Raw genomic sequence first — 57,671 nt, 5'->3', positions numbered from 1 at the left:
GGCTGTGGCGATTGACACCGACACCAAGGTGCTGGATGCGCTGGACATGGAAAATACGATTCATGTGGGTGCTACCATCACACGCGGACTCAGCTCTGGCGGCGATGTGGAACTGGGCCGTCAGTCGATTGAAAAGGATTCTTCAAATATCCGGAAACAGTTGAGAAAAATCGATCTGCTCGTAATGGTGGCAGGGTTGGGCGGCGGTACGGGTTCGGGCGCAGTACCGGTGATTACCCGTATCGCACGTGAGGCCGGTGCGCTGGTGCTGACCATGGTTTCCATGCCGTTTAAATTTGAGGGGACGAAAATACGTCGTACTGCAGAGGATACCCTTGCGCGTATCCGTACCCATTCAGATGCTATTATTCAGATTCAGAATGAACGGCTGGTCGACCGTTCCGATGCGGAACTGCCGGTGGAACAGGCCTATGCCCGGAGCCACCAGGTAATGATGGATGGTATATTTTCGATCAGCCGTCTGTTGAGTCGACACGGAGTGGTCGGGCTTGATTTTGCGTGTATTCACACGATGCTGCGCAACTGTGACGGATTTTGTCATTTCGCGAGTGCCGATGGAGCGGGAGAAGGCCGGGCTGCTGCGGTCGTGGACGCTCTGACGACGCACCGACTGCTGAATAAAGGACGCATGCTGGAGTCGGCAGTAGGCATTGTGATTGGGCTGACCGGTGGCATAGACCTGAAGCTGGCTGAGGTGGATGAGGTGCTTTCCAGACTGCAGGAAAAACTGCCGGAGGACGTATGGATCAATTTCGGTGTAGCCACGGATCGATCTTTTGAAGGACGTCTTTCTGCGATCGTACTCGTTGCTGAAGCATGGAAAGAACCGCTGGTAGACAGCCAGCGTCAGCGGGATCTGTTCAATAAAAACAGTCACCCCGCGCAGGGAGAACTGTTGCTGGAAACGACCGGCAAAGGGGAGTTTATTCATACAGATCCGACGATTCATAACAACGAGGATCTTGATGTGCCGACCTATATTCGCCGTGATATCAAACTTCCCAGATAGGCTGGATAAAGTTATCTGAGGGGTCAGCTCAATATACACAGCTTCGAAGGTGTGGTTATTAATATCCAAATATATTGAGTATATAAGAGAATAATTTCACACCTTCGAAGGTGTGGGAGATATTTTCTACTGCATAAAAAAGTTGGTGGCTTTTTCGTGCCCGATGGTGCTGTTCTCCCCGTGACCTGGAAAAATCTGAATTTCATCGGGAAGCTGTTGAAGTTTTTTCAGTGAATTTTTCATCTCCCGCGGGTTGCCGCCAGGGAGGTCGGTGCGACCGCACGACCCTTTGAACAGGGTGTCGCCTGTGAGTATAAATCGACCCTCTGGAAACAGGAGGCAACAGCCGCCGGGGGTATGGCCGGGCGTTTCCAGACATTGGAAATTCAGGTCGGCAATCGTCCGGTTCTTGGAGGTTTCCAGCCAGTGGATGTTATCTGTTTCGGGGCTGCGCGGGCGTGGATAATAGGGGGGGCTCTGGTTTCGGTCATCAAAGGCCCATTCCCAGTCTTTCGAATGGACATAAATTGGGGCGGGCCGGAGATCGTACAGATCGGCGAGTGCGTTGATGTGATCGTAGTGTGTATGGGTCAGTACATAGGCGGCGACTTCGAGATCGTGCTGTTCCAGGCATTGGGAAATGTGATCTGCGTCGTCGCCGGGATCGAAAACAAGGGTTTTTCTATCGGTTCCCCAGACGAGGTAGCACATTTCCTGATATGCCCCGGTAGGAATGGGCTGAATATTCATATCATTTTTCAGGGGGATTTTTCAGTGCACCGCCGGGTTTACGGGTGTAGACGCAGTGAATGACGATGTTTCCTTTAAGCTTTCCGCTGTTTTTTCCGGCAGGCTGAGCAGTCAGCGAGCGGACATCGTAACGGACGCCCTGTTGCTGAAGTTCGGTAAGGAAGTCAACGAGCGCCTCGAGTTCACCGTCCCAGACACAGTTGATGGGAAGTTCAAAAAGGTCGCCGGTCGGTTTTTCCGTGCGCGGCTGGCTGCGGGTGATATGCAGGCCGTGTTTTCCGGCAATGGTGTTGACGGTTTTCATCAGCTCGGGCGATACCGATTTCTGTTCGGTATTGAAAACGCGGAGATCCTTCTGAAGTTCGTTGAGTTCCTCGATCCAGTTTTGCTGCATGCGAATTCGTGCTTCATCGAGTAGGATCTGCTGCCGCAGATTTTCAATTTTTGTTTTATTGGTTCGGTGCACCGCCATTTTTTTGTGGATGACGACATAGGTTAAACCGCCCATGATCAGGGCGAGGGTGGCGACGCCGAGAACCATTTCCCGTTGAGAGATTTTCATGAACTCTCCTCCTTCCTTGATAGAGGAAGGGTGACTGAAAATACCGCGCGTCGGACGCCTTTTGTGGTTTTTTCGGTAACGGATTCATTACGAACGCCGTCGAACAGATCAGATTTGTTCAGAGTGGTGTAGAAATCGGTAATGATACTTTTATCGCGTCCGGTTCCGCGAAGGGTTACGCCTTTATCTTTGGAATAGTTATAAGAGACAAATTCAATATCACCGGCGGGCAACAGGCGGGTGGCTTCGCGCAGGCATTCGAGCGAGGAGTAGGTGCGGTCTGAGGCGGCTTTTAGTTTTTCGAGCTTATTTTTATTCTGTGCTGCCTGCGCCGCAAGCGGTGCAATGGCCGCAGCCTCTTTTTGGACAGATGCCAGCTTCATATCGCGAATTTTAAAGACGCTCAGGAATATGAGCAGTATGCTGAGCCAGACCGCGGCAATACTGCCGGTCAGAATAGCAAACTGTTTGCGCATTTTACGGTTTTTTTCCTGCTCAAGCCATTCTGCGGGAATCAATTCAATGTGCGGTTCTGCGCTGAGTGTGCGCCGCAGGATTCCTTCCGAGAGAGGCGGCAGCTCCGCGAGTGTGCTGTTTTCAATTGTTACACCGGTTTTTTCTGAGAGTTCGGATACGAAGACCGGCGGAAGATGTTCGAGCGTCCAGAAATGGATATTTTCCGGTGCGGGCAGGTCGTATTCCGCATCAAGTGTGGTCAGGGTGTAGCTGAATTCGTATGCCAGTTCAGCCGGTATTTCGGGGTCATTCAGGCTTCCGGCCAGCGGACGGAAGGTCAGCGGCTGCCCGTTGTGCAGTACGGCAAGGACGAGATCGATTCCATCGTCGATCACAATGATCTCGCACTCGTTTCCGGTGAGCCGTTTTTCGTGTTGCAACAGATTCAGCCAGCCGAGCACCCGTGCATCAATACTGTGAATACGGATTCCATGTTTTTCAAACACTTCGCCGATATGGTTGATCTGTTCTCGCCGTACGGCGCTCATCAGTACCCGGGAGGTGTCGGCGCCGACACTGAGCATTTCGTGGGATACCGCCAGCAGATCTATCGGAAAAGGTGAGATTTTATCAATCTGAAAGCCGACCATATCGGCCACTTCTTGCGGGTCGGTCGAAGGAAAATCCATTGTGCGCATCAGGAGAGCTGAGGCTTGTACAGCCACTGTTACTTCGCCTTTGAAGTTGTCCGCAAAATTCGGGAAATCGTTCGTTTCCAGGTCTTCCGAAGCCAGCGAATCCGGCAGGTCGATATCGAGCCGGTTTTGACTGACCGGTTCGGTACCTTCCTGTGAAATCTTCACAGAGGTCCATTCAATTCCATCGGGTGTCCGGCATACCGCCGTCACCGTTTTCTCGCGGAACTTATTTATTTTGCTTAACAGGTCCTTCATTCCAGTAAACTACCACGGAGTCCTTGCTTTTCATGAGGAAGATTGCCTCGATCTGATATTGCTGACCGTAAATATCTCCCACAGACGTTACCTTCACAAAACTACTTTGCAATTTAAATTTTCCGGCATCGGCACCGACCTGCTCGAGCGAGCGGATCCCGTCATCGAGCGTGCCCGCTTCCATGTCCTCGCCCATGCGTGCTTCAAACACACTTTCGAGCTCCCAGTCTTCGTATTCCGAGTAACTGAGCAGCAGGTCTTCCGAGGCGGTGTTCAGGTTGACTTTGCCGTCACCCCAGACGGTGAGAATGTCATAAATGCCGAAAATTTCGTCGCTTTCCTCATCGGCTGGTTTGCCGTACAGGATTTCGGGCCCCCAGTTTTTGATGAGCAGCAGTTCTTCAACGCTGTCAAGCGGGCCGTTTTTTACGGGATAACCGGCATCCTGATAGAACGGATCGTCTGATTCGGCCCCGTTGAGCTGATGTTCGTCGCTTTCATCGGTCCAGTCGATCAGGCAGTCGATCATGGCGTCCCAGTCGGTGTTGGGAACGTTGGCCATTTCGAAAATATCCAGCCATTGGTCGCGGGTCAGCAGGTTGATGTTGCGGCCGGCTTCAGCGGATTCAATGGCAATGGTAAATTCACTGCCGTCGTCGAACGAAAAGGTACGGTTTACCGCGAGGCCCCGCTGGACAAAAAGAGCATCTTGCATGAAGCCATCTTTATCTTCGTCCAGATCTTCAATTTCCAGCTGTTTTGCCTTCGCCTGTTCGTCGAGAATGGCGCGGGCATATTCCAGCCCGGAGTGGGCCATCATTTCCGCCCGCCATTTTTTACGTTTGTACGAAACCAGCATGGCCTCCAGATTCACTTCAAAGGCAAATGAGCCGATGATCAGCCCGAGAATCAGCAACACCATAATGGCCACCAGCAGGGCGGCCCCTTCTTTATTTTTTTTCAGTTGGTTGATTCGCTTCTGCATGAGTTTATTTCAGGGAAGGGCCTGTCAGTTTATCCTGCACCGATTCCGCTACGGGAATCTCAAGCACGCGCATGAATGGAATAGGATCTTCGTCCTCATCGTCGGACGCGACATAGATGGTGATCTGAATCCGCTCCGGTACAGCATTTTCCTTTTCCCATTCTTCGGTCCACTCCTCGTTTTCAAAATCCCAGACCAGGATTTCCAATCCCTGGACGGCCGTGGAAACCAGAATGGGTTCGGCCTCAAATTCACTTTCTTCATCTTCAACATCGGGTACCGCCGGGAGCGCTGTTGCAAACAGAGCTGGGGCCCCGAATTCTTCATCAATAAAAAGGCGGAGTCGGTGCGGGCCGCGGGCAAAGGGCGAATCGTAGGGCATCATTGCACCGCTGGAGGTGACAAAGCTGATGGAATCCGCCGGAAGTCCGCCCGAAGAATCTTTTTCAAAGGTAAAGGCGTAGGTTTTTCGCGGATTGAAAAAATAGATGGTCGAGTTAAGTGCTGATTTAATCTGCTGCATGGCGAAATCGCCGTGTTTGATGCCGTCGATGACCTCAATGCCGCGCTTCCACCCGCGCACGGTGCCGCTGAATGCTTGAAAAGCAATCGACATCGCAATCACCAGTAAGGTAAGTGCCACCAGCAGTTCCAGCAGGGTGAAGCCTTTGCGGTATTTATTCAGATGGATCGTGGCAGCATTCACTATCAGAAATTCCGGGTTAATTGGTCTGGCTGGTGACGACTTCAGCATTCGGGGCATAGCGGAACATTGTAATTTCCTCAAAGGCATCGCGGCCTTTTTCCGACCACGTCACCCGCAGCGTTACCAAAAAAAGACCCGGGCGCTCCTCTTCATCAAAAAAACGGATTTCACGGAACCAGGTATAACCCTCCATCTCTTCAAAATCACCTTCTTCGATTGTTTCCGCCACATCGACTTCTTCAATCGGGTAGAGCATGTCAATTTGTTGAATCAGGCCACGGGCCACATCACGGTTACGCGCTGTGCGGACCACCGACAGGCACTGCGACATTGCCGTCATCAGTGCCGAAACGCCGACGCTGAGGATCACCAAGGCCAGCAGGACTTCCACCAATGTGAGTCCTAATTTGGATTCGTGAGCATGCTTCATAAAAACCGAAAAGAATCATCCCAATTTGGCGGCCGTATATAAAGATAAACATGGCTCACTTTTTATGAGCCGTTTTTTACGGTTTGGCAGAAAGTGTGGCAATCTGCAGCAGTACATCGCAGGAAAAGAGGTATTCATTGATCTCCACATATTCCTCCACCTGATGGAATTTATGCGCGCCGGTTCCCAGCGTGACGGTCGGCAGGCCTTTTTCATTGAAATTGTTGGCATCCAGTCCGGCATCCATCACGAGCGGGCGGGGTTCTTTTCCTGTAAGTTTCACAGCCTTGCTGGCAATCTGTACACAGGGTTCGGATTTTTTAAGTTTGAATGCATTGTAATCGGAAATGACCGACCACTTTATCTTGCCGCATTTTCCCTGTTCGTTAGTGACCCTGCTGGCGGCCTGCTCAAAACTGTCTTTATACACCTGGATAATCTGTTCCAGAAAATCCGGGCTGTGGCTGCGGCACTCGCCGGTCAGGATGCAGCGGTCCATCACCTGATTGTTCGCTTCGCCGCCATGGATTGTGCCCAGGTTTGCTGTGCCGGAGCCGTTGTCTTTTTCAATACGTCCGAAACAGCCTTGTTCGGCAATATGGGTCATTGCTTTAGAAGCAATCAGTCCAGCCGAAATGCCGTTTTCGGGTTCCAGTCCGGCGTGGGTGGAAATACCGGTAATTTCCGCCGTCCAGCGCACTGCGCTCATGGCACCAATGACGATTTCATTTGGAAACTGCCCGTCCAGATTAAAGCCCATCGCCGGATTTCCAAGGTCTGAAAACCGCACCATGCGCGAACCATGCAGTCCGTTTTCTTCGGCAATCGGAAACAGAAAGGTGATGGGGGGATGAGGCAGGTCGTTCTTCAGCAGCGTTTCGCACAGGGTTACGATCGCTGCGCAACCGGAGCGATCATCTCCGCCCAGGCCGGTATTCCCTTTGGCCACCACCCGGTTTCCTTGAATAACCGGCTCGGCGCCGCGGCAAAGCGGAACGGTATCCATATGCGCTGAAAACATAATGCGCGGTGCGTTTACCGTACCTGGCAGTTTGGCGATGAGATTACCGATTTTAAACCCTTCACCCAAACGTTCATGGGCATCATCGGTTTTAATCCATTCTTTTTTGCAACCGGCCGTCAGCAGTTTCTGAGTAATCGCTTCAACCACTGCGGTTTCCTGTCCCGTGGGCCCCTCAATCGCCAGCAGGTCCAGCAGGTGTTCCATGGCCCGTTCTTTATCAATCATGTGTCACACTCCGTATTTTACAAGGGCGGTATTTTAGCCGAAGGCCGTCTAGCCGTGAAAGAAGACTTCGCGGTGGATCTGCGAAAGAGGCAGGCCGTTTTTCTGCAGCCAGGCCGCGGTATCGTTGACCATGCTCTCAAGTCCGCAGCAATAGTAATGCATGTTTTCAGTTCTTGGCAGATCCGGCAACAGATCCGTCAGCCGCCCATGGTGGTGTTCGGACGCTTCGCGCGAAACGGCAAGCTGTGTGGCCGTGCAGAAGTTCTGAAGGGCGGAAAATCCAAATGCATCCGCTGCACGCCGCACGCCATAGAGCACTGCTTCCGGCGGCCGGTTGAAGGTTTCCATATAGGCAATGAACGGGGCGATGCCGGTTCCCGTGGCCAGAAAGACGAACGGGTGTTCTCCGATATCCTGTCCCGGCCGGAACCAGCCGAACGGCGGGGTAATCCGGACTGCCTCACCGGGATTTCGATTTCGAAGCCAGGGTGATACCTCTCCGCCATCCATCTCACGGATTAGAAAACGCAGGAGGTCCTTACCGGGGCCAGAGGCGATCGAGTAGGGGCGCGACTGATCGTGTTCCGTATAAACCGCCACGCAGTCACCGGGTGTGAATTCCATGCCGTTGCGTTCCACCAGCAGTTCAAACAGATCGTCGTTGATGGTATTAACCGCTGCCACGCGGTGCTCGGAATACTCCAGATTAATCATAAAAAGAAACCTCATGCAAATGAGCGCGAGGTTATCCGATATTCGGCGATTAATTGCAACTCCGTCTAAACAGCAGGATTGAGTTTCTTCAGTTTTTCATAGAGTTTTTTGGTTTCGGGCATATTCACGCCCGCAGCTTCAGCGGCCCGGATTGGATGGCCGTAGATGGCCTCGATTTCCATCGGATTTCCGCGGTCGAAATCCAGTTTCATGCTAGGAGCATAGGGCTTCATTTTTTCTGTATTCCGTATCATTTTTGCGAGAAAATCCGGTTCGATGGGACGGCATACGGCGTTGGATGCAGCTGCGGTTTCGTGCATCAGTTTTTCACAGATCAGGCGTTTTTCCGGATTGCGAACAAGTTCATCGGTCAGACAATCACAGGCCACTGACATGCCATTGAACGGAATATTCCAGACCAGTTTTTTCCAGCGGGCGAGGGCCAGATCTTCAACCAGCTGGGTGGGAATATTGGCGGCTTGAAGGTCTTTGTTGAGCTGGTTCAGCCTGGAGGAAATTCCACCCGGTTCACCGTCGGCCCGATATTCACCGAGCGTAATCATGCCGTAGTCAAGGTGGCTGATGTGTCCGGGGCCGATTTTGTTTGAGCAGAGAAAGCAAAGTCCGGCAAGAATACGGTCAGCACCGACGATATCCGCAATTTCCGCTTCGCCGCCGAGTCCATTCTGCAAGGTCAGAACCAGTGAATGTTCTCCAACCACGCGGGGAAGGATTTTTTTCAGTGCTGCATTGGCTGTGGTTTTCAGTGCAACAATCACGACATTGCAGGTCGGCATTTCGGATGGATCGTTATAGGCCTGCACGTCGGGAAGCGTAAAATTTCCGTTGACGGAATCAACCCGGAGCCCATCTGTTTTGATTTGTTTATAATCAGAACGAACAAGGAAATGGACGTCGAATCCGGCACGTTGAAGCAGGCCGCCGTAGTAGCCGCCAACCGCGCCGGTTCCAATGATTGAAAACTGATTTTTCTTCTGCATTCGGGCAGGGTGCAAAACTTTGAGCACAGAAAAAAGAAAAACCGACATCAGATGCGATGCCGGCTTTTCCTGCTGTTCGATGATCCAGATGTATCAGTTTTCCTGAAGTTTAAGCTTCTTTCCGGAACGAATCCATTCCCCGAGGATGATTTTGCAGTATGCACCCGTTGAGAGCTGCATGGACGCCGCGCGCCGTTCCAGCTCCTGTGCCATCTCCATTTTCATGTTGATGCCGATTGTTTTTGTCCCTTTACCTGCTGGATTAGTAGCCATTGTACTATCTCCTTTCGTAATGTCCCTGTATCGTAATTTTGTTCTATTATTTTGCAACGAAATTTCTTAAAAATAAATTCTTATATTCTCGTGTATGTATAAATAATACTTTTCTATATATATGACACGGAAAGCAGGGAAGCGTTGAATTATCCCTGAATTAATTTTTAAATATGCGAAAAACGCCCGTTTATAAGTGTTTCCGGCGTTGGCGAACCGCTTCATAAAGCAGAATTGCAGCTGCCGTGGAGACGTTTAGGGAATCATTTTTTCCAAGCATTGGAATTGATACCGCGTGGTCGGCCCCCTTGATCCACTGATCGGTCAGCCCTTCGTCCTCGGCTCCGACCACCACTGCTGTACCGCCGTTCATGTCGATTCCGGTATATTCCGTTTCGGCATCCGGCACCGCTGCCAGCGACTGGATACCGTTTTTCTTCAGCCATTCGAATACTTCATCCGAGGTGGCTTCAGCCACGGGCATAAAAAATAAGGTTCCGATACTGGCGCGGATTACATTGGGATTGTTCAGGTCGGTTTTATGATCGCATGCAATCACCGCATCGACGCCGGTGGCATCGGCCGTGCGGAGAATAGTGCCGAGATTTCCCGGCTTTTCGAGATCTTCGGCAATCAGAATCAACGGATTTTCGGGCAGTTTCAGTTCGGCAAGTGATTTGCCCACCAGCGGGGAAAGCGCCATCAGCCCATCCGGGGTATCGCGATAAGACATTTTGCGGAAAGCGGCTTCCGAACATTGGAAAACCGGAACTCCGGAATGTTGGATTTTTTCGACCAGGAGATCTTCGTCGACGGCCAGGTAGAGTTCGGGGCAGATGTAGAGCTCCAGAAAGGGCCAGCCGCTTTCAAAGGCGCGCTGGATTTCGCGGCATCCTTCGACGACGGTCTGTTTCAGCTCGGTGCGGTGCTTCGATTTGCGAAGCCGGTTCACCGTTTTCACGCGCGGGTTTTTTGTGCTTTCGATTTTCAGGTTGTGGTCCATTCCTTCACCAGATGCCGGGCAAAGAGCGGAAGCTGCGGATCGCGCGCGCCCATGCCGAGTATGGCATCGCCGGGCCGTGCGGCAGTTTCAAGCTCAGATTTCAAAGCCGGATAATCTGCCACAGCCACCGCCGGAACGCCAGCTGAATTGAGCCGGTCCACCAGATCTGCGGATTCAACCGAGCGGGTGACGGTTCCGCCGGCATAATAGACCGGGAGAATAAAGATTGATCCGCCGGATTTTTTCCAATGGTTGGAAAAAACTTCTGTAAAATCAGCAAGGCTCTGGGCAAGCGGGCCGAACCCGTGGGGGCGCCAGAAAGCATGCACTGTACCGAACCGGTCAGCAATCGATGACAGTGCGGAGGCCATTTTTGCCGGGTTATGTGCATAATCGTCGATGACGGTTATTTCATTGGTTTTTCCTGCAATTTCGAGTCGTCGCTCAATGCCTTTGAAAGCTGAAAGAGCTTTGCGAACGTCGGTTTCGTTCAGGCCCAGTTTCACGCATAGCTCCAGCGCAGTGGCCGCATTTTCCTCATCATGTTTTCCAAGGGTCGGAACCGGAATGCGCTTTCCGCTGCCGCGAAGGGTGGTGCCTGCTGTTTGAGCCTCGAACTGGTTGAACATGGCATTGAGTTCGTCGAGTTCGTAATGATCACGCGAAATATTCGTGATGATCGAGTGGGCGGGGTGAAAATTGAGGAAAGATTTATCTGATTCATCAGCTTCAATGATCCAGAGGTCGGAATTTCCTTTCCGTATATTGCCCGGAACCGGAAATTTTTTCCAGTTGAGTATGGCCGCCCCGCTGTAGACGGAAGGGTCGAAGCCCAGAGACTCAAAAATCCAGCCGAGCATCCCGGTTGTGGTCGTTTTTCCGGCGGTACCGGCGACGGCAATAAGTTCGCGGTCACCCACAAGCTCTTTAAGAAATTCCGAGCGGTGGAGCCGGGGAAGGTTCCGTGCGGCAGCTTGCTGCAGGTCCGGATTGTCGGACTCGATTGCGGTGCTGTAAACCACGGCATCGGTTTCGCTGGTTATGCCGGATCCATCCTGCGCAAAGAGCTCGATACCCGCTTTTTTCAGGCATTGAAAAATCCAAGCATCGGAGCTGTAGGCGCGGTCAGATCCGCTAACGCGGTATCCGGATTGTGCGGCAAGTTGGGCCAGGCCGTTCATGCCGACTCCGCCGATGCCTATGAAATGCACGTGCCGCATGGATGCTATTGCTGTGCACCCTGCTGACTCATTTCATCCATCAGAGCCTGAATATCTGCCGATGTTGCTGTTGGCGCCATCTGCTGCTGAGTTGCCGGGGCCTGATCATCTTCCTCCACGGGATCGGGAATAAAACGAAGTTCACTTTCAGACCATGAGCCGTTCCAATCTTTCTGGCGGAGATTTGTACCCTTATAGAGGCGTTCGGTCTGCTTGGTCATGGCGCTGATATCGTCAATTACATAGGGCGTCATCAGCACCACAAGTTCTCGCTGGGTCTCCGATTTGGTGACTGAACTGAAGAGATAACGGCCGATAAACGGAATATCGCCCAGCAACGGAATTTTGGTGACATCGTCAGAGACCTCGGTCTGAATCAGACCGCCGAGGGCCACTGTTCCGCCATCGGGGACAGCAATGGATGCTCCGAATTCCCGGTTGAGAATGACGGGTACATCGTTACCGTCGATTGTGACACTGCCGCCGATCTGGTCGGCCTGCTGCGTGAGCTCCATTACGACAAAGCGCTGCGGATTAATGCGCGGGGTGACGGTGAGCTGAATGCCGATATCTTTATATTCATAGTTCGAACTGGTGGTTCCGGCACTGTTGTTATAGGTGGATGTAGAGGTAACGACCGGACGCTGTTCGCCGATACTCAGGGAGGCTTCGGTATTGTCGGTTGTCATGATGACCGGAGTGGCCAGCAGACGGGCATTGTTGTCGGTTGCAGCCAGATTAATGGCCACTTCTGTGTCGATTCCGGCTATGTTCTGGTAGTAGGTCAGTGCGCCGGATGCAACGGTGCCAAGGCCGTTGGTAGAGCCGACCAGGGAGCTGCCGTCCCAGCCACCCACTTTAGTGCTGTCCGAGGCTTGATAAAGCCAGTCAATGCCGTGGCGGAGTGTGTCGGTCAGGCCAATCTCAAAAATGGCGGCTTCAATGATCACCTGTTCCAGCATGATATCGAGTTCACGGATCAACTGCTTGATGACCGCAATGTCTCCTTTGCTGCCCATCAGCAGAATGGCGTTGGAGCGTTCATCGGCCAGCACTTTGGTATCCTCGGACAGTCGGTTGAGGTTTTCAATAGAAGGAGCTCCGGCAGGTGCGGCATTCGGCGTAACACTTGTGCCTGAAGTGCTGCGCGAAGATCCTGTATTTCTGGTGTTCGAGCTGCGTGAAGAATTTGAAGAACTGCTGCGAGAGCTCGATGACGAGGAGCTGCGGGAGCTGCCGCCGGCAGTGCCGATCAAATCGTTGATGGTACCGGAGAGGTCCGAAGCGTCTGCATATTCAAGATGAATGACCTCGAAGGTTGTGGCCGGTTCGACTTCGATGTCGAGCACTTTGATGATTTCGTCGAAAAACTGAAAGTTCAACGGCTGTGAAAAGATGATGATGATGTTAGTGCGTTCGTCAGCGAGTACTTTGACCGTGCCCTGAATCATTGTGGCTGATGCCCCTTCAGTCTGTCCGATGGATGCCTGCGTGGGGGTTGCGGCGTTCCGGCTGTTCGGGTTGTTGGCTGCTCCGGCCCGGATGACTCCCGGCGGGGTTCGCGCATAACGGTTGCCCGTGGTTACGGCAGGGGACGGTTCATCGCCTTGCGCCGCGTCAATGATTTCAGTCAGTTTACTGGCAATTTCCTGCGCTTCGGCATGCTGAATCTGATAAATACGTGATTCCACTTTGGCCGTGGCCTGGTCGATAAAATCAATAATTTCCAAGGCGCGTTTTACATTGGCTTCCGTGTCGGTGATCATGAGGCTGTTGCTGCGCTGCAGTGCCATGATTTTTCCGTAGGCATGCATCACGTGCTGCACAGCGGCCTGCACTTCGGGGATTTCCACATTCTGCAGCGTGACGATACGGGTGACAAAACGGTTTCCGGAACCCAGTGGAAGTTCAGGATCGAGCTGGATATCCAGCCCCTGTCCGGTGAAATCGCCAGCGGTGGCCTGAACCACTTTGACATATTTATCGCCCATAGGAACCAGCGCGATATTATTCATGGCCAGTATGGCTTCAACCACTTTGATGGCTTCGGTTACAGGGATCTTCTTCTCGGAACGCAGCGTGATATTGGCTTTTACGGCATCGGTTTTCAGGTAGATTCTATCGGTCCAGCGGCAATATTCCTCCATCACCACTTCAAGCGGAGCACCCTCAAACGCAAAATTGTACAGATCATTTTCGAGGCCCGGTGCGACTTTTGTAACCGTCTGAACCGGTTGAGATCGTTGTTCAACCACTTCTTCCGGAACGTTGGCCTGTACGGCGGGCGCCGCCGGTGCGGCCTGCACAGGCCGCCCGGTGGGAAAGGCCGGCGGAAGTCCCTGACCATAAAGAGGAAGGACCGTGATTGTTGATGCTGCAATAGCCGATAAAAAAAGAGTTCTGTAATTCATAGGTAAAATTAAACCCGCATGTATTCGATTTATTGCAGTCTAGTTGCCTCTTTGAAGAAAGCAAGGCGCAGGCACAAAAAAACCGCCCCCCGAAAGGGACGGTTTTCAGCTGTTGGCAGACGGCTTATTTCTTGTAGGCTGCCCGCTCGATGTAATCGGTGTGGAGCAGTTCGTGTGCTTTGTGACTGCAGGGTTCGCCCAGGAAATCTTCGTAGATACGGGTGATTTCCGGATTGTGGTGAGAGCAGCGCTGCACCGATTTTTCGTCGTCAGCATAGATGCCCTGTGTACGTTTCAGACGGACTTCGTCGGTTGCGCCGTGGGGCTGACCGCCGCCGCCGATGCAACCGCCGCGACAGGCCATGACTTCGATAAAGTGCCATGGAGTCTCTTCGTTGTTGGCTTTGGCTTCGCGGACGCGGTTGAGCACGGCTTCGATGTTGCCCATCTGATGGGCAATGGCAATGCGGACTTTGGTGCCTTTGATATCGATCTCGGCTTCTTTCACTCCTTCGAGGCCGCGGCATTCCATGAAGTTCACGTCGGCCAGATCTTCTTTGGTGATCAGGTAGTAGGCGGAGCGCAGCGCGGCTTCCATCACGCCGCCGGTCACACCGAAGAGGGTTCCGGCACCGGTATAAGTGCCGAGCAGGCTGTCCGCTTCTTCGTCCGGAAGGGATTTGAAGTCGATGCCGGCCTGCTTGATCATGCGGGCCAGTTCGCGGGTGGTCAGGGCCACATCCACATCCTGGAAACCGGTGGAGTTCATGTTATCGTCGCGGCCGACTTCAAATTTCTTGGCGGTACAGGGCATGATGGAAACCACAAACATGTCCCGGGCTTCAATATCGGCCTTTTCGGCATAATAGGTTTTCGCCATGGCGCCGAGCATCTGCTGCGGCGATTTTGCCGAAGAGAAATTCGGGATAAAGTCGGTGGCGAATTTTTCCATATAGTCGGTCCACGCCGGACAGCAGGAGGTGAGCTGAGGAAGTTCGCCGCCTTCGGTGAAGCGCTTCACAAATTCGGTGCCTTCTTCCAGAATGGTGAGGTCGGCCGAGAAGTTGGTGTCGAACACCGCATCAAAACCGAGGCGGCGCAGGGCGGCATAGAGCTGCCCGGTAGCCAGCTCGCCGGGCTCCATATCGAATGCTTCGCCAATGGCGACACGTACGGCCGGGGCCACCTGAACCACGCAGTGTTTTTCGTGTTTCTTGATTTCGTCCCAGACGATTTTCGTTTCGTCTTTTTCGTAGATTGCGCCGACCGGGCAGTGGGCCGAGCATTGACCGCATTTGATGCAGGGAGACTCCTCCAGATTTACATCGGCGGCCGGAGCCAGGCGGGTACCGTCGCCGCGGCCGATAAACTCGAGGGCATAGACCCCCTGCATTTCCTGGCAGACCAGTACGCAGCGACCGCATTTGATGCATTTTTCCGGATTCAGCACAATCGAGGTTGTGGAAGTGTCCGGCTCGATATGTTCAACCCGTTTTTCAAACGGGATTTCACGGATACCGAAATCGGCGGCAAGGGTCTGCAGTTCGCAGTTTCCGGAGCGGCCGCATTGCAGACAATCGTTCGGGTGGGTGGAAAGAATCAGTTCCAGGACCGTGCGGCGGACTTCCACCACTTCCGGGTCGTGGGTCAGCACCTTCATGCCCGGCGCAATAGCCGTGGCGCAGGCGCGGAGCATTTTCGGGGAACCTTCCACCTTGACCACGCAGATGCCGCAGGCGGCCCAGGCGTCGAGGTCGGAATGGTAGCAGAGTTTCGGAATCTGTACGCCCACTTCTTTGGCGGCATTGAGGATGGTGGTGCCTTCAGGGACGCTTACGGGAATTCCGTTGATTTCAGCTTCAATCATAGACATTTTTTATCTCCTTATCCCTTCAGGATGGCGTCAAATTTACATTTGTCATAACACTGGCCGCACTTGATGCACTGGTCCTGGTCAATGACATGCGGGGTTTTCACTTCACCGCTGATACAGCCGACCGGACAGACGCGGGCGCAGGCGGTGCAACCGATGCATTTGTCTGAGATAATGGTGTAGGACAGCAGATCTTTACACTTGCCGGCGCGGCATTTTTTGTCGTTGATGTGTTCGAGATATTCCTCTTCGAAATAGTTCAGGGTCGACATGATTGGATTAGGCGCCGTCTGCCCAAGACCGCAGAGCGACGCCTTGCGCATGGCCTGGGCCAGTTCTTTGAGTTTGTCGAGGTCTTCCATTTCGCCCTGACCTTTGGAAATTTTATCGAGAATGTTGTAGTTGGTGCGTCCGCCGATTCGGCAGGGGGCGCATTTGCCACAGGATTCATCGACGGTGAACTCGAGGTAAAACTTGGTGACGTCGATCATGCAGTCGTCTTCATCCATCACGATCATGCCGCCGGAGCCCATCATGGAACCGATGTTCATGAGGCTTTCGTAGTCGATCGGCGTGTCGAGATAATCTGCGGTGATTACCCCGCCGGAGGGGCCGCCGGTCTGAGCGGCTTTGAATTTTTTGCCGCCGCGGATACCGCCGCCGATATCGTAGATGATTTCGCGCAGTGTGGTCCCCATCGGCACTTCAATCAGTCCGGAATTATTAATTTTTCCGGTGAGGGCAAACACTTTGGTTCCTTTGGAGGTTTCGGTTCCGATGCTGCTGAACCATTCGGACCCCTTGAGGATGATCATCGGAATATTGGCCCAGGTTTCGACATTATTGATGACGGTGGGTTTGCCCCAGAGGCCTTTAACCGCCGGGAAGGGCGGGCGGGGAATCGGCATGCCGCGCTTGCCTTCGATGGAGGCGAGCAGGGCGGTTTCTTCGCCGCAGACAAAAGCGCCTGCTCCGAGGCGCAGTTCGATGTCGAAGCTGAAGTCGGAACCGAGAATGTTTTCGCCGAGCAGTCCGTATTCGCGGGCCTGAGCAATAGCGTTTTCGAGGCGTTCAATGGCCAGCGGATATTCCGCACGGATGTAAATGAACCCCTGATTGGCACCGACGGTGTGGCCGGCAATGGTCATGGCTTCGAGCACGGAGTGGGGGTCGCCTTCGCAGGTGGAGCGGTCCATGTAGGCCCCCGGGTCGCCTTCGTCGGCGTTACAGACGATATATTTCTGGTCGCCGGGAGCCTCTTTGGTGAAGCCCCATTTCATGCCGGTCGGGAAACCGGCGCCGCCGCGGCCGCGCAGCCCGGCGTCCTTCAGTTCCTGGATCACCTGATCCGGGGTCATATCGAAGATGACTTTTTCCAGCGCGGCATAGCCGTCGCGGGCGATATATTCATCGATATATTCCGGGTTGATGACGCCGCAGTTGCGCAGCACGATGCGTTGCTGTTTCTGGTAAAAATCGATGTTGTCGGCGCCGGTTCCGGCGGCCTGGTCTTTATCGTAGAGCAGTTCTTTGACCTGACGCCCTTTAATGATGTGTTCGGCCACGATTTTCTGGGCGTGTTCCGGGCCGACTTTGACGTAGAAAGATTCGTCGGGGAGAATTTTGACGATCGGGCCCTGCTCGCAGAACCCGAAACAGCCGGTTTTCACGAGCTGTGCATCGGCTTCAGCGCCCTGAGCTTTAAGTTCGGTTTCAAGCGCTTCGTACAGAGCAACACCCTTGCTGGATTCACAGGCCGTTCCGGCACAGACTAAAATATAGTTTTTAAAAGCCATGGTTATTTCGTCTCCCCGTCAATGATGTCCTTCGCCGGTTTGTCGAAGATATGATCGGAAACCAGCGCTTTTCCGATGATGTGTTCTTTAACAATACGGCGGGCCACATCGGCATCAACGTTGCCATAGATCACGCGCGGCATGTCCGGAACCGCAACCTCCACGGTCGGCTCGGAAAAGCAGAGGCCCATGCAGCCGGTCTGTGTGATACGGGTGTTTTTCACATCATGGTTATCGAGTTCATCGAGAAAGGCATCGAAGGCTTCTTTTGCTCCGGCCGCAATCCCGCAGGTCCCCATGCCGACCACAATCTGTGCCGTTTTATCCCCATCGCGCTGCGTCATCTCTTTTTTCTTTGAATCCCGCAGGCTGCGCAATTCATCCAGTGTCATTTTAGCCATTGTTCCCACCTTTCGTTGAAAAGTCCTATCGGAGTTCCTCTTCGTTGCTTTGTATAAACTGTTTGAGAAGGACCATGTTTTCCAGGTTGTTCAGGTTGCCCAGAGCATCGGTCAGATCGTTTTTACTGACCGAATAACTCCTGCTGTTTCTGCTGTGCTGCACGGTCAGGTTTCCATCAAATTCGTAAGTCATCAGCGAGACGGCGGTGGATACAAAATTTCCAAACATTGGAAGGTCCACATGTTGAGGATCAAGATTGAAGGTCACTGTGGTTCCGACTCCTTCTTCTGATTGGATCTCCGCCGATCCGTCCGTCATATCCACCGTTTGGAAAAGAAAGGGGAGGCCGAGGCCCACTTTGCGGTGCCGGTGTTTCCCGTCCGACCAGAACGGGTTTTTGGCTTTTTCCAGTGTTTCCGCACTCATACCTTTTCCGTTGTCCTGAATGACGACTTTAATATTTTTTTCCGTCTCTTCGACGTTCAGCATGATCTCTTCCGCATGCGCCTCGATCGCGTTCTGGACCAAATCGGTAATCAGATCACAGACGCTGGCGTGCACGGTCTATTTCCCTTCGAACTGTTCGATGATTTTCTTCATGCCTTTGGTGTCGACATTGCCGAAAACTTCGCCGTTCACCGTGAGTACCGGGGCGAGACCGCAGCAACCGATGCAGCGGACCGCTTCCACCGAGAACTCACCGTCTTCGGTCACGGTGTTGAGGCCGACGCCGAGGATGCGCTCGCATTCTTCAATCAAATCCTGTCCGCCTTTAAGGTAGCAGGCCGTGCCCATGCAGACCGCAATCCGGTTTCGACCGGGTTTGGTGAGTTTGAAAAAGTGATAGAAGGTGATGACGCCGTAGATTTTCGCCACCGGAATGTCCAGGGCTTCGGCCACTTCAAAGGCGGCCTGTCGCGGAATGTAGCCGAACTCCTCTTGAACGCGGTGCAGGACCATAATCAGGTTGCCCGGCTTTTCCTTCCATTTCGCAATAAATGCGTCGATGGCCGGTGTAAGCATTTTTTCTTCAGCAGTAACAGTCATCGTCTCCACCCTCCAGTAGCGTCTGTTCGTACGTTAAAAAGATCTTCCCCTGGCTAGTCCCGTATTCAGCGTTCTGCTGATTCCCTGGTTGTCAGCCCCGGCTTGAACCCCCCGGTTCATGGTGCTTCCTGAGACCCCATCTCAAGAGCACTGCCGCATTCTTGTTCTAAGGTCTGAGCAATAAAGACTGGTGGGTAGTAGGTAAATAAAAAAAATGCCTTTGACGTTGTTTATACAATATTCCGGTAATATTAATTACAAAAACAAGTCATCTAATTGGCAGTTTAAGTTATACAAATAACAATAAATGGAGTTTCCAATGGTTGGAAATCAGGAAGTCATCCGGCGTCTGGCGAAATACCGTAATGTGATGCGCAAAATGAAGGCTTTGGGGTTGGTGAAGGTGTTTTCCGATAATCTGGCCGATGCCTGCGGGGTGTCAGCGTCGTTGGTGCGGAAAGATTTTTCGATGTTCAATATCACGGGGAATAAGCGCGGAGGGTATCGGATTGACGATGTCGTTGCCCGGCTCAATGTGCTGCTCGGAAAAGATAAAAAACAGAAGATCGTGATTATCGGCTGCGGGAAACTGGGTCAGGCCCTGATGAATCATAACGGATTTCCAAGGGTTGGAATTCGTGTTGTGGCTGCGTTTGATTCCGATCCCCGGGTACTCGATGCCGAAGCACCCATTCCGATTTTCCATATTAAACGGATTCGCGAATTCATTGATGCCAACAAAATTAAGGTCGCCGCCTTGACTGTGCCCGAACCCTCTGCCCAGAGTATGGTGGAAACCCTGAAAAAAACCTGTTGCAGCGGTGTCATTAATTTTTCGCCGATTGTGCTGAAAAGCGACGAAGATTTCCTGATTCACAACATTAATATCGAGCAGGAAATCGAAAATCTCTTTTACAATATTCACTTTGCCGAGATTCATTCGGCGAAAACAGATGAAAAATAGTGCGTTAGTTTATGAGGTTGGTTTCGGGCAGAAGTGATTAATGAATATTTCGAAGAGACGCTTTTACTCAGGGGATATCGAGGCCGTTAACGCAGAATACGGTTCGGTTTGAAATCCAGAGCGAAGGTGAAAAGATGGACAATGTGTCCATTTTCGCTAATCCCAAACGTAACGAGTGGGAAGACGGGCGATTGCCGGTCCGGGGCGTGGAGCGTTCTGATCGGATTAAGATTGCGGTCAAAATGAAGGATGCGTTTTCGCTGAACTATTTGGAAATCGGAAGAAAAGGGCATCTGCGGCAAATCAGGATATTGAATACAAATCCGTTCAAAAACTGCGTGATGGTGTTCTACTGGAATATCGGTTCATAAGCGTAGAGAAAGATTTGCATTACGTTTGATCTGAACCGCGGGCTTCGGGATGCGGCAGGGAGTGAATGATGAAAAAAATGATCGTTGCGATTTATGGCTTAAGTCTGTTGTCGGTCCCGGTGTTCGGAGGTGGAGGGCCCTTGGAAAAGCCGGCTTCCAAAATGGAGCCGGACTGGGATTCGATCCGCAGCCATTACCAATGCCCGGAATGGTTTCGCGATGCGAAGTTCGGCATATTTCTGCATTGGGGGCCTTATTCCGTTCCGGCTTATGGCAGCGAGAAATACCCCAAATATATGTATTACCCCACACGGGGCGAGCGCAATGGCATGGACATCTACAGCCATCATATAAAAACCTATGGCGATCTTTCTGCATTTGGCTACAAGGATTTTATTCCTTTGTTCAAAGCAGAAAAATTTGATGCAACGGAATGGGTTAATCTGTTTAACGATGCAGGGGCAAAATATGTGGTGCCCGTGGCAGAACATCACGATGGTTTTGCGATGTATGATTCAAAATATACCCGCTGGAATGTGGTGAATATGGGCCCGAAGCGCGACACGATGCGTGAGCTGGCCGATGCCACCCGCAAGGCCGGTCTTAAGTTCGGAGTCTCTTCGCATTTTGCGAATCATCGTGGGTATTTCAGTAAAAAAGATCCGGGCTGGGATACCAATGATCCGCACTATCAGGATCTCTATTGGAAAAAGATTGAGCGCGGCTCAAAACCGTCCAGAGAATTCATGGAGCTCTGGTGGAATCGCACTACCGATATAATCGATCAATATGAGCCCGACCTTCTCTGGTTTGACTTCGGTCTCGACAAACCCGGCTGGGATTCCATGCATAAACGTATTTTGGCTTACTACTACAACAAAGGGATCGATTGGAAGAAAGGGGTGGTTTTTCAGGATAAAAATATGAAGAACGCGTCTTTTCCCGAAGATCTGATCGTGCTCGATATCGAACGAGGCCGCATGAGTGAAATCAGGAAACTTCCGTGGCAGACCGACACTGCAGTGGGCAAATTTTCATGGGGGTATATTCAAGGTGAGCAATATAAAACGTCTGATTATCTATTGGATGAACTGATTGATATCGTCAGCAAAAACGGCTGTCTTCTGCTTAACATCGGCCCGAAAGCCGATGGCACTATTCCGGAGGAGGATAAAGCCATTCTCCGCGAAATGGGGGCGTGGCTGAAATTGAATGGCGAAGCCATTTACGGTTCCAGACCCTGGAAAATTTATGGGGAAGGACCGACGAAAATCAGTGCAGGGCATCATTCCGAACAAGAGAATGCAGACAACGTATCTGCCGATATCCGTTTTACGCAAAAAGGAGATACGCTTTATGCTATTTCGCTGGGCTGGCCGGAAGATGGCGCGTTCAATATTACTTCTCTGGCAGCCGGTAATCCGCTCGAATCCCGCCCTGTTAAAACGGTGGAATTCATCAGTGGTGGAGCGGTCGTCTGGAAGCAGACGCCCCAAGGGCTGGCCATTCAGGTTCAGGGAGATAAACCCTGTGAAGCGGCATACGTATTCCGCATTAACTACAAATCATTCAGCGATGAGTAGACGCATTTGATAAAGCACGCGGTGCTGACCCTGCTGAGGTTGAACTGCGATGTGCAGAACGATGGTGAAAAAGAATACAATGAAAGCGAAGGGGAAGTGAGATGAAAAAATGGATCGCATATTTTATGATAGCCGCCGGCGTTGCGATGGCTGCGGAAAAGCCCAATATCGTTTTGTTTTTTGTGGACGATCTGGGATGGAATAATCTCGGTTACCGCAATCCGGATCTGTTCGAAACTCCGAATATTGATCAGCTGGCAAAGGATGGTATTGATTTTCAGCAGGGCTACGTTGCCGGGCCGGTCTGCAGTCCGAGCCGGGCTACTTTGCTGACCGGAAAACATCCCGCACGGTTGAAAATGGTGCGTCATGTTCGCACCGACACCAAAAAGGGTATTCAGCTGATTTATGATGAGCAGGGTCGCCCGTCTCACCATTTACTGCCGACGGATCCGGCCCGCTTTCCGAGCAAAAACTGGGTGGATCTGGAACAGGTCTCTTATGCGGAGGCACTTAAAGAGCTGGGTTACTACAACCTGTTTCTCGGTAAATGGCATATCGGTGAAGAAGGATTTTATCCGGTTGATCAGGGGTTTGACCGCCAGGTCGGCACCACGGATCACGGTTCGCCCAATAATTATTATCCGGACTATTTCAGAGATACCGATATCCTGGATGAAGCAGATTCCGAAACCTATCTGACCGATCGTTTGACGGACGAACTGGTGACGTTCATCGAGGGCTGGGATCAGAAGCAGCCGCTGATGGTTTCCATGTGGTACTACAACGTTCATTCTCCGAACATTGGAAGAAAAGACCTGGTTCGGAAGTTCGAAAACCGTCCGGGGCTGAAAGATGAACCCAAGCGGGTGCAGTATGCTGCGCAGGTGGCGGCGGTCGATGAGTCGATCGGCCGTATCCGCGCCGCACTCGAGGCGAAAGGGATGGATAAAAACACTGTTATTGTTTTCACCTCGGATCAGGGCAGTCTGTATGAATGGGCTCCGTATCGTGGCGGAAAACGTGTCGATACCCTTTGCGAAGGCGGTGCGCGCGTTCCGTTTATTGTCAGCTGGCCGGGCGTTGCACCGGCCGGTGTCCGGAACGACAGTATTGTTCAGACGGCGGACCTGTTCCCAACTTTTGTTGAAATTGCCGGCGGCAATCCGGCTGTTTATCCCGATCTTGATGGGGTTTCGCTGCTGCCTGTAATCCGGGAGAACAGCACGCTGAAGCGCAACGAGCCGATCTACGGCTATCGCGCTTATGAGGATCTCTACGCATCCGTCCGCGAAGGCGATTGGAAACTGCTGGGGTACCGCAGCGGGAAAACGGCGCTGTATAACCTGAAGACGGATCGCGTTGAGCAGAATGATCTCGCCGCGAAGAATCCTGAAAAGGTTCAGGAGCTGGTTGAAAAGCTCAAGGCGTGGGAAAAGGAAATGGACGTTGAGCAGTATTCCGGTTTCCAATAGGGATTGCCCTGTTTCAGATTTAAATTGCTCCCATGTCAACAGCGTGTTCCGAATGAAGCGGGGGCTGCGGGAGTATATGTCCGTATAGCTGATTTGCTACAATATCTCGTAGTATGAGCGGGGTAAGGACTACAACCCCTGTGTTTTGATTTGAATCGTGGTTCGTGTTCCAATGTTAGCCATCTATCGATGGTTTAACATGGAGCACATATGAAAACATGGCTTTACGCTCTGGTTGCGGGATTGTTCTTCTGGGGACAAACCGAAAGGGTGTATGCGGCTTATACGGAAACGCTTCTTCCCGATGGTTTATCCGTAAACCTGCGGACGGACTATGGTGTCGATGGCCGCGGAACTGCAGATGACAGTGCCGAACTTCAGCAGGCGATTGACGATCTGGCCGGGCAGGGTGGCGGACGTATTGATATCCCGGCGGGGAAATACCGATTGGCCGGGGTTAAGCTGGAGTCGAATGTACATCTGTTTATCAGCAAAGATGCCGTTCTTTATCCCGTTCTGAATAAATCGCGTAAGGGCGCGGTTATCTTCACCATGGGGATGGGCGCGGGGCGGATTGCAAACACGAGTATTCGCGGTGCGGATGGAAAATTTACTGTGGAGATGCCGGGCGGCGGGGTGCGGGCGAAGTTCCTTGTGATCTGCAATGTGGAAAATTTTCTGATCGAGAATTTTCATATCAAAGACAATCTGTCGGTTTTCAGTAGCATCAGCCTGAATCCATATCTTGAGCGGCCTGCGCTCTATGCCATGCCGGAAAATGGCGCAATTCATAACGGGAGCGTGACGGGAGCACAATATGGCTATGGCCTGATTCAGGCGCAGGCGGGCCGGTCAGTTTATTTTGAAAATCTTTCGGGAGAGGGGGGGGTTACGCTTCGCCTTGCAACCGGGGAAAAAGAAATGAACGACAAGCAGTATGGCGGCCTGTGGGATATCACGGCTAAAGACATCCAGTGCAAGGATGGGTATGCCGCGCTGCTGCTGGGTCCCCATTCCATGAATAATGGCGTGGTGGTGGCTGACGGTATCCGGGCAGAAGGCTGCGCTTTTGCGATGAAAGGCAGCGATGGCTTTGTGTCGAAAAAACAACGTACATCCGGTCTGAAGCCCGGGAAATTTGCACCGGGAACCTGTGTGAAAAACATTCATGCGGTTTTTGGAACCCACGCGCAACTTAAGACGAAGGATATCCGCTATCTGCCGGAAGCCACCCGTAATTATATCCGGAAGAAAACGGAAAGCTGGGGGCAGGTCTGTCGCGGTCCTTCGGTGACGGGCGTTCTGCTTTATGGTGACACGATCAAGGTGGAGAAAGTCACCTATGAGGGGTTTGTCGGGCATCCCCCGGTCATCCGGCGGGAGGATGTGCTGTTTTCCGATGCCGGGAACAGGATGGCTGAAAAGAAAGATACTTTGGACTGAATAACAGAAGCAGTGAGCCCTGAGGGAGTTTGGATATGAATAATAAATATGGAATACCCGTTGTCTGGAAAACGGTTCTTGCGGTTGCTGCGATTTCGATTACCACGCCGGTTTTGGCGGGATATGTTGAGCCGGATGGTTTTGATGAACTCAAGACCATCACGTTTGTAAACCAACCCGGAAGCGATTCTCAGCGGTTCCAGGAGACCATTGATTCCCTGCCCGGAAAAAAAGGGATTATCCGGATAAGGTCGAGTGATGAAGAATACCTTATGGGCGGGATTGTGGTTCCGTCCAATGTGCATATCCGTATGGAGCCCGGGGTTCGGATCAGGAAAGATATGTCGGTGCGGGGGGCCAACGTGTTCAGTCTGACGGGAGAGAATGTGAGTATTGCCGGGGCATCTCCTTCAGAAAAAGCGGTGATTGCCGTGGATGGAGATCCGAATCATCCGGATCAGCATTCCTTTCGTGCTGTGGGCGCGAAGGAGGTAACCAACTTCCGGATTGCCAATCTTTTTATCGAGGAAAAGGATACCCGCTTTTCAACAATCATGACGCAGAACACGGCCCGGGATGGAACGATTGAAAATATCTCCATGACGGGAGCGGGTCCCGGCTGGGGGCTGCTGCAGATGCAGGGAGGGGTGAATATTATTGCCCGTAATCTGGATGGGCAGGGGGGATTTACTCTTCGGCTCGAGCAGGGTTCCGCGACGGCACCCATTGGTATTCAGAATCTGCAGGCCGAAAATATTATCGGACGGCACGGTCGGTCCGCCGTTCTGATTGCCCCCAAAAGTACGGTTAACGGAAAAGCGGTGATCAAGGATATAACGTCGTATGGCTGTCAATGGGCGGTTCTGGCCAGCAGCGGAAAAGGGGATGGGAAATTCGAAAACGTTTTGATCAAAGGAAAGATTACTGCTCACTACGATGATCACGGCAGTCAGTTCCGCACGTTTGAACGGAAGATGAATAACGTGCAGTTTCTCCCGGAAAGCCTGCAGAAAAAGGTTGGTGTCATGCCGGGTTACGGAAGAAATAAGTTTTCCACCGGTGCGTCATCGGGTGCGGTCAAGGTTGCGCCGGTAGAGTGGATTGTTATTGATGATAAGGCGACCATTGAACGGAAGGGTTTTCCTTTTGACGATCCGGATATCGTGACGGATGCATATATGAAAAAAATGATTTCCGAAAACGGTGTTCGATAGCCGAGAGATATGTGACCGGCGACAGCATCATGCGCATTAACTCGCTTTCAAAAAAATAAGAGTGGTTTCCGTCAACCGGATTCATTCGATCGAATTGCAGGGACATGGACCGGTTGAATAGGTGTGTGGAGATTCAACTCCCTGAAAAGCGGCCGAACAAGGCGGCGCGGGTTTTCAGAATTCCGATTGAGGGCGAGCTTGAACGGGTGTTGCATAAAAACAACAGATGATGGGTTTTGATGATTAACAGGAATGGAGAACAGAAATGAAAAAGGGAATGATTATGGTGCCGTTTGCGGCACTGACACTTTGCGCCGGAACGGCGAATGCCGCGGGCAACTATGAGCCGACGTTGGAGTCGATCAGACAGCATGAAGTTCCTGAATGGCTGCAGGATGCCAAGTTCGGGATCTATGTTCATTGGGGACCGTATTCTGAAATCGGCACGTGGGAAGAGATCAAGGAATATCCGCAGAACGGCGGGACCTATCTGGTCGGTTATTCCCAATTCTATAAGTCGAAGGATAATCCATTTCGATTGGCGCTCGAAAAACGCTATGGCCCGGTGGAAGAGGGACATGGCTATCTCGATCTCTGCCGGAACTTCAAGGCCGACAAATTTGACGCGTCGGAATGGGCGGATCTCATGCAGGAGGCCGGCGCGAAATATGCAGGACTTTGCGTGGTGCACCATGACGGCTATCTGATGTGGGACAGTGCGTATACCGATTACTGCGCCGGAAAGCTGGGGCCAGAACGAGACCTCGTGGCTGAGCTGTTGCCGGAAGTGGAGAAACGCGGAATGAAGAGTGTGGCTACGTTCCATCATTCGCGCACAAAAAAACATTGGAAGCGCTACGTCGATGGCTCTCGAAAGCGCAAAGAAAATGCCGATGTGATGCTGCAGGAAAACCGGGATAAATATTTCTGGATGATCGGCGACGACACCTTCACACAGCGCCGCCTGGATATTACGCTGGAGTTTCTCGATAAGTACAAACCCGACAGCATCTGGTTTGACGGCAGTGCACAGAATGAAACTCCCTATGAAATTATTTCCCACTACTACAACATGGGAATTGATGAAGGCAAAGAGGTCGTTGTTCACAACAAATTTGCCCAGTTTGGGGAATATATTGGAACCTACAGCTATGAACGGGGATTTCAGCGTCCGATGTTTGTCGATTGGCCCTGGAATGATGATTATCCGGCGTGCACGGATCGCGGCTGGTCCTGGTGGCATGGGATCCGGTATCACACCGCAGACCACATGATTCGTCGTTTGTGTCATGCCGTGGCCAATAATGGCGGGCTGCTTCTTTCGCTGTGCCCGCGTCCGGACGGCTCGTTTGATCCGGAGCAGGTTGCGCAGCTCAAGGGGATCGGAAAATGGCTCAGGCAGAATGGGGAAGCCATTTATGGAACCCGCCCATGGGCAAAGGTCCAGGGTGAAGGGCACATGAGTGAGGAAGACAATATTATTCTCTGGGACGGGCCTGATACGAAACGTTATCTGCGTATTAACGCTGACCTTTATGATGATTCTGATATCCGCTTCACGACAAAAGGAAAAAGCACTCTGTATGCGATTCAACTGAAGGTTCCGTATTACGGGCGGACCCGCATCACGTCTTTGCGTAACGAGATGCAGGTGGGCTCGGAAAATAAAATCAAGTCGGTAGAACTGCTGGGATATGGCCCCGTTGAATATGAGCGCGGAGATGATTGGCTGCTGATTTATCACCCGGTGCCGCTGCCGAACGATGTGGCGCTTGCATTCAAGATTGAAGTTGAGGGCGAGCTGGAGCGGGTTCTTTATCCCGGCGTGCCTGAATAGTCAAGGTCATGAGCGGTTTGCCAATCAAACCGCTCAAGCAGTTTTGTTGCGGGGATTTAGGATTAGAGATGAGCGTGGTGCATGCTGTTTGCGGCAAAAATTAATATAGCGGTTTTAAGCGGTATCCTGTGTGCCTCTGTGGTGCTCGGTGGGGATAAGCCGAATATTCTGTTTGTGATGTCGGATGATCATGCGGCACAGGCGATCGCGGCGTATAACAGCCGTCTGGCCTATTTAAATCCGTGCCCGACCATCGATGCCCTTGCTGATGCTGGTGTGGTGATGGAAAACGCATTCTGCCAAAATTCGATCTGCACCCCGAGCCGCGCATCCATCCTCACCGGGCAGAGCAGTGCCATGAACGGCTGCACGATCCTCAACGATCCGCTTCCGCCGGAGCGGCAGTATCTGGCGCACGAAATGAAGGCGGCTGGATATCAAACTGCGGTGATCGGGAAGTGGCATCTGGTCGCCCGGCCTGATGCCTTTGACTATTTTAAGGTGCTCCCGAAGCAGGGGGATTATTTTGATCCGACATTCAAGGTTGCTGATGGAACCGTGAAGATGGAAGGGCACTGCAGCGATCTGATTGCGGATTCTGCATTGGATTGGTTTAAGACGATACGCGATACAGATAAACCCTTTTTCCTGATGCTGCACTTCAAGGCGCCGCACGGAAAGTTTGAGTATGCTCCGCGTTATGAAGGCTATCTGCAGGATGTAACAATTCCAGAGCCTGGAAATCTGCGTGACCGCAAGAACTTTGGATCAGTCGGTTCGCGCGGCCATAACAATGAACTGGATCGTTTGCTGGGCGCATCGGTGGGCCGACGTCATCCCAGATTTAATAATGTGGAGCCGAAAAAAAGATGGCCCTGGGCTGCGAAACTCGATCTGTCGATGAATGATGAAGAGCTTCAGGGGGCGGCCTATCAGGAATACCTGAAGGCTTACCTACGTTGCGTGAAGGGGGTGGACGACAACCTCAATCGTGTGCTCAATTATTTGAAGTCGGAAGGGCTCTATGAGAATACGATTATCTTCTATACGGGAGATCAGGGTTTCTATTTGGGCGAACATGACCTGATTGACAAACGCTGGCCCTATGAGGAAGGCATGCGCATGCCGTTTATTGTGCACTATCCGAAAAGCATCAAACCCGGCCGTTCGGATGCGATCGTGGAGAATATCGATTATGCGCCGACCTTGCTTGATTATGCAGGCGTGGCGACACCGAGCTACATGCACGGCAAAAGTTTCCGTTCCATTCTGGAGACGGGTGAAGAATCCAATGATTGGAAAAAGGCGGCCTATTATCATTATTGGATGCACATGAAGCAGCTGTTTGTGCCCGGCTGCATTGCAATCCGAACGAAGCGCTATAAGCTGATTCAGTTTTATGGATGCAAGACCGACGAGAGTGCTCCGAGCACTCCGCCGTCGTGGGAGCTGTACGATCTGAAGGCCGACCCGACCGAGGATAACAATGTCTACGATAACCCGGAATATGCAGCGGTCATTGCTGATCTGAAAAAGCAGTTGAAAGAGCGCCGCGCGGAGCTGGGTGAAGATGATAAAAAATTTGCCTGCAATCAGGTGATCAACGAATACTGGGACTACTCGCCGGAACAGCGCGGATTTTCAATCCGGATGTCGAACAAACTGGCTAAAAAAGGCAAAACCAAATCAAAATAGAAACGACCATGAAAGAACTGCTGATTATCCTGCTTTGCGGAATGGGGCTGAGTTCCCTTGCTGCAAAACCGAATGTTCTGCTGATTATGTCGGATGATCTGAACACCGCGCTCAGCGGGTACGGGCATGTGGATTGTAAAACACCTCATCTCGACCGGCTGGCGGTGCGCGGGGTGCAGTTTGATCGCGCTTATTGCCAGTTCCCGTTGTGCGGGCCGTCTCGCGCTTCGATGATGACGGGGCTCTATCCCTACAGGAATAATGTGCTGCTCAACTTTACCCATTTCCGGAAAACCGTGCCGGATACAGTAACGCTGCCGCAGTTGTTTCGTCGTAACGGATACTACACGGCGCGCGTCAGCAAGATTTATCACATGGGTATTCCGGTCGAAATCCGCAAAGGAACCGCCAGAGATGATGATCCGGAATCGTGGGACGCCGCCATCAATATTACGTGCGCCAAAAATCCGGGGCCTGAAATTAACTGGTCCCCGAAAAAGAGCGGATCGCAGCGTTTTGCGGCGGTGTATGGAACTGAAGGGGATTCCAGCTATGCGGACGGCATGGCGGCTGATCGCGCAGTGGAAATGATCCAGACATTGGAACCGAATAAACCCTTCTTCCTGGGGGTCGGATTTGTTCGTCCGCATGTGCCGCTGATTGCTCCGCAAAAATATTTTGATCTCTACGAGCGCACTTCGCTCACCATTCCGTTTGCTCCGGAGGATGATCTGGATGATCTGGATGATCTGCCGGAAGTGATTCAAAACGATCAAACTGCGGAAGCAATGGGTATCACAACACCGGAGCTTCATCGCGGTTTGCTGGAAGCTTATTATGCCAGCATTTCCTATATGGATGCGCAGGTGGGCAAAGTGCTGGATGCACTGGATGAAGCCGGGTTGACCGACAATACAATCATCGTGTTTGCGAGTGACCACGGTTATCACGTCGGCGATCATCACAAGTTCCAGAAACGCCACCTCTTTGAAGAGTGCACGCGCGTGCCGTTTATCATCAGCGTGCCCTGGCTGAAGGAGCAGCATGGGCGGAAGTCCATGCAGTTTGCGGAGCTGGTTGACCTGTATCCAACCTTGGTGGAGCTGGCGGGATTGACGCCGCCGGAAAGCATTCAGGGCACAAGCCTGTTGCCGCTGCTGAAAGATGCTGCTTCCGACGATTGGAAAAAACAGGCGGTCTTTACGGTTGCGGAAGGCGGCGGCGAAAGTCTGCGAACTGCGGACTGGCGCTATACGCAATGGGGGTTCGGTGACAGCGGATGTGAACTCTATGACCTCAAAAATGATCCGGGGGAATTCACGAATCTGGCGGATAATCCAGAATACAAAGAGGAACTTGAAATCATGAAAACCGCCCTGGAGAAACGGCGTGTGAAAGTGGGCTATCAAGGTGCGGTAACGCGGGAGCATGCCGATAAGAAAAAGGCGGTTGCCGCTGCCCGGGCTGCTCGCGCAAAAAAGAAACCGTCGAAGGATTAGATCGGAATGAAAAAGGTACATGTGAACTGTTTCAGCACGATTATTCCCCCTATGTCCGTTTTGTCGGGTGCATTTTTCGTTGTGTTTAGATCTGTTTCTGATGCGTATGCCGGTTTTCGGGCGGGCACGCATGATAACCGAACGGCTCTGCTTTTTCCGGATCATGCCAATCCGGTTCAATGCCGGAATGTCTGGGGACGGTCTCTGTGGTTTTGTGGGAGAGGATAAGAAATTGAATCTGCGAGAGAAGGGGCCACCACACAGTATGTATGTGAAAAAAACAGTGCTTTGCCTGATCGGTGTAAGTGTGCAAACGGCTATAGCCGTTTCTCGTCCGAATGTAGTAACGGCTATGACGGATGAGCTCGGAGCAGAGAGTGCCGGGGGTAAAGTGGAAGAGTCGGAGCCCGTCCTCTCTTTTCTGAACCTTAAATTCGGGATGTTTATCCATTACGGTATGAGCACTTATCAGGGGCATGGCGGATGGGCTGAATGGAATGTGGACCCGAAAACGTTTATTCCCTCTGAGCTGGATTGTGAGCAGTGGGCCGAAGCTGCAAAATCAGCCAAAATGAATTATGCAGTATTCACGACAAAGCACCATGACGGCTTTTGTCTGTGGGATTCGGCGGTGACAGAATATGATATTGCCAGCAGCGACTATAAAGATGACATCGTGAAAAAATATGCCGACGCCTTCCGAAAGCGGGGAATGAAGGTCGGCCTCTATTTTTCCGTCTGGGATCGTCAGCATAAAATCGAAGCCGGCCGCATTACGCCCGCAAAAATTCAGTATACCAAAGATCAGCTCACGGAGCTGTTGACCAATTATGGTGACGTGCTCTGCATTGTGATTGACGGCTGGGGGTCCAAATGGGGCAAAAGCCCGACTTTTGAAGAACTTCCATACGATGTGCTGGCCGATCATATTCATTCGATCCAGCCGGATTGTCTGGTGATCAACCACAGTTGTAAAACGGATCTGAGTGTGACCCAGGTGGTGCACTATGAAGCGACGCACGGTCAGCACTGTCCGTTCGATAACTCGATTCCGTCGCAACAGGGACCGACGTTGCAACCAAAATGGTTCTGGCGGCCCGGTGATGAAGAAGGACCGTTAAAACCCACTGAAGAGGTGGTCGACGAACTGAACTTTGCCAATGCACGAACCTGTAACTATCTGCTGAATGCCGCTCCGAATGATAGAGGGGTGCTGGATGATGCTGTGATTAAACGCCTGGCGGAAATCGGTCAGGCCGTTCAGCTTTCTGCTCCGCTTAAATCGCTGCCGGAGATGCACCCCGTGCATCAGGGAATTACGGCCACCGCATCCAGCATCAGCGGACCGGACTATGCTGCACAAAATGTACTGGATGCCGATCTGTTTACCCGCTGGCAATTTGCCAAAGACGATCAGGAACGCTGGGTTGAGCTGGATTTTGGAAAACCGATGACGTTTAACCGGGTGGTTTGCGGTGAATATCGCAGGGGAACCGAGGCTTATAAAATTGAGGCGTTGGTGAATGGTGAGTGGAAGCTGCTGGTCAAGCGTCAGGAAAGCATCGGAAACAATGTCAATGCAACCTTCGCGGATGTCACGGCTCAGAAATATCGGTTGACGATATTGAAAGCCAGTCGCCCGCCGATGATCGCAGAACTGACTTTTATAACGTATTAAGTGACGATGGATTTGCTGTGTCGTCTGATGCACATAGATTGAAGCTAAATAAGGAAACTGATAATGAGCAGAAATAGTTTTATAGCTGTCGGGCTGACGCTGTTGGCTGTTGTCAATAGGGTCGATGCGGCTGATTCCGGTCGCTGGACTTTATGGTCGGAGAAGCCGGCGCAAAAGTGGGAGGATGCCTTTGTGACGGGCAATGGAAGGCACGGAACCATGATTTGGGGGAAAGCCGGCAAAGAAACCATTACCTGTGTCCATGAGGAATTGTTTATTCCGGCCTGGGAGCGCGATAAACGGGCCGTGGCGGATATTGCAGATGATTTGCCGGAGGTGCGCCGGCTGATTCGGGCCGGCGATCCCGCCGGTGCCGCAAAACTGGCGGTGGCGGAGGCTCGGAAACAGCTGGAACCTCAGGGAATTACCAATGACGGATGGCCGGTTGTTCCGCACCCGGCTTTTGATCTGGAAGTTATACATGAGGGTGACGGAAAGGTTGTGCAATTCCGCCGGGCGCTGAATCTGGAAAATGGAGAGGCGCTTTCGCGTTGGAGCGACGGAATCAACGAGGTTGAGCAGCGGGTATTTTCCTCACAGGCTGACAACATCAACGTGGTGGAGCTTCGGTCGACTAAAGGGCGGAAGCTGAACCTTACATTGCGTTTGGCGGAACGGCCGGGGCGTATCGATTCCAGCGAAACGCTATATCGTAATATCGATATCAACGGAGCATTCAATTCCATTACATCCGGTGTGGAACCGGGGTGGTTGTTTTATCACGCCGATTATGCACTTGATCGTCGGGGGTATGACGGCGTGGGCCGGGTAAGCCTGACAGGCGGTTCGATGAGCCGTGACGGTGATCTGCTGCGGATTAAAGATGTCGAGCGGGTTCTGGTTCTGATCCGGATTGAGCTGCTGGAGCAGGGCGGGACCAGCAGCAGGAAAAGGATACAGAAAACCCTCGAAAAGCTTCCGCTGGAATATGAAGCATTGCTGAAGCCGCATGCATTGAAGCATGGGGATATGTTCCGTAGGGTGACCTTGGATATGGGTTGCGCCCGGAAGTGGCGCGAGGAGTCGAATGAACAGCTTTTGGCTGACATTCGTAAGAATGGTGTATCGGCTCACTTTCTGGAAAAAGTTCATGCGATGGGACGTTATCTGCTGATCTCCACGACCGGGAAATATCCTGCGCCGCTGCAGGGCATCTGGGGGGCGGCCTGGCGGGCGGCATGGGGCGGAAGCTTCACGACAAACTCGAACGTCAATCTGGCGATTTCGTCTTTCGGCATGGGGAACCTGCCCGAGTGCGCAGAAGCCTACTATGAATATATCCAGCGGCAGCTGCCGGGCTGGAGAGCCAATGCAAAATACCACGTAGGCTGCCGCGGAATTCTTGCATCGCTGAATATGGATCCCGAAACGGGATATGAAACGCATTTCCATGCCGTGCATCCCGCCTTGTACTGGGTGGGCGGTACGGGGTGGAATATCCGCCCTTTATATGATTATGCGCTGCTCTCCGGCGATGATGTTTTCATGAAAGAGAAGGTTCTGCCGCTCTATCAGGAGCTGGGGCTGTTTTATGAAGATTATCTGCTGCGCGGTGAGGACGGAGTCTATGATATTATTCCCAGTCAGTCGCCGGAGAATGATCCGGGGGGGAAGCGGGGAGAGCGTTTGACTGAAAATGCGACGTTCTCTGTGGCTGTGGCAAAAGAATGTTTCGATGTTCTGCTGGAGCTGGGAGAGCAGTTCCGTCTTCCTGCGGACGATATCGCGCGTTGGAAGGAAATCCGCGAACATCTTCCGGCCTATCGGGTCAACGAAGACGGTGCTCTGGCCGAATGGATTCCGGCGCAATACAAAGACCACTATAAACACCGCCATAATTCACATCTGTATCCGGTTTATCCCGGCATGGAACTGGTGCCGCCGGGGGTGGATCCTGTTCTTGAGCAGGCGGCACGGGTCGCCCTCGAAAAACGTTTTGCCTACGACACGACCTCCGCTCATGGATTGATGCATGCGGCCCTGATGGCTTCGCGGTTACGTGATGCGGAAAAGGTGCAGGTCAATCTCGATCGCTTTGCACGCCGCCGGTATCTGTATTCCGGATTCGTCACTTCGCATAATCCGAATCACAAAGTATACAATCTGGATGCTGCACTGAGCATGCCGCGGTTGCTGATGGAGATGGTGGTGTTGTCCAAGCCGGGTTTTGTGGAATTGCTGCCGGGCTGGCCGGAGAGCTATGCCGATGGATCCCTCAACGGAGTGCTCATTCGCGGCGGTCATAAAATGGATATCAGCTGGGCCGACGGGAAACTTAAATCCGCCGTGCTCTATGCCGGGAAGGATGGTTCTTGTGAGATTCGGTACAAGGAGCTGAGTCGCTCACTGGATCTGAAAGCCGGCAAGACCTATCGGTTGAATGCAGCTCTGCTGAAAGAAGTTGAAAAATGAAATCAAAGGCCGTCGAGCGTGAAAAAAAAAGGAATCAGGCCGTTATGAAACAGAGACTCTTTATTTCTATTTTGGGGCTGATATCGATCTCCAGCCTGGCATCTGAAAAACCGAATGTGTTAATTATCTATACCGATGATCAGGGCTATGGCGATGTCAGTGCCCTGAATTCTGAATCCAAAATTCAGACACCGAATATGGATCGGCTGATCCGGGAAGGGATTAACTTCACACATGGGCATTCTGCAGGATCGGCATGCACACCGTCGCGTTATGGCTTGCTGACGGGGCGCTATCCATGGCGGACGACGCTCAAAAACGGAGTGGGCGGCCCGGATGAACCCTCCATGATTGCCGAAGATCGTCTGACACTCGGGGAGATGCTTCAGGAAAACGGTTACCACACGGCCTGCATCGGTAAGTGGCATCTGGGGATGCGTCTGCCGGGCGAGTACGGAAAACGTGACTGGTCTCAGCCGATTCTGGAGGGGCCGTTGGATCGTGGATTTGATTATTGGTTTGGTATTCCCATTTCGCCGAAACTGGTGTGTGCCTGGTTTGAGAACCGCGGGCTGGCACCGGGAGCGGCAGAGCCGGGCCTGCTGACCTATCATAAAACGAATCCCGGTCTCGGGCCGCGCTGGCGTATCAATAAACCGTATTACACGGATTTGAAGGATCAGCCGGAGGAAACCATCCAGAACAAGCGGTTTATCAGCGAAGTTGCTCCCGACTGGGAAGATGATCAGTTGCTCACCCGCTTCACTGATAAAGCAATAGAGTGGATCGGTGAAAAGACGGATGATGCCAAAAACGGAAAACCGTTTTTCCTCTATTTTTCCATGACGTCTCCGCATGAGCCGGTGGCGCCGCGGAACGATTTTATCGGCAAAAGTGAGTGTGCCGGATATGGCGACTTTGTGATGGAGACCGATTATCACATCGGACGTCTGCTGGATTATTTGGATCAGCAGGGGCTGCGGGATAATACGCTGATTCTTTTTTCCAGCGATAACGGTCCGGAGGGCACATGGAAAGGTCGTCTCAAGGAGTTTGATCACGACAGCAGCGGGGTGCTTCGAGATGGAAAACGTTCGCACTATGAAGGTGGACATCGCGTTCCTTTTGTCATTCGCTGGCCTGCCGTTATCAAGGGCGGGCGCATCTGGAACAAACCGGTTTGTCAGGTGGATATGATGGCGACGATCGCGGATATCATCGGCATAAAGCTTCCGGAAAATTATGCCGAAGACAGCCAGAGTTTTGCTGATGTTCTGACTCATCCCTCTTCCGGGTTTGAGCGCATGCCGCTCATCGCCACGAATAACAAAACAGGACAGTTTGCAATCACCGAAGGCAAATGGAAGCTGGTGATGTCTTACGGAAAAAAGACGTGCGAACTTTACGATTTGATCGCTGATATCGGGGAAAAGAAAAATGTAATCGACCGTCATCCGGAGGTCGCACAGATGCTGGAAGCCAAATTGACCGACATGGTTTGCAACGGGCGCTCAACCAAGGGGCCGCGCCTTTCGAACGACACGGGCTGGTGGCCGTCGATCACCTGGATGACGCCTGAGGAATATAAAGCCCGCCATCCGGAGGGAGATCCCGTCGAAATGGCTGCAGGAAAAAAGAAAAAATGAAAAAGAAATACCTCTTAAATGTAAAATCAGTAATGGAGCTTATACGATGAAGTTTATAGGAATTATGGTGGCCCTCGGGGCCGTCTTGACGGGGGCGTATGCAACAGAGTTCGGAACGGTTCCGGATTCATATACAGGCATTTGGTCGGGCCGGTGGACGGTGGCGGGAAAGTCGAGTGAGGTGCATGCCCATGTGGTTCGCTATAAAGATCGTTATGAGGTTAAGCTGAGGCCGAAGCCGGATTCGCGGCTGAAACCGTTGGCTGGTTTTCATTTTCTGGCGGAAACATTGAAGCCGGTGGAATCCATGGAATTGAATATTCTGGATGATGCCATGTCCGGCACGGTCAACGGTGCGGAATTTGATCTGAAGCGCGTGAATTTTAAACCTTCGCCAACTCTGGGAAAAAAAGCGCCTGAAGATGCCGTCGTCATTTTTGATGGTTCCGGAGTGGATGCGCTGAAGTCTGCGATCGGTAAGCGTGAAATCGGCTGGAAGCTGGTTGAGGGCGGCGCGATCGAAGTCTCGGGAAAAGACAAAGGTAAAAAGTTTAAGCAGGATATTCGGACCCGGGCGGAATTTGGAGATTATGAACTGCATGCGGAATTCAAGCTGCCGTATATGGTTGATCAGGTGGGGCAGCAGCGTGCAAACAGCGGCATTTTTCATTACGGCCTGTATGAAACGCAGGTGCTTGACAGTTTCGGGCTGTACGGAAAATACGATGAGGCGGGCGGAATTTATAAAATCCGGGAGCCGGACTCGAATGCGGTTTATCCGCCCGGTCTGTGGCAGACTTATGATGTGATTGCCCGGGCAGCGCGATTCGATGCACAGGGTAAAAAGATTAAAGATGTTCGTTTAACGGTGCGTTTGAACGGAGTGCTTATTCATGAAGATGTGGCAGGCGATTTTTCCAAGCTGACTAAACGAACGGCGGCCCGGGGAGAGCACCCAACGGGACCGATCATTTTTCAGGATCATGCCAATCCGGTCCAGTACAGGAATATCTGGGTCCGGCCTTTATAAACGAATGTGTTAATTGAACAGGAGAAAATCTGATGAATAATAATTTGAAGCGAAGAGGTTTACTGAAGGGTGCGGCGGCTTTGACAGCCGGCGGTTTTGCTGTCCCGAATATTTCCATTGGTCAGGGGGGGGATGAAAAACTGAATGTGGCCTGCATTGGAATCGGCAATAAAGGCTCCGATGCCGTTCAAATGAGCAAACAGGAAAATCTTGTCGCTCTTTGCGATGTCGACTGGCGTGCTGATAAGGCGCTGTATCGAAAACGGAGTCCGGCCGCTTCTTTTGAAGCCAATCCCCAGGCTGAAAAATTTAAAGACTATCGCGAGATGCTCGACGTTATGGGGGATAAGATTGATGTCGTTTGTGTGGCCACACCGGATCATTCTCATTTTGCTGCGACGCTGGCGGCTATGGAGAAGGGGAAACATGTCTTTGTGCAGAAACCGCTGACTCATAATATATGGCAGTTGAGAACGCTGCAGAAGGCGGCGCATAAATACGGTGTGCAAACCGTTATGGGGAATCAGGGACACACCTCTGAAGCCATACGTTTGATTGTTGAATGGGTACAGGCGGGCATTCTAGGAGAAGTCCGTGAAGTGCATTGCTGGACTGATCGCCCGAGAAAACCCTGGTTTATCAAGCCAACGGCTATTCCTCCGGCAACCGGTCCGGTGCCGGAAGGACTCGACTGGGATCTGTGGCAGGGCCCGGTGCCGGAGCGCGACTACAGTGCGGAATATGTGCCGAAACTCTGGCGGGGTTGGTGGGACTATGGTGTGGGGGCGCTGGGCGACATTGGCTGCCACACACTCGATGCACCATTCTGGGCGCTGAATCTCGGTATGCCTACGGCCGTGGATATTGAATTGGATGAGCCGGTTAATATGGATTACACGGTTAACGGGGCTCATGTTACGTATCATTTTGCCGCACGCGGTGATTTACCTCCGGTTAAAGTTCACTGGTATGAAGGGGCGCGACGTCCGCCTGTATTACCGGGGATGGCCAAACTGCCTAAAGGCGGGGGAATGTATATGGTGGGTTCTGAAGAAACACTTTATGCACCGGGTATTCGTCCGGAAAGTCCGCAGCTCTGGCCGCGTGAAAACATGATGAAATATAAAGATATTTTGAAACTGCGTCCGTTGCCGCGTGTGAATATGGATCCCGTTCATGAGTTGTTCCGTGCAGTCAAGGGCGGCCCGAAACCCGGCTCGAACTTTGATTATGCCGCGCCGCTCACAGAGATGGTGTTGCTGGGAGGTCTCGCGATCCGTACCGGGAAACGTATTGAATGGGATGCGAAGCAAATGAAGATTACCAATCATCCCGAGTTAAATGCCTTCGTTAAAGAACCCGTTCGCAAGGGGTGGGAATACGGCGAAGATCTCTGGAAGGCATAGTGCCATGACAACGATGCATATGAAAATAATGCTATCGTTTCTCGGTCTCGTTTCCGCTAGCTGTCTGGCGGGAACGAAGCCGAATGTGGTGATCATCATGGCGGATGATCTGGGTGCGGAGAGCATCGGTTGTTATGGAACGACCGGTTTTCTTACACCGAACATCGATCGGCTGGCGGAGCAGGGCGCAATCTTGAACAATGCGTATGGAACCCCGTCGTGTTCTCCGAGCCGGTCGATGATTCTTACGGGGCTCTATACCAACAGGAGCGGGATTCTAGAGCGTCTGGGGAAGGGCACGCCGAATCGTTTGCCGGCGCATATTCCAACCTTTGGAGATTTATTTAAGGATCATGGCTACAAAACCGCGATTTCCGGTAAGTGGCACTTGGGAGGCTTTGACCTCTATCCGAATCAGCCGGTTGAGCATGGGTTTGATGACTATTTTCTGTTTTCCGATTACTATGAGGGGGTTGAGTATGAGCGGTATCGTGATCCTGTGATCTATGCCGATGGCCGTAGTAAGACGTATGAAGGATTATATGGTCCTGATCTGTTCTGTGACAGGATCTGTACCTTCATGGAGGAGAATAAGGAGCACCCGTTTCTTGCCTATTATCCGATGGTGCTGACCCATAAACCCTTTCACAAGCCGCCGCGGCTCGGCGGAGAGATCAAACACAACCTGCCGGATGATTGCGGAAACGATAATGATTCATTCGGTCTGATGGTTTCCTATGCGGATTTGATGGTTGGCCGCATTCTCGACAAGCTTGATGAGCTGGGTATTGCGGATCATACGATTGTGATCTTTACGGCGGATAATGGAACTCCGGCGGCAATCACCAGTCATATGGGTGATTTGGAAGTGCAGGGCGGTAAGCTTCATCTCAAAGAGTCCGGTTGGCGTATACCGTATATTATACGCTGGCCGGGGCGGGTTCCCCCCGGGCTGCGGGAGTCGTTCTTTACCCATGCCGATTTATTTCCGACACTGGCGGGACTGACGGGGCTGTCGATGACGTATACCGTTGACGGAATGGATCTTTCACACAATCTGTTCGGCACACCGGGCAAGGATCGCGACTTTGTCTATCTGGGGTGGGAAGGTGGATTATACATGGTGCGTGATCAGCGTTTTGAAATTCATGAAAACGGAACATTTTACCGGGTTCCCGTTTCCTCCAGTGCAGCGCGCTATAGCGAACATAAAGTGGACCCGGCAGCTTTCCCGGAAGCTTACGAACGTTTGAATGGTGCGATGCGGGAATACATGAAGGTTACCCAAATCGATGATTCCTACACCATTATTCCGTTTAAGGGGCACAAGAAATTCAGGGTGAACACTGCCTCGAAAGCCGGAAAAATTTCGACGAAAAGGGGAGCGTCCGAAAATCACCCCAAGCAGGCTCCATAGGATGTCTATGTGCAAAGCCCCTTTAGGTTGGTATCGGAATCGTAGGAGAAGTCCTCAGAATTTTCTTCATCATGATCGGCCTATAAGAAAACGATGATCCCGGTTGGGACGAAAGATCAAGCTGTAGTTGGAACAAAAGTTAATATTAGGAGAGATGGAGTGAAAATTTCTAGAAGACATTCGATGGCGACGCTCGGAGCAGCAACGGGGTATTCCCTTATCCCCGGTAAAGTTATGGGGGCAAACGGGAAAGTAAATGTGGCGGCCATCGGTTTGGGCGGGCGGGGGAATAACCTGTTGCAGTCTATGCGCCAGACCGGGATCTGTAATATGGTCGCGATCTGCGACGTGGCACTTGGAAGTGAGTCGACATCCAACACAATTAAACGTTTCCCAGATGCGAAGCAATTCACTGATTATCGGGTAATGTTTGACAAGATGGCGAATGAGATTGATGCCGTCATTGTCTGTGTGCCCGATTTTTCACATTTTCCAGCAACCATGATGGCCATGGGTCTGGGCAAACACGTTTATGTTGAAAAGCCGATGGCGCGGACGTTTCAGGAAGTAGAACTGATGATGAAGGCCGCAGAAAAATATGGCGTCGTGACGCAGATGGGGAATCAGGGACATTCCGAGAATAACCTGTATCAGTTTAAGGCCTGGGTGGAGGCGGGTATTATCAAGGATGTTACGCATGTGGATGCCTATATGAATAAAGGGCGACGTTGGCATCCATGGGGGGACGTGACGGGCTATCCGCCGGGTGAGCAATTGCCAGCTGAACTGAATTGGGATCTCTGGCAGGGCACATCGCCAGAATTCCATGAATACAGTAAAAAATACCATCCCGGAAATTGGCGCGGCTGGCATCAGTATGGAACGGGATGCTTCGGGGATTGGGGGGCGCATATTCTGGATACGATTCATCAGTTCCTTGATTTGGGACTTCCTGAAAAAATATCGGCCAAACACTTGGTTGGCCGTAACGATTTTATCTTTCCTTTGGAATCAACCATCAACTTTGCTTTTCCTGCCCGCGGCGCCATGCCGGCCATGGATATTGATTGGTATGATGGTCAGAAAAATATGGCTCCTGTTCCTGAAGAATTTGCGGGACGAAAGGTCAATAAACCCGGCAAGTTTATCTACTCGAAAGAAATGATCTTTCAAGGGGGCAGTCATCAGTCAACGCTCCAGATTGTGCCGTATGAAAAGATGCGTGAATTGCTGGTTGCCGGGGCACTTCCTCGCGAATTTGGAAAGCACTCGGACCACTATGAAAACTTTTTGCGGGCGTGTCGCGGCGATGAAAAAACCAATTCTCCGTTTTCAGTGGCTGGGCCGCTTACGCAAATGCTTGTGCTTGGTTGCATTGCGCAACGTCTGGGCGGAGAACTGGAATTCGATCGTGAATCAAAGCAGATTACAAATAATGAATGGGCCAATCGTTTGCTGAAAGACCATGTTCGAAAAGGATGGGAGCAGTATTACAACATATAGGGCGGTCGCAACAGCCGCGGCAATGTTCGGAACTTGAAGCTTTTTGTAAATGTTCTCGGCATACGTCGTTATGGTTCGGTAGCTGAGGTTTAGTTTGTCGGCGACTTCTTTTTTGACATAGCCCATCGCCAGCAATTCCAGGACTTGTTTCGCTCGTAAGGGTTCTTATTTTCAAATGGGTTGGAATTCAGAGCATTTAGAACCAGACGGGATATAGGTTCGCATGAACAAACAACCGATGCCAGGCAGATCCGTACCGCCATGAATCTGCCGCTGGCCAATGCGGATTATCGTGATATTCCGGTGGAATGGATTTTAAAAAAGAAGACGCAGAGAAAAAAGGAATGCGACGAGTGAGGGATGTAAAATGACTGATTTGAGGAAAGAACTGAGGTGGGGAATGAATAAAAAAAGTATTTTTGTTTTGGTGAGCTTGATTGCGGTGGTTACGACGGACGCAGTGGCCAAGAAGTCCCGTCGTAGCGCGCGGGATTCGAATTCATTATCGACCAAGGGCCGTGCGCCGTTGGTGAGCCACGATACCGGATACACGATCATGAAGGTGCGTTCGGCGGAGACAGGAGCCGGAGAAATTATGGTGGCCGGATCGTATGAAGGCACTGTACTTGGAGTTGATTATGACGGTTCTGTGCTGTGGACCAACGCGTTGTCCGGATTCATGATTCATGATATGTGGTGCGCGGATATCACCGAAACTGCGGACGATGAGATTCTGGTGGCCAATGCCGATGGAACCATCTACTGCCTCGATGCAGCCACTGGCGCGCAGTTGTGGCAGTTTTTGCCGAATGACGGCGGTCACCTCACCCCCATGTATGCCGTTTGTTCAGTGAAAGATGATGATGGAACACCGTATGTGGTTTGCGGTGCCTTTGACCGGAATATCTACTATGTGCGGGCGGATGGAACGTTGGCAAAAACAGTGGAGTCTGTCACTTATTCCAAAGAGCGGCCGTGGAAGGAGCCGTTTCGCTCGAAGGCCGGATTCGCGCATAATGCCAATTTCCTTCGCCCGGTTCCGCAGGCGGATGGGTCGGAACATCTGGCCCTTGTCGGAACCTGTAATCATATGCAGGCGCGGGGCAGTATCTACCTTTTTGAAGCGCTTGCTGATCGGCCGTATGGTCGGTATCCGGTGGAATTGACGGATATGGTGGGTGATTTTCGGGTATGCGATCCGGATGGAGATGGTACCGCAGAGCTTTTGTTGGGATCGTCCAGTTTAGGCAATCAGGGGATCAGTCGTTTTGATCTGGATAGCAAATCCTATCAGGAATATACGCTGCCCAGAAAAATGGGAGCCAGCAGTTATCGCGTGACGCAGGTGGAAACGATTCCGAAGGGCGATGACTTTCAGTATCTGATGCTTTGCGGAACCCATATTGTGCTGCGTGACGACCTGAATTCCACAGACCAAACCCCGCCGGAAATGCTGGGAGGAACCTATGCCTATAATGATTTGTGGAAAGATGATGCCGGCCGTTTGATTTTGGCCAGTTCACAAAGCGGCGGCAGTTGTCTGCACGTGATTGATCCGCGAACACCGGGTTGGAAAGAGGCGTTTTCCAATTTGAAACCGCCCGGAAAAATTGCGGAGATTTTAAAGATGACCGCTGATGTTCGGGCCCGGTTAGCCACGTTTAAAAAGCCGGCCTGGGAGCGCGATCCGGTGGAAGTGGTCCTGACGCAGGCGAATCCGGATCACCCTGTTGCGAAGCAGATTGCCGCAAATTACAACAGTCCCGTGTTCCTGAAGTACCTGTGGAATAATCATGTGCAGGATCCGGCAGATTGGGATCGTGAGACGGTGCTGAAGAATAACCCTTCCTATCTGAAAAAACGCGACCGCCGCAAAAAATATGACTGGACGCAGGAACAGGTCATTGCGGATATTTCGACAGAATACGACGGGGCGGCCGGGGTCTCTATGTGGGCTGGGCATGGAACGGATCCGTACTATTACAGTCCGGCGACGTTGCGTGGACTGGTTGATGCCGCAGACAAAAAGCCGACGGTCTTTATTTGGCCGGAAATGAACGGCTCCTCGGAGGCTTTTGAAGCGGTGATGGATCATCTGTTTTATCCGCTGGCGGATTATATGCGCGGTAAAAATGCCCATATTTATGTACGGAACAAGAATGTTTTCTGGCAGGGCGCGGTTTATCTGCCGGCATGGGCCGGGATTCTCAGTGGTGCGTATTCGGATATTTTTACATCCGGGCTGGAGGAGACAACCGATAAAACGCAGGACCTAAGTGTGGCGGGTCGTATGGGGCTGTGGGTCAGTGGCGCGCTGGATTCCTGGGGTATGCGCTGTTCGCGTGATAATCCGAGTTTTGACCGTCAGCGTCAGCATTCCTATCAGCGCCTGCCTAACCATTTTCTGCGGAACATGGTCTACAATATGGCCGGGGGAGCAACCTTTCTCAACTGCACCTATGTGGATGCGGATTATATGAGTCTGGCCTGGGAACTGGTGGCCAAAGGGGCACTGTATATTCCTAAACGCGAAGAGATCGTAAGTTTTTCTCCGGTGCATTTGAGCATGAAAGATCCGGATCATCATTATCTGGAAGATGCGGAAGAGAGCAAATGGACGGTTTTCTATGATCAGGAATTTGAGCAGAACAATCCCTTTGTGTTCAGTCGGATGAATGGATCCTGGCCGGGCGCGCCGGTGACTCCATGGGATTTTTCGAGCTATGCGTCCGGCGTGAAGGATCGGCGTCAGAATTTCCTCCCGCCGTATCCGAAGGGCTTGGTTCTGATCACCCCGCCGCAGCACGGGGTCTTTGCTGATACGAAAGCACCCCGTGGTGCTATGACGGATCATTTGCATCCGATGTACCGCACCATCCTGCAGGAGTTTATCACGGATGGGCGGCATTATTATGCGCCCGATGGTTCTGCAACCTATCCCGCGGACCGCTATTATAAAAACGTATCCGATGCCATCGAAGCCGGCGCGCAGCAGTTGCCGATAACGGTATCCGGTGATGTCGCCTGGGTTTGTGCACAGACAGATGAACGTCATCTGCGTTTAACACTGGTGGATAGTGGGTATCTGAATCCAAAGGCCCGCAAGGCGTGCGTGCATTTTAATTCCGTCGTTCCGGTCAAGGTGACCAATGTATTGTCGCGAAATGTGTTGGAGTTGAATTCACCGTCACAAACTCAGATTCACGTTCCGGTAGGCGGGTTTTGCTTCATTGATATTGAACTTCAGGAGCCGTTTTTTCCGGATAATGGTTAATTGAGATCCGGTTGAATGAACCGGCCCGCATCAGACAAACGTATTTCTTTGGAAATAAGATGAAAACAGAGAGTTTTAATAATGATTAAAAACAAACTGATCCTGCTGATATTGGGCGCAGCCCTGTCTCAGGGGTATGCCCGCGAGACGATCGATTTTAATGAGAACTGGCAATTTGCCCGTTTCGGGCCGATGCCGAACGGTTCTCATCAAGAAGAGCCGGAAGGGCTTTATGAAATCAATGCCGATGATTCCGGCTGGCGGACGCTGAATGTCCCGCACGACTGGGGCATTGAAGGTCCGTTCCGCAAAGATCTTCCGAATCGGACCGGTAAGCTGCCGTGGCCCGGCATCGGTTGGTATCGCAAAACGTTTGAGCTTCCTGCCGCAGATGAGAATAAGCGCGTATTTATCGAGTTCGACGGGGCGATGTCCGGCACGACCGTGTGGGTAAACGGAGGTTGGGCTGGCGAGTGGCCGTATGGTTATACCTCGTTTCGGTTCGATATCACGCCGCATGTCAGACCCGGACAGAAAAATGTGGTGGCGGTGCGGCTGAATAATTTAGATGACTCGTCGCGCTGGTATCCAGGCGGCGGCATCTATCGCAATGTGCGGTTGGTGAAAACGGATCCGGTGCATGTGGATCAATGGGGCGTTTTTGTTTCAACACCGGAAGTATCTGAAAAGAAGGCCACGATCCGCATTGAGACGGAATTGAAAGGCGCGGCGCCGGATGAAGTGGATATATGTCACGAAATCAGGGAATTAAATTCCGACAAGGTGTTGGAAAAGGGGAAGGGCGCATTCTGTTCCATCCGCCTGAAGAAGCCGAAGCTGTGGAGTTTGGAAACGCCCAACCTCTACCAAGTAACGACGACGGTTTTTAAAGACAAAAAGGCGGTCGATACGGTGGTTTCGACGTTCGGGATCCGCTCGATTGAATTTACCGCACAGGGCTTTTTCCTGAATGGCAAAAAAACGAGGATCAACGGGGTTTGTCAGCATTCGGATCTCGGTCCGTTGGGAATGGCTGTCAACCGGCGCGCGATGGAGCGTCAGCTGGAGACGTTAAAATCATTTGGCTGTAATGCGATCCGCACCGCACATAACCCGCCGGATCCGTCATGGCTGGAACTTTGCGACCGCATGGGTGTGCTGGTGGTCGTTGAATCCTTTGATGTGTGGCGCATGGAGAAGACGGTCAATGATTACGCGCATTTGTTTGGCGCATGGCATGAGCGCGATATACGGGCAATGGTCCGTCGTGACCGAAATCATCCGAGTGTGATTATGTGGAGCACGGGCAACGAAGTGCGTGAGGCGCGTAGGATGGAAGATGTTTCGATGGTCACGCACCTGGCGGACATTGTGCGAGACGAGGATGCCACCCGTCCCAGCACATTCGGTTGTGCCGGAGCCGTGGCGGCGACCAACGGATTCGGTGCGGTATCCGATGTGATGGGCATTAACTATAAGCCGGAGTTGTATGGCAACATTCGGAAGCGTTTTCCCAACCTGCCTTTCTATGCCAGTGAAACGACCTCAAGCATCAGTTCGCGCGGAGAATATTTTTTTCCTGTATCAGAGAGCCAGAACGAGGGGAACGGGGGCTGGTTTCAGGTTAGCGATTATGGATTGTATGCTTCGCGTAACGGCTATCCTGCGGACACCGAGTTTAAGTCGCAGGATGAGCACCCCTATGTGATGGGTGAGTTTGTGTGGACGGGCTACGATTATATCGGCGAGCCGACGCCGTATAATAAAGATAAAACCAATCTGTTGAATTACCCCGACCCGGTTGTGCGCGAGCGCGTCAAGAAAGAGATGGCCGCACTGGGCAAAGAGATTCCCCCGCGCAGTTCCTATTTCGGCATCGTCGATCTCTGTGGTTTCCCGAAAGACCGGTATTATCTCTATCAGTCGCGCTGGATGCCGGAAAAGCCGATGGCGCACATCCTGCCGCACTGGAATTGGGCGGAACGAATCGGGCAGGTGACGCCGGTGCATGTCTACACGTCCGGCGATGAAGCCGAGCTGTTCCTGAATGGAATGTCATTGGGCCGCAGAGTCAAGGGGCCGTACGAGTATCGCTTGCGCTGGGACGATGTGGTGTATGCACCCGGCGAACTGAAGGTGGTCGCGTATAAAAACGGCAAGCCCTGGGCCGAAGAAACCGTTCAAACGACCGGCGCGGCCGAGCAACTCCTGCTCGACGCTGATCGCGGCACCATAGCGGCGGACGGGCAGGATCTGGCCTTTGTGACGGTGCGTGTGGCGGATGCGGATGGAATGACGGTTCCGCGTACCAAGAACCGGGTGAAATACACGATTTCCGGGCCGGGCGAAATCGCGGCTGTCGGCAATGGCGATCCTACGGATCTGACGACGTTCAGTTCGAAAGAACGAAAGGTATTCAACGGCAAGGCGTTGGTGTTTATCCGCTCGGTGAAAGGGCAGAGCGGGACGATTGAGCTGCTCGCCGAGTCGGATGGCTTGGCGGCCAAAAGGATCTCGATTAAGGCCAAGTAATCGCCTGTTGAACCGTTTGATTTGAAGAACAAAAAGCAGGGATCGTAGATGAATAGGAATAAGTTAATGAATGTACCGTATTGTTTGAAAAAAAAGGCTGTATTCGTCGCGGGAATGTTGGCGATGGCGTCGTCGGGCGCGTTCGCTGAAACCCGCCCCAATATTTTGTTTGTCATGTCAGACGATCATACCTCGCAGGCGATTGGCGCGTATGGCGGGCGGCTGGCCGGGCTGAACCCAACGCCGACGATTGATTCGATTGCGGCGGAGGGGATGGTGATGGAAAACGCGTTTTGTCAGAACGCGATCTGCACCCCGAGCCGCGCGAGCATTATGACCGGGCAGAGTTCCGCCGTGAATGGATGCCCCACGTTGTTTGATGCGCTGCCGAAAGAGCGGCACTATTTGTCGATTGAAATGGGCAAGGCGGGCTACGATACGGCGGTGATTGGTAAGTGGCATTTGCATGAACTACCCGTCACGTTCGATTATTATAAAGTGCTGCCGGGGCAGGGGGCGTATTTTGACCCGATCTTTTTAGAAACCGGCGCGACGGAAGAGCATACCTTTCGCAAAGTCACCTATAAAAATTGTGTCAGGATGAAGGGCCATTCTTCGGATTGCATTGCCGATTCGGCCCTGGACTATCTGAAGAATAAACGCGATGCGACCAAGCCGTTTTTTCTTAAGCTGCATTTCAAGGCGCCGCACGATAATTTTCTATATGCGCCGCGCTATGAATCCTATTTGGCGGATGTGACCATTCCTGAACCGGACAATATGCGCGATCGGAAAAATCATGGGTCCATTGCAACGCGCGGCGATCATGACGAGTTAACCCGCTACATCGGTACCTCCGTCGGGCGTCGCAATCTGCGCCGTAATTACACGCAGCCGTTCTTTCGGGGTTGGCGTAAAACGCTCGACCAATCACTCAGCGACGAAGAGATTTTCGGGGACGCGTATCAGGGCTATTTAAAGGCCTACCTGCGTTGTGTTAAAGGCGTCGATGATAACTTGAAACGCGTGGTTGATTATCTGAAAGCCGAGGGGCTCTACGACAATACGGTCATTATCTATACGGGCGATCAAGGGTTCTACCTCGGAGAACATGACTACATTGACAAACGGTGGGCGTATGAGGAATCGATGCGGATGCCGTTCATTGTGCGCTATCCAAAAGCCGTGAAAGCCGGGCGTTCTGACGCCATCGTGGAAAACATCGATTACGCGCCGACGATGCTCGGTTTTGCGGGGGTAAAAACGCCGGGCTATATGCACGGAAAAAGTTTTAAGCCGATTCTGGAGACGGGTGTGGAACCCGCGGACTGGAAAAAGTGTGCCTATTATCATTACTGGATGCATATGGAACATCATGACAATCCGGGCCATATCGCGATCCGCACCAAGCGCTACAAACTGATTTTTTTCTATGGCGCTCCTATTGATTCTGACGAGGTTCAGATTCCGCCAGCCTGGGAGTTGTATGACCTGAAACTTGATCCAACGGAAGATAATAATGTTTACGATAATCCGGAATATACGGGCGTTATTGAAAAGCTGAAAGAGCAGCTGAAAGAACGCCGTGCAGAACTGGGTGAAGATGATCCTGAATTTCCGATCAATAAGGTGATTAACGAATTCTGGGCGTATGATGATGAGAGCCGGGCTAAAGCCATCAAAATTTCAAATCATTATCGTCATCTACGGGAAACGGGGAAAATCACGATTAAATAGTTCCCTCATTCCTGCGTTTAGTCGTGCACGAGTTCCCATACGGTGTTGCGTTGGTTTTAAACGCCGCGTGGTGCGTTGCTGAAAAACAGACACCTCTCACCCGTATGCTCACGATCAATCATCAGAGTGTTGAAGCGGATTCTACTGGAATTCCGGTTGAGGTTAAGGCTTTGATAACTTACCCGCACCCCGGGAAAACCGGGGTTTATGCCTATGATGGAATGGTGGGGAGTTATGTCACTCTTCCTATGCCAGTGGGTCAGGTTCCTTTCACGAAGGATGTTTCAGATGCGACAGCGTCTGATTCGTTTCCAGAGCACAGGCTGGTTGCGTAATAGACGTGGATTCCACGTTATGAGGTTCAACTATTGCTGTTACAGATGCACAGGGCGTATTTTTTAACCTTTAGAGTGCTTTACTCTATCGTATTATTTCTATTTTCTCTCCGGAGCAACAGGACGCCTGAATCGTTATGGGTAATGGACAAAATACGAGTTATACCTTGATTCATCGAGCCCGAGACCTGGGGGATGAAGAGGCCTGGGAGCGGTTGGTGGAGCATTACCGGCGTTTCATCTATTTTATTCTACACAAGTTGAATGTAGCGGATAGCGATGTGGATGATCTTTGTCAGCAGGTTTTGATGAAGCTGTTGAACGATCTCGCTGAATTTGATCGTGAGAAGGGACGCTTCCGTCCGTGGCTTAGCGCTAAAATCCGTGATGCCGCGTTTGGTCATTTTCGGCGGGTCGGGAGTTATCAGCGTCGCTTGGATGGATTGCGCGCAGAGACTGAGCTGCAGGTTCAGCCTGCGGAGGTTGATGCCATCATCGAAAAGGAATGGGCGACCTATATTACCAGACAGGCGATGGACCGGGTACGCGCCGTGTTTCAGGGGCAGGCGATCCATGTGTTTGAATTGGGTATGACGGGGCTTTCTGCGAGGGAAATTGCAGAGAAAACCGGACTGACCGTTTCGTCGGTTTATACGTTGAGGAAGCGGGTGAAGAATCGTCTGTATCTTGAAGTGCTGGATTTAACGGCGGATTTGGAATCATGAACCCGGATGAACAGGACGCTGATTCGTTGCTGACCGACGACATGTTGGCCGACATTTATGAACGGGCGGAACGGCAGGATGACGAGATGCTCGAGAGTATTTGTCCGGCTTATATTGCGCTGAATCAGTGTGATGAACGTTATCGCCGAGACGCATTGCTTGGGCAGGGCGGGTTAAAGGATGTTTTTCGCGCGTATGATCATCGAAGTCGCCGCTGGGTGGCGATGGCGCGTCTGCGCGAAGATCGCGGTCTTCAATTCTACGACCTGTTCGTGCGGGAGGCCTGGCTGGTCGCGATGATGAGTCACCCGAATATCATTAAGGTGCACGACACCGGGGTGGATTCAGAAGGGGTTCCTTATTTCACGATGGATCTGAAAGGGAATACCAGTCTGCAGGATTTGATTCTGGCGGATGATCCGCCGCCTCGGACAGAGCTGTTGCAGATTTTTCAGAAGGTCTGTGATGCGGTTGCTTATGCTCATTCTCGCGGCGTGATTCATTTAGATTTAAAACCTGAAAATATTCAATGCGACCGCTTTGGGGAAGTGCTGGTGTGCGATTGGGGGTTGGCGCAGGTGCTCGAAAAGGGGGAGACGGTTGAGGATGCTGAGCTCCTCAAGATGGCTGCACCGGCAGACGGGATGGGACCTGTCCGGGGGAGTTCGGGCTATATGGCCCCCGAGCAGATTCTGGCGGATCAACCGAAAGATGAACGAACCGATATCTATGCATTGGGTTGCATCCTTCATACGATTCTTTGCGGGGAACCCCCATTTACGGGCTCCATTGATGAGGTGTTTGAAAAAACAGTCCATAAGGATATTGCTCCTTTGCGCGCTTCTTTTCCGGCCCGACGTATTTCCAAAAGTCTGGAGGCGGTGGTGCTGAAGGCTGCGGCGCGCGATGCGGCTTTTCGCTATGAATCGGTCATGCAGCTTCGGCAGGAGATTAAGATTTTTTTGGATGGGTATTCTACGGAGGCGGAAGAGTCGGGCTTTTTTAAGGAAGCTCATCTTTTTTTACGTAGAAACCGGATGGCTTCGTTGATCGCAATTCTGGCTGTGGTGATGCTGTCGGCCTCGTCGGCTCTGTTTATACAACGGCTGAATCGGCAGGCCATGGTGACCGAGGAAGAGAGGAGTCGTGCGAACCAGCTGATGACAAAGGTCAATGCGATTTCGTCTGAATATGACCTGTTGACCGCGGAGTCGGATCTGACGAAAAAACAGTTAGCGGACCGGCTGGCCCTCGCGGCCCGGAGTTTGATCAATGTCGGTATTTACGACCGACCTTTAGGGGCGGAGGCGGAGGCGCGCCCGTTATTGGATATGGCCTTACAGCTGGACCCGGAAAGCGGGATCGGCCGTCGAATGCAATTTTATCTGCATTGTCTGACATTGAATTATGAGGAAGCGTTAAAAGACCCTCAGAACTATCCCACCTATTTAGAGCTTGCACGGGCGTTTCCTTCGTACAGTTTTTCAGAAACAAACCGTCCGAGTCGTGCTGCGTTCACCGAAATATTCACCTTTGCTCAGACTGCATCGGAAGAGCTGAATCCGGGATATCTGGAGCGGGTTTTTTGTTATCATGCGGCCGCGCTGAAAGGGAATCATGAGGACCTGGCGTTACCGCTTGAGGCCTTGCTGTCGGCGTTGAATGGCGGACCGGAACATTTTTCGATGAAATACGATCAGGAAACGGCGGTTGCAGCGATCGACTCGGACCAGGCGAGTCTTTTCCTGCGCGTTTTACAGGGGCGCCGGGGCCGAAGTTTATTACGCTTTATTCCGATCAAATCGCTGAAGGTTAAAACGGCGGGGGAGCTGGCGTTGAGCGAGATTGATCATCTTTCCATTGAAATGCTGGATCTGAGTGAATGCAGTTCTGTGCGGCTGGCGCGAAAGCATACGCAGCTTCAATTGAAACGGATATTGATTCGGCGCGGGTCGGTTGATCCCGCTGAATTGCGTGCTCGAATCCAGACGATTGAACCGTTGGAAATCATTGAAGTCGACTGATCGGCTTTCCTCTCTCTCCCGTACGTCGGGTATATCTTCCGGCCTGGCGAGTGGTTGATAAAAAAAATCGAGATTCACTGTCTCAATTTTTATTCAGCTCTCAGATTGTTTTTATCTGACGGACTGTTGGGTTCCCGGATTTGAATCGGGTAATTCGAATGGCGTCTTCATTCGAGAGGTTTGAGGGATATTGATGAAAAGTATATTGTTATTGATGTTGGCGTTAATGGGCTCCGTGGCCGCCGGTAAAAAGGCGATTTCAAGTTTTGATACCGGATTTACGATGATGAAGGTGCGTGCGGCAACGGCTCGGTCAACCTCATTTATCGTCAGTGCAAGCTATGAGGGGACTGTTGCTGCCTATACGTATGACGGAACCGAGCTTTGGACGAATCCGCTGTCAGGTTTTATGGTGCATGATATGTGGTGCGCAGATCTTACAGGCAATGGAATTGATGAAATCATGGTGGCAAACGCGGATGGATCGCTGTACTGCCTGAATCATCGCGGTGTGGTTCAATGGACATTCCGACGAAATGATGCGCCGATGTATGCGGTCTGTGTGGTGCACGCCGAAACCGGCCGACCTTATGTCGTTTGCGGCGGATATGATCTGAATATTTATTATCTGACGGCCAAAGGAAAGCTGAGAAAAACCATTCATTCCCGCACATACGGCAAGGAAAAGGCTTATGGGAATATGGAGGGACACCTGCCGCCTGACGGAATGCATATTGCTAATTTTCTGCGTCCGGTAACCGTTGATGGAGTTGAAAAACTGGCCGTACATGGCGTGATGAATAACATGCAGATGCCGGGCTATGTCTACTTGTTCGATGTGCTGGAAGATCTGCCGAATCTCAGTCATAAGTGCCGCACGGTGGTCGGGGATTTCCGCGCGTTGGATCCTGATGGAGACGGTACGGATGAGATTATAATGGGAAGTACGTTGAACCGCGATGCGGGACGGGCCGTTCGATATGACATCGAAACGGACAAAGATACGGTGTTGGATATCTACAGAACACGAAAGTTGAATGCAAAATGCGGTGCGGGGTATCGGGTTACACAGACAGAGCTGCTTGAGGATGGTTCCGGGGAAACGCAGTATGCGATTTTTTATGGCTCGAATATTCTGATTGCTCCGGCGGATCTGGATGCTGACCGAACGGAGCTGTTGTCGAACCGGCATGCGTATTACGATATGTGCAAGGATACTGACGGCCGCTTCATCCTGGCCAGTGCCCAAAGCGGGGGAAGCTGTATTCACATTATCGACCCTCGTCAATCCAGTTGGAAGTCGGAATACGAAGAGCTGACTCCACCGGGTAAAATCGAGGCGATACTTGCCAATACGGCCACCGCACGCAGACAGCTGGCGAACTTTGAAAAGCCTGAATACGAGCGGGATCCGCTGCCGGTTTATTTTTTAACGGAAGGGACGCGTGGTCTTGAGGGTTTAGTCGAATCGTTGACGAATAAATATGCTCACATGATCTTTCTGAATTCGGTCCAATGTAATGCTGAATTACGCGATTGGCGCACGGAAATTGATAACGAGTACTATCGGAATAAAAGGCATCGTCATAAACAGTATACACTCACGTCTCAAGAGGTGGTGGATACCTTGCTTTCAGCCTATGATGAATCCCCTGGAATTCAGTTTTGGGGGGGACATGGAAATGACCCTTATTTCTATAACCCGGAAACGCTGAAGAAAGTGATTGATGGCGCCGGCGGGAAAAAGACGGTTATTACCTGGCCGGAAATGGGGGATCACAGTGAAAATTTGAGCTATCTGGTTGATCACCTTTTTGAACCGGTTGCAACGCATGCACAGGGGAAAAACGTCAACGTGTTTTTGCGAAATAAGAATATTTATTGGCAGGGAAATGTGTACCAGTATGCGTGGAAGAAACTGCTTTCCGGTGCGTATGCCGGGGTCGTCGTTCCTTCGATGGAAGAAACGTCCGATAAGACGATGGACCTGAGCATTGCCGGACGTCTGGGGCTCTGGGCCAGCGGCGTGGTGGATCAGTGGGGGACGCGTTGTGCGATGGATAATCCGAGTTTTGACCGGTTGCGTCAGTTTTCGACGCAACGCCTGCCGAATCACTTTCTGCGCATGCTGGTTTATCATCTTTCCAGCGGTGCTCAATTTTTAAACAATCACCCCGTCGACCAGGAATATTTAAGTATCTATTGGGAGCTGGTTGCGCAAGGAGCACTCTATATTCCTGAGCGAGATGAGATTGTCAGCTTTAGTCCGGTTCATCTGAGTATGATTGAGCCGGATACCGATTATATGAATCAGGCGGCTGATGTGAAGTGGACGACTTTCTGGGATGAGCACATTGAAAAAGGGGAGCCGATGGTTTTTAACCGAATGAACGGTTCCTGGCCGGCTGCTCCTGTAGTGGCGTGGGATTTTTCACGCTATGCTGCGGGGACCAAAGAGCGTCGCCAGAATTTCCTGCCTTCGTATTCAAATGGAATGGTTCTGATTACGCCACCGCAGGAAGGCGTCTTTGCCGATCAGCATGCGTCTCGCGGCAGGATGGAGGATCATCTGCACCCGTTGTATCGGAACATCATGAAGGAATATATTACCGACGGAAAAAAATATTATTCGGCCGATGGAACAAAAACCTATGCGGCGGATCAATATTACAAGCGGGTCGAAGCGGATATCAAAGCGGCGGCGAAAAAACTGCCCCTCACGGTATCGGGCGATGCCGCTTGGGTTTGCGCGCAGACTTCCCCCTCGCATCTTCGCCTGACCTTGATTGATGGGGGGTATCTCAACCCGTCAGATAAAGAAGTGACCATTCAGTTTAATACGGTGAGACCGCGTAAAATTACGGATCTGTTGGAAAAGAGCAGGATTCCGGTGAATCATTCTTCTGCCACGGTTACGATCCCCTGCGGTCTTTTCCGGTTCCTGGATATTGAACTGGAGACTCCGTTTTATGATGAGCAAGGTGAATTATGTTATCATTGAATACACGACGCCGAGGGTTTGCGATACCTTCCGTTTTAACGATTACATTCGGAGAACGGCTCAATTGTTGAAGAATCGATTTCAAACAGCATCGTCGAAATGAAGAAAAAATATAGCCGCTGTCCCAACTCTTCTCTGTGATGCAGATGGTTGTATGATACTGATTTGAAAAGATGTGGCACCGTGCTGGTGAGTTCAGCAAAAAAGCAGGTTGTATTCGGGGGGAGTGGAATGATTGGGACCCTTGATTGGAATCAACGGCCGGGCGGTCTGCATCTTCAGTTTTCGGCTGAGAAATCAGGGGATTACGCACCTTCGGTGAAGACAACGTTTAAATGATGAATAAAGGAACGCTCATGAAAAAAATGCATTTGCAGCCAGGTTATTTAATTGTATTGGGCATGGTTACCCTGTGTCAAAGCGGGGCGATTGCGATGGGGCGAGCGCAAACGCTTCCTGTCATTGAACCGAATGCCGAGAGTCTCAAAGCCAACTTTCAGGACCCCGAATGGTTCCGTGATGCCAAGTTGGGTATCTACACCCATTGGGGCCCGGTAACCGAAGCGCTGAAGTTTGAAGATCCGCTGAATACGGGGCAACTGGGCTGGTACGGCATGCAGATGTATTTGCCGGGGTCCCGCGGGTTTGCTTATCACGAAAAATATTGGGGCGGTACGGCGAAGACGGGGTTTAAGGATATTATTCCTCATTTTAAGGCGGAGAACTTTGATCCGGAAGTGTGGGCGGACCTTTTTGAGATGGCGGGGGCGCGTTTTGCCGGTCCGGTATCGACTCACCATGACGGGTTCTACATGTGGGACAGCGATATCAATCCCTACAATGCGGCAAAAATGGGGCCGAAACGGGATGTCTGCGGTGAAATGGCGAAGGCCCTGCGCAAACGCGATATAAAATTTATAGGTACCTTTCATCATGGGTTTACCTATCGTTATTACGAAGGGGCCTGGAATTTTGATGGCGCGGAAGCCCCTGAATTATATGGAAAGGAGCGCTATCCCATTTCTGAGACCTATATTGATGACGACGGCTTCAGGTGGGTCAAATATAAATGGCAGGGAGAATCAGAGTGGAAAAAAATCCCGCGTGATTATCAGGAACACTGGCGTGATGTCGTGGCCGAATTCGTGGATAAATATGAGCCGGATCTGCTCTGGTTTGATTTTGGTCTGGGTTGGATGGATCCCGATATTCAGAACCAGATGTTTGCCAACTTTTATAATAAGGCCCACGCCTATGGACAGCCGCAGCCGACCGTGGCTCATAAGTCCCGCCGCGATGATCCGCTTTATTACGGGACGCTGGACCTGGAACGGGGAAATATGCCGCGACTGACGGCTTATCCGTGGTTGTCCGACACATCGCCGAGCGCCTGGTTCTACTATCCAAATCCTCGCATGCAGAGCGATGATATCGTGGTGGATATGTTTGTTGATATTGTGGCGAAAAACGGGTGTATGTTGCTGAACGTCGGACCAGATCATACCGGAACGATTCCGCCTGAGTTCATGAGCGGCTTGAAAGCGTTGGGTGCATTTAACGATCTGTGTGGCGAAGGAATTTTCGAAACCCGTCCGTGGTTCACCTATGGTGAGGGCGTCACGAAGACGATTACCGGGCATCAGGGTGCCGCGAATTCTTTGGCACACGAAGGATCCAACTTTACGGAGGAGGATGTCCGGTATACGCAGAGTAAGGATGGGAAAACCGTTTATGCGTTTGCCATGGACTGGCCGGCAGATCATACGCTGACGCTGAAATCGGTTTGCGTCGATGAAGTGGGTAAAAAAGCGAAGGTCGAACTGTTTGGTCACGGCGTTGTGAATTATACGATCAATGAGGATAAAACCCTGACCATTGACCTTCCTGAAAACGCGCCGAATCCGAACTGTAACGGCTTTAAGATCAGCAATATGAAACTCAGCTGGCAG

At 51.8% G+C, this 57,671-nt stretch carries 43 protein-coding genes (1 of these 43 running past the window's edge); 24 read left to right on the top strand and 19 right to left on the bottom strand.

Translation table 11 applies throughout. From position 1 onward, the window contains the following. Positions 1–1,030, top strand: the 3' portion of a protein-coding gene (locus P9H32_RS04415; RefSeq protein WP_322607664.1) for a cell division protein FtsZ. It extends 119 nt beyond the left edge of the window; 1,030 of the gene's 1,149 nt are visible here — the last part of the coding sequence; the start codon falls outside the window, past its left edge; its stop codon occupies positions 1,028–1,030. Between the two features lie 126 nt (positions 1,031–1,156). On the opposite strand, the gene P9H32_RS04410 is transcribed toward P9H32_RS04415, so the two are convergent. The 18 genes from P9H32_RS04410 to P9H32_RS04325 form a co-directional block, all read right to left on the bottom strand. Beyond that, on the bottom strand, positions 1,157–1,780 hold the full coding sequence (locus P9H32_RS04410; RefSeq protein ID WP_322607663.1) for an MBL fold metallo-hydrolase: 624 nt from the start codon (positions 1,778–1,780) through the stop codon (positions 1,157–1,159). Position 1,781: 1 nt separating this feature from the next. Beyond that, positions 1,782–2,342, bottom strand: a complete 561-nt coding sequence (locus P9H32_RS04405) for a type 4a pilus biogenesis protein PilO (protein WP_322607662.1) — start codon at positions 2,340–2,342, stop codon at positions 1,782–1,784. Then, positions 2,339–3,661, bottom strand: coding sequence for a PilN domain-containing protein (locus P9H32_RS04400; RefSeq protein ID WP_322607661.1), 1,323 nt, complete (start codon positions 3,659–3,661; stop codon positions 2,339–2,341). The genes P9H32_RS04405 and P9H32_RS04400 overlap by 4 nt, the downstream gene beginning before the upstream one ends. Positions 3,662–3,722: 61 nt before the next feature. Continuing rightward, positions 3,723–4,736: a type II secretion system minor pseudopilin gene (locus P9H32_RS04395; RefSeq protein ID WP_322607660.1), complete on the bottom strand. Its 1,014-nt coding sequence runs from the start codon at positions 4,734–4,736 to the stop codon at positions 3,723–3,725. A gap of 4 nt (positions 4,737–4,740) precedes the next feature. Beyond that, a complete protein-coding gene (locus P9H32_RS04390) occupies positions 4,741–5,442 on the bottom strand; it encodes a prepilin-type N-terminal cleavage/methylation domain-containing protein (RefSeq protein ID WP_322607659.1) in 702 nt (233 codons plus the stop codon). Between the two features lie 16 nt (positions 5,443–5,458). Then, complete coding sequence (locus P9H32_RS04385) at positions 5,459–5,872, bottom strand: type IV pilus modification PilV family protein (protein WP_322607658.1); 414 nt, start codon at positions 5,870–5,872, stop codon at positions 5,459–5,461. A gap of 76 nt (positions 5,873–5,948) precedes the next feature. After that, the gene (locus P9H32_RS04380; protein ID WP_322607657.1) at positions 5,949–7,121 is read right to left on the bottom strand and encodes a M20/M25/M40 family metallo-hydrolase; all 1,173 of its coding nucleotides are present in this window, start codon (positions 7,119–7,121) and stop codon (positions 5,949–5,951) included. A gap of 48 nt (positions 7,122–7,169) precedes the next feature. Further along, complete coding sequence (locus P9H32_RS04375; RefSeq protein ID WP_322607656.1) at positions 7,170–7,835, bottom strand: ferredoxin--NADP reductase; 666 nt, start codon at positions 7,833–7,835, stop codon at positions 7,170–7,172. Positions 7,836–7,900: 65 nt separating this feature from the next. Next, positions 7,901–8,836 (bottom strand): putative 2-dehydropantoate 2-reductase, encoded by a 936-nt coding sequence (locus P9H32_RS04370; RefSeq protein WP_322607655.1) that lies wholly within the window; start codon positions 8,834–8,836, stop codon positions 7,901–7,903. Between the two features lie 93 nt (positions 8,837–8,929). Then, a complete protein-coding gene (locus P9H32_RS04365) occupies positions 8,930–9,109 on the bottom strand; it encodes a hypothetical protein (RefSeq protein ID WP_130594144.1) in 180 nt (59 codons plus the stop codon). Positions 9,110–9,299: 190 nt separating this feature from the next. Then, on the bottom strand, positions 9,300–10,112 hold the full coding sequence (locus P9H32_RS04360; RefSeq protein WP_322607654.1) for a TrmH family RNA methyltransferase: 813 nt from the start codon (positions 10,110–10,112) through the stop codon (positions 9,300–9,302). Further along, positions 10,097–11,332, bottom strand: coding sequence for a Mur ligase domain-containing protein (locus P9H32_RS04355; RefSeq protein ID WP_322607653.1), 1,236 nt, complete (start codon positions 11,330–11,332; stop codon positions 10,097–10,099). Before P9H32_RS04355 ends, P9H32_RS04360 begins: the two co-directional genes overlap by 16 nt. A 5-nt stretch (positions 11,333–11,337) precedes the next feature. Continuing rightward, positions 11,338–13,743, bottom strand: coding sequence for a type II secretion system secretin GspD (gene gspD / locus P9H32_RS04350; RefSeq protein WP_322607652.1), 2,406 nt, complete (start codon positions 13,741–13,743; stop codon positions 11,338–11,340). A 124-nt stretch (positions 13,744–13,867) separates the two neighbouring features. Beyond that, positions 13,868–15,616 carry an NADH-dependent [FeFe] hydrogenase, group A6 gene (locus tag P9H32_RS04345; protein ID WP_322607651.1) on the bottom strand — a complete coding sequence of 583 codons (1,749 nt, stop codon included), beginning with the start codon at positions 15,614–15,616 and terminating at the stop codon, positions 13,868–13,870. An 11-nt stretch (positions 15,617–15,627) separates the two neighbouring features. Next, complete coding sequence (nuoF, locus tag P9H32_RS04340; protein WP_322607650.1) at positions 15,628–17,412, bottom strand: NADH-quinone oxidoreductase subunit NuoF; 1,785 nt, start codon at positions 17,410–17,412, stop codon at positions 15,628–15,630. A 2-nt stretch (positions 17,413–17,414) separates the two neighbouring features. Then, a complete protein-coding gene (locus P9H32_RS04335; RefSeq protein WP_322607649.1) occupies positions 17,415–17,813 on the bottom strand; it encodes a (2Fe-2S) ferredoxin domain-containing protein in 399 nt (132 codons plus the stop codon). Between the two features lie 25 nt (positions 17,814–17,838). Then, positions 17,839–18,375, bottom strand: a complete 537-nt coding sequence (locus P9H32_RS04330; protein WP_322607648.1) for an ATP-binding protein — start codon at positions 18,373–18,375, stop codon at positions 17,839–17,841. Between the two features lie 3 nt (positions 18,376–18,378). Beyond that, positions 18,379–18,861 (bottom strand): NADH-quinone oxidoreductase subunit NuoE family protein, encoded by a 483-nt coding sequence (locus P9H32_RS04325; RefSeq protein WP_322607647.1) that lies wholly within the window; start codon positions 18,859–18,861, stop codon positions 18,379–18,381. A 319-nt stretch (positions 18,862–19,180) separates the two neighbouring features. Here P9H32_RS04325 and P9H32_RS04320 point away from each other — a divergent pair, with 319 nt between their 5' ends. The 16 genes from P9H32_RS04320 (at position 19,181) to P9H32_RS04245 (ending at position 42,094) form a co-directional block, all read left to right on the top strand. Continuing rightward, the gene (locus tag P9H32_RS04320; RefSeq protein ID WP_322607646.1) at positions 19,181–19,825 is read left to right on the top strand and encodes a redox-sensing transcriptional repressor Rex; all 645 of its coding nucleotides are present in this window, start codon (positions 19,181–19,183) and stop codon (positions 19,823–19,825) included. 134 nt (positions 19,826–19,959) lie between these two features. Further along, positions 19,960–20,196: a hypothetical protein gene (locus tag P9H32_RS04315; protein WP_322607645.1), complete on the top strand. Its 237-nt coding sequence runs from the start codon at positions 19,960–19,962 to the stop codon at positions 20,194–20,196. A gap of 65 nt (positions 20,197–20,261) precedes the next feature. Then, positions 20,262–21,779 (top strand): alpha-L-fucosidase, encoded by a 1,518-nt coding sequence (locus P9H32_RS04310; protein WP_322607644.1) that lies wholly within the window; start codon positions 20,262–20,264, stop codon positions 21,777–21,779. Positions 21,780–21,880: 101 nt separating this feature from the next. Then, complete coding sequence (locus P9H32_RS04305; protein WP_322607643.1) at positions 21,881–23,254, top strand: sulfatase; 1,374 nt, start codon at positions 21,881–21,883, stop codon at positions 23,252–23,254. A 210-nt stretch (positions 23,255–23,464) separates the two neighbouring features. Next, complete coding sequence (locus P9H32_RS04300) at positions 23,465–24,697, top strand: glycoside hydrolase family protein (RefSeq protein WP_322607642.1); 1,233 nt, start codon at positions 23,465–23,467, stop codon at positions 24,695–24,697. Between the two features lie 35 nt (positions 24,698–24,732). Then, positions 24,733–25,911 carry a hypothetical protein gene (locus P9H32_RS04295; protein ID WP_322607641.1) on the top strand — a complete coding sequence of 393 codons (1,179 nt, stop codon included), beginning with the start codon at positions 24,733–24,735 and terminating at the stop codon, positions 25,909–25,911. A gap of 265 nt (positions 25,912–26,176) precedes the next feature. Continuing rightward, entirely contained in the window at positions 26,177–27,748 is a 1,572-nt protein-coding gene (locus P9H32_RS04290) for an alpha-L-fucosidase (protein WP_322607640.1), read from the top strand. Between the two features lie 81 nt (positions 27,749–27,829). Continuing rightward, positions 27,830–29,443, top strand: a complete 1,614-nt coding sequence (locus P9H32_RS04285) for a sulfatase family protein (protein ID WP_322607639.1) — start codon at positions 27,830–27,832, stop codon at positions 29,441–29,443. An 8-nt stretch (positions 29,444–29,451) separates the two neighbouring features. After that, the gene (locus P9H32_RS04280; RefSeq protein WP_322607638.1) at positions 29,452–30,942 is read left to right on the top strand and encodes a sulfatase; all 1,491 of its coding nucleotides are present in this window, start codon (positions 29,452–29,454) and stop codon (positions 30,940–30,942) included. Between the two features lie 232 nt (positions 30,943–31,174). After that, positions 31,175–32,620 (top strand): alpha-L-fucosidase, encoded by a 1,446-nt coding sequence (locus P9H32_RS04275; RefSeq protein WP_322607637.1) that lies wholly within the window; start codon positions 31,175–31,177, stop codon positions 32,618–32,620. 63 nt (positions 32,621–32,683) lie between these two features. Next, the gene (locus tag P9H32_RS04270; RefSeq protein ID WP_322607636.1) at positions 32,684–35,092 is read left to right on the top strand and encodes a glycosyl hydrolase family 95 catalytic domain-containing protein; all 2,409 of its coding nucleotides are present in this window, start codon (positions 32,684–32,686) and stop codon (positions 35,090–35,092) included. A gap of 44 nt (positions 35,093–35,136) precedes the next feature. Next, positions 35,137–36,738: a sulfatase family protein gene (locus P9H32_RS04265; protein WP_322607635.1), complete on the top strand. Its 1,602-nt coding sequence runs from the start codon at positions 35,137–35,139 to the stop codon at positions 36,736–36,738. 46 nt (positions 36,739–36,784) lie between these two features. After that, a complete protein-coding gene (locus P9H32_RS04260) occupies positions 36,785–37,768 on the top strand; it encodes a 3-keto-disaccharide hydrolase (protein WP_322607634.1) in 984 nt (327 codons plus the stop codon). Between the two features lie 32 nt (positions 37,769–37,800). Further along, entirely contained in the window at positions 37,801–39,174 is a 1,374-nt protein-coding gene (locus tag P9H32_RS04255) for a Gfo/Idh/MocA family protein (protein WP_322607633.1), read from the top strand. A 19-nt stretch (positions 39,175–39,193) separates the two neighbouring features. Beyond that, positions 39,194–40,591: a sulfatase-like hydrolase/transferase gene (locus tag P9H32_RS04250; protein ID WP_322607632.1), complete on the top strand. Its 1,398-nt coding sequence runs from the start codon at positions 39,194–39,196 to the stop codon at positions 40,589–40,591. Positions 40,592–40,774: 183 nt separating this feature from the next. After that, complete coding sequence (locus P9H32_RS04245) at positions 40,775–42,094, top strand: Gfo/Idh/MocA family protein (RefSeq protein WP_431311695.1); 1,320 nt, start codon at positions 40,775–40,777, stop codon at positions 42,092–42,094. On the opposite strand, the gene P9H32_RS18160 is transcribed toward P9H32_RS04245, so the two are convergent. Continuing rightward, complete coding sequence (locus tag P9H32_RS18160) at positions 42,008–42,220, bottom strand: LuxR C-terminal-related transcriptional regulator (protein WP_431311694.1); 213 nt, start codon at positions 42,218–42,220, stop codon at positions 42,008–42,010. The genes P9H32_RS04245 and P9H32_RS18160 overlap by 87 nt on opposite strands. A 274-nt stretch (positions 42,221–42,494) precedes the next feature. Between P9H32_RS18160 and P9H32_RS04240 the strand changes: the two genes are divergently transcribed. The 7 genes from P9H32_RS04240 to P9H32_RS04210 all read left to right on the top strand — a co-directional run. Further along, positions 42,495–45,368 carry an outer membrane protein assembly factor BamB family protein gene (locus P9H32_RS04240; protein ID WP_322607630.1) on the top strand — a complete coding sequence of 958 codons (2,874 nt, stop codon included), beginning with the start codon at positions 42,495–42,497 and terminating at the stop codon, positions 45,366–45,368. Between the two features lie 81 nt (positions 45,369–45,449). Continuing rightward, on the top strand, positions 45,450–47,900 hold the full coding sequence (galB, locus tag P9H32_RS04235) for a beta-galactosidase GalB (RefSeq protein WP_322607629.1): 2,451 nt from the start codon (positions 45,450–45,452) through the stop codon (positions 47,898–47,900). A 66-nt stretch (positions 47,901–47,966) separates the two neighbouring features. Further along, positions 47,967–49,637, top strand: a complete 1,671-nt coding sequence (locus tag P9H32_RS04230) for a sulfatase family protein (RefSeq protein ID WP_322607628.1) — start codon at positions 47,967–47,969, stop codon at positions 49,635–49,637. 472 nt (positions 49,638–50,109) lie between these two features. After that, positions 50,110–50,697 (top strand): RNA polymerase sigma factor, encoded by a 588-nt coding sequence (locus P9H32_RS04225; RefSeq protein WP_322607627.1) that lies wholly within the window; start codon positions 50,110–50,112, stop codon positions 50,695–50,697. Next, complete coding sequence (locus tag P9H32_RS04220; RefSeq protein WP_322607626.1) at positions 50,694–52,721, top strand: serine/threonine-protein kinase; 2,028 nt, start codon at positions 50,694–50,696, stop codon at positions 52,719–52,721. Before P9H32_RS04225 ends, P9H32_RS04220 begins: the two co-directional genes overlap by 4 nt. A gap of 193 nt (positions 52,722–52,914) precedes the next feature. Further along, positions 52,915–55,722, top strand: a complete 2,808-nt coding sequence (locus P9H32_RS04215; protein WP_322607625.1) for an outer membrane protein assembly factor BamB family protein — start codon at positions 52,915–52,917, stop codon at positions 55,720–55,722. 356 nt (positions 55,723–56,078) lie between these two features. Beyond that, positions 56,079–57,671 (top strand): alpha-L-fucosidase (locus tag P9H32_RS04210; RefSeq protein WP_322607624.1); only part of this gene is annotated, 1,593 nt, incomplete at its 3' end.

It is taken from the genome of Pontiella agarivorans, assembly GCF_034531395.1.
Lineage (GTDB): Bacteria > Verrucomicrobiota > Kiritimatiellia > Kiritimatiellales > Pontiellaceae > Pontiella > Pontiella agarivorans.
The sequence above is the reverse complement of the archived record's forward strand: the minus strand, read 5'-3'. Positions and strand labels throughout refer to the sequence as shown.

What these genes read in the sequence shown, in the direction of transcription:
- P9H32_RS04410 (WP_322607663.1), bottom strand. Translation starts at nt 1,780, where the DNA reads ATGAATATTCAGCCCATTCCTACCGGGGCATATCAGGAAATGTGCTAC.
- P9H32_RS04405 (WP_322607662.1), bottom strand. Translation starts at nt 2,342, where the DNA reads ATGAAAATCTCTCAACGGGAAATGGTTCTCGGCGTCGCCACCCTCGCC.
- P9H32_RS04395 (WP_322607660.1), bottom strand. Translation starts at nt 4,736, where the DNA reads ATGCAGAAGCGAATCAACCAACTGAAAAAAAATAAAGAAGGGGCCGCC.
- P9H32_RS04385 (WP_322607658.1), bottom strand. Translation starts at nt 5,872, where the DNA reads ATGAAGCATGCTCACGAATCCAAATTAGGACTCACATTGGTGGAAGTC.
- P9H32_RS04380 (WP_322607657.1), bottom strand. Translation starts at nt 7,121, where the DNA reads ATGATTGATAAAGAACGGGCCATGGAACACCTGCTGGACCTGCTGGCG.
- P9H32_RS04375 (WP_322607656.1), bottom strand. Translation starts at nt 7,835, where the DNA reads ATGATTAATCTGGAGTATTCCGAGCACCGCGTGGCAGCGGTTAATACC.
- P9H32_RS04370 (WP_322607655.1), bottom strand. Translation starts at nt 8,836, where the DNA reads ATGCAGAAGAAAAATCAGTTTTCAATCATTGGAACCGGCGCGGTTGGC.
- P9H32_RS04365 (WP_130594144.1), bottom strand. Translation starts at nt 9,109, where the DNA reads ATGGCTACTAATCCAGCAGGTAAAGGGACAAAAACAATCGGCATCAAC.
- P9H32_RS04360 (WP_322607654.1), bottom strand. Translation starts at nt 10,112, where the DNA reads ATGGACCACAACCTGAAAATCGAAAGCACAAAAAACCCGCGCGTGAAA.
- P9H32_RS04355 (WP_322607653.1), bottom strand. Translation starts at nt 11,332, where the DNA reads ATGCGGCACGTGCATTTCATAGGCATCGGCGGAGTCGGCATGAACGGC.
- gspD (WP_322607652.1), bottom strand. Translation starts at nt 13,743, where the DNA reads ATGAATTACAGAACTCTTTTTTTATCGGCTATTGCAGCATCAACAATC.
- P9H32_RS04345 (WP_322607651.1), bottom strand. Translation starts at nt 15,616, where the DNA reads ATGTCTATGATTGAAGCTGAAATCAACGGAATTCCCGTAAGCGTCCCT.
- nuoF (WP_322607650.1), bottom strand. Translation starts at nt 17,412, where the DNA reads ATGGCTTTTAAAAACTATATTTTAGTCTGTGCCGGAACGGCCTGTGAA.
- P9H32_RS04335 (WP_322607649.1), bottom strand. Translation starts at nt 17,813, where the DNA reads ATGGCTAAAATGACACTGGATGAATTGCGCAGCCTGCGGGATTCAAAG.
- P9H32_RS04325 (WP_322607647.1), bottom strand. Translation starts at nt 18,861, where the DNA reads ATGACTGTTACTGCTGAAGAAAAAATGCTTACACCGGCCATCGACGCA.
- P9H32_RS04320 (WP_322607646.1), top strand. Translation starts at nt 19,181, where the DNA reads ATGGTTGGAAATCAGGAAGTCATCCGGCGTCTGGCGAAATACCGTAAT.
- P9H32_RS04315 (WP_322607645.1), top strand. Translation starts at nt 19,960, where the DNA reads ATGGACAATGTGTCCATTTTCGCTAATCCCAAACGTAACGAGTGGGAA.
- P9H32_RS04310 (WP_322607644.1), top strand. Translation starts at nt 20,262, where the DNA reads ATGATGAAAAAAATGATCGTTGCGATTTATGGCTTAAGTCTGTTGTCG.
- P9H32_RS04305 (WP_322607643.1), top strand. Translation starts at nt 21,881, where the DNA reads ATGAAAAAATGGATCGCATATTTTATGATAGCCGCCGGCGTTGCGATG.
- P9H32_RS04300 (WP_322607642.1), top strand. Translation starts at nt 23,465, where the DNA reads ATGAAAACATGGCTTTACGCTCTGGTTGCGGGATTGTTCTTCTGGGGA.
- P9H32_RS04295 (WP_322607641.1), top strand. Translation starts at nt 24,733, where the DNA reads ATGAATAATAAATATGGAATACCCGTTGTCTGGAAAACGGTTCTTGCG.
- P9H32_RS04290 (WP_322607640.1), top strand. Translation starts at nt 26,177, where the DNA reads ATGAAAAAGGGAATGATTATGGTGCCGTTTGCGGCACTGACACTTTGC.
- P9H32_RS04285 (WP_322607639.1), top strand. Translation starts at nt 27,830, where the DNA reads ATGCTGTTTGCGGCAAAAATTAATATAGCGGTTTTAAGCGGTATCCTG.
- P9H32_RS04280 (WP_322607638.1), top strand. Translation starts at nt 29,452, where the DNA reads ATGAAAGAACTGCTGATTATCCTGCTTTGCGGAATGGGGCTGAGTTCC.
- P9H32_RS04270 (WP_322607636.1), top strand. Translation starts at nt 32,684, where the DNA reads ATGAGCAGAAATAGTTTTATAGCTGTCGGGCTGACGCTGTTGGCTGTT.
- P9H32_RS04265 (WP_322607635.1), top strand. Translation starts at nt 35,137, where the DNA reads ATGAAACAGAGACTCTTTATTTCTATTTTGGGGCTGATATCGATCTCC.
- P9H32_RS04260 (WP_322607634.1), top strand. Translation starts at nt 36,785, where the DNA reads ATGAAGTTTATAGGAATTATGGTGGCCCTCGGGGCCGTCTTGACGGGG.
- P9H32_RS04255 (WP_322607633.1), top strand. Translation starts at nt 37,801, where the DNA reads ATGAATAATAATTTGAAGCGAAGAGGTTTACTGAAGGGTGCGGCGGCT.
- P9H32_RS04250 (WP_322607632.1), top strand. Translation starts at nt 39,194, where the DNA reads ATGAAAATAATGCTATCGTTTCTCGGTCTCGTTTCCGCTAGCTGTCTG.
- P9H32_RS04245 (WP_431311695.1), top strand. Translation starts at nt 40,775, where the DNA reads ATGGCGACGCTCGGAGCAGCAACGGGGTATTCCCTTATCCCCGGTAAA.
- P9H32_RS18160 (WP_431311694.1), bottom strand. Translation starts at nt 42,220, where the DNA reads ATGGGCTATGTCAAAAAAGAAGTCGCCGACAAACTAAACCTCAGCTAC.
- P9H32_RS04240 (WP_322607630.1), top strand. Translation starts at nt 42,495, where the DNA reads ATGAATAAAAAAAGTATTTTTGTTTTGGTGAGCTTGATTGCGGTGGTT.
- galB (WP_322607629.1), top strand. Translation starts at nt 45,450, where the DNA reads ATGATTAAAAACAAACTGATCCTGCTGATATTGGGCGCAGCCCTGTCT.
- P9H32_RS04230 (WP_322607628.1), top strand. Translation starts at nt 47,967, where the DNA reads ATGAATGTACCGTATTGTTTGAAAAAAAAGGCTGTATTCGTCGCGGGA.
- P9H32_RS04225 (WP_322607627.1), top strand. Translation starts at nt 50,110, where the DNA reads ATGGGTAATGGACAAAATACGAGTTATACCTTGATTCATCGAGCCCGA.
- P9H32_RS04220 (WP_322607626.1), top strand. Translation starts at nt 50,694, where the DNA reads ATGAACCCGGATGAACAGGACGCTGATTCGTTGCTGACCGACGACATG.
- P9H32_RS04215 (WP_322607625.1), top strand. Translation starts at nt 52,915, where the DNA reads ATGAAAAGTATATTGTTATTGATGTTGGCGTTAATGGGCTCCGTGGCC.